Here is a 57,671-nt window from a genome sequence, read left to right as displayed (position 1 = left end):
GCTGATTTCGGGTTCTGCCGTGACCTCGATCGTCTCGACCCGCTCGAGGACGAGATCCGAGGCGATCGCCAGCGTCCTGCGCTCAGGTCCGACACCGTCACCGAGGCGGCTTCCGGCCGGGCACCACGTGGCGGTGATGTGCTGGTCGGAGTCGACCGGATCGACGAATTCGTAGAGAGGCTCGGTCGTATCGATCGGCAGAATCCGGACCTCGTCGACGTCGGTGAAGCGGAATGCGTTCACCGCGTCCTGCACGAGGTGAGGACCGAAATCGGAATGCCCGGTCAGGTCGATGACGACGTCGCCGTCAGCGCCGGCGACGCGGCCGGAATCATGTGGAAGTGCTGCCATCGGACCCGCGTAGGACTGTGTCAGGCGGAAGGCGTCGAAGTCCGATTCGGTCAGTCCGGTGACGTAGACCGTGTGATTGGGAGAGCCGGAGTCCAGCCCCATCTCCGCGGAGATCGTGTCGATGCGGTCGAAGGCGGTGTTGGCGGTGAAGGCGGCGCGGATTCCCGCCACCTGGGCCTCCCGGATGCTGCGCTGTGTCAGCGCCCGGTACGTCTGCTCCATGTCGAGAGCGGAGTCGGGCATGCACACCTGCGGATAGAGGGAGTTCACGCCCGCGTTGTAGTTCGAGACGATGAACGTTCCCATGGCCTGCAGCTCGATGATGCGGTTGGCATACATCGACTGGGAGTTCACAACCGAATTGAGGTTGATGCCCACAGGCAGAAGCCGCTGCAGATCGAGCAGTGTCTCGTGATCGATCGGCCGGTGCAGATGCGGCAGATACCGCTCAGGGAACAGATAGCGTTCGGCCTTGGCGAACTTCTCAGTGTCGAGTTCGAGGTTGCGGTCGACGATCGTGAGATCGGCTCCGGCCGACAACAGTCCGTCGAAGATCCGTTGGGCGGATGACTTCCGCTCCGGGTACTTGTGCTCGAACCAGGAACCGGCGAAGACGAATTCGCGGCCGGAGTGGCGCATGCTTCCGAGCGGATGGTGATGGACGAAGTTCACCGCGAAGGGCAGAACAGTCACCGGCACCTGGTTTTGGAGATACTCGCGGTATCGGGGCACGCATTCGACGGCGCTGGTGAACACGTGGTCGGCGAATTTCGCCAGGGGCGCGAACTGCTCGTAGTTCGGCGGATCCTCCTTCGAGTAGAAGGCGATCGGAATCTCATTCTCACGGGCGAAGGGGACAACCTGCGACTCGAGAACCTGGCGTGCCGGCGATCCCGACAGAGCGACGTTGAACCATTCGTCGTCGAGGCCGCGCCACGCAGACGTGATGAGCAGCAGGTCGATGTCCGCCATGTCCTGCTCATAGGTTTCGGGACTGATCGGCACCACATGAGCCGCGTCCTTGAGTGAGTCGAAGAGGAACCTGTCGGCGATGATTCCGATGCGCAGCTTCCGTCGAGGATCCCAATGCTGCCCCGTAGTCGTGGGCAGCTGCTCGGCCTTTTCGATGAGGGCTGAGACCTTGGCTTCGACGGGGGCGGCGAACGACCGGTGGCGCTCGAGGTATTCCTCACGTGACTCGGCCAGATTGATGTAGGGGTGCCGTCCGAGCAGCCCGTCGATGAAGTAGTCCGACTGCGTGTGCACACCGAGTGACTTCTGGCGCGTGCGGGTTGCCTTCAGTTCCTTGATGCGGGCGTCGAGGTCGGCCTGCCGCTTCTTGATATCGGCTTCCTTCATCGCTGACCACCCTTCTGCTGGGAGGTGCTGCTTTGAGGACGGCGCAGGCGCCAGTATGCACGCTGGACCTGCATGGCCTTGGAACCCAGCAGTCGTTCGAGGCGTTCGTTGACCGACGCGAGTTTCGCATCGCGTTTCGCGACTTCGTTCTTCAGCCGCACGATTTCCTTCTCGCGCTTGTCGATTCCGCCGAGCAGCTTCGACTCGCGGTCGTAGGCGCTGATGAGTTCCTTGGCGAGTTCGGCATTGAGGGACGAGGTCTCATCAATGAAGTGAGAGACGTTCTCGCGGACGGAGCCGAGGTCTTCGGTTCCGGTCGTGGTGGTCTTCAAATGGGCTCCAGTTGTCCAACGTCCGCAATGGAACTTCTGGCCACTGGAAAACGTGGCGTTCCACTGCGAAATCTTCACAGCATGACTGCCACGCTACTGACCGGATCAGACCGATACCGCCCATTTCACCAACAGTTCACCCGGCGCATACGAAGAATTCCGCAGGCTGCCTGCTTCGGTCTGGCGAACGTTCGAGGGGGAGCTGAAGCGCGGATTCTCAGAAGCAGTAATGGTCCGGAGCGTATCCGAATGCGTGGACGTCGCCGTTGGCCAGCAGGTGTTTGTCCTCGACGCTCCACGTATGGGCATGGTCGCCGCGGACCTGGACGAAGTTGAACCTGTCCGCCGAGTAGATTCGGGCTCCGGAAGCGATGAGCCTCTGCTGGAGCTCCGTGTCCTCACCGAGAGTGCGTTCGGCGAACGGGTTGTCCAGCAGCGTTGACCGATGCGTCATCAGAGTCGGGCCCATGACGAGATCGGTGAACCGATGCTCGCGTTCGGGGAAGCGGCAGATGACGACGTCACGGCCCCGGATATGCAGATAGTGCGCCTGTTTGCCGACGAGGTCGGCATTCGAATAGCGCAGTGCTGCCAGCTGATCGCCCAGGTAGTGCGCTCCGTAGACATCGTCGTCGTCCATCTTCGCGATGACTTCGCCGGAGGCCGCTTGAACTCCGCGGTTGAGGCAGTTTCCCAAGGGCTGAGCAGATTCGACCTCGACGATCTGCAGATGCTCAACACCGGCTTCTGCGGCACGTGCTCGCAGATCGGCAGGTGCCGCGAACCCATGGGTCACCAGCACGAGCTCCTTATCCGTGTGCAGCTGCGCGGCGTGGGTCCGCAGAACCTCGCCGAGGTGGTCCGGCCGATTCGTCGATACCACCGCTGAGACGGACGTGGGGAACGGCTGCGCATAGTCGAGTCCGAGCGAATCCATCACCGTCATCGCTCGGTGCGTGTAGGTGTGCTCGGCCCAGATGCGTCGTTGGGCAAGATGGACGGTGCGGTCTCTCAGCTCAGGACTGCGCACATAGGCACGCAGAGTCCATTCCGCTTCCTCCTGAGTTTCGGGCTGGGGAACCTCGGTCGTCGGGAAGAACTCACGGGTCGCCGCACTCGGAGCGGTGACGACGGGAGTGCCTGCGGCACTGATCTCGAAGATCCTGCGTGCGCACATGCTCGGGGAATCGGTGACGGAGTTGACGTTCAGGAAGACCTTGAAATGTTTGTAGGCGGTGAGCAGATTGCGGTACGGGAGTGACCCGACTACGCGCCCGGCCAAGGTGCCCGGGAACTGATAGCGCTCATCGTTGCCGAGGAAACGGGAGAAGATCTCGAGTCCGTACTGCATCCTCGGCGATACGGAGTCAGCGGCTCCGAGCAGCAGGTCCATCTGCTCTCTGCGCTCGGGGTATTTGTGGGCGAAGTACATGCCCGCAAAGGCGATGTCTCTGGCTGCGGCGTTCCGTGCAGGTCGAGAGGGATTGTGGATCGCCGGCTGTGCGGCGAAGGGCAGGGGGGCGACTCTCTCATGGCCCAGTCGGGAGCGATATTCGGGGATCAGCCTGACATCACTGGTGAAGACGACGTCACACATCCGCGCCAATGGCAGGAAGTCTTCGAAGTGCGGAGGATCTTCTTTGTTCCAGAAGACGGTCGGAATGCCTCGACGACGGCACTCGCCGAGCAGTTCGGTGATCTCTGTACTCGGACCCGACGGACTTGTCAGCTTGAACTTCCATTGACCGTCGTTGCCGCTCCAGGCGGATTCGACGAAGACGAAGTCGAGTCCGTCGAGCTCGGTCGACCACTGTGTCGGGTACAGCGGTCGGATCGACCATTCATAGCCGAAGCTCTCGGTCGAGAACTCGTCGAGGATCACTCCGACCGACAGCTGATCGAAGACCGGAGTGCGATGAACCATCGGCAGGGGAGGGAATAGGTCCGCGAGGACCTCCGCCGACAGGCTTCCCGTTGCGACCTCGGCGGAGGCTTCTGCAGTTCCTTGGACCAGCGAGCGACGGCGACGCCACTTCGCGACTTGGCTGATCCCGCCGTTGCGCAGATGCCACACAGCGGTCCTCAGTGTGCGAAGTGGTGTTTGCGGCACGGGGTCGAGTCCTCTCAGAAGGGGGCAGGCAGTGGGCAGCGAAGCGCGGCGGCTGAATTGCAATTATCCTTGTGGCAACCCTGGTTCGAAGGCGAAACGATGGGTCTACTTCATCTGTATATTGGAACCAATTCTTAATGCTCGCGGTGTTCATTCTGACTGGCACCTGTTAAGTCCAATAGTACAATCGGGAAGTCGAACGAGGCTCGTCACGTCTGAACGAGACGGGGGTCACAGGAGTGTGATCGTCTGAGCCCGGCCAATGCACATCGGGAGAAATGAGGACAGTGGGAAGCAGCTCAGGGCCCATTCCCTCACGGACCCCTATGAGGCGACACGGCAGAGCCATGGCGCTGTCACTCATCGATGCTCTCGTCTTCGCGTTCCTCGTCGTAGCGATGACACTTGTGAGATACGACTTCCAGACGTCACTCGTCAACGTTCCGGGAATGCTCGTTTGTTCGGCGATCGGTCTGATCGTCTTCCTCATCGGCGGGCCACTGGCGATCTACCGCGGTCGCTATCGACGCGGCTCGACCGACCAGTTCGCGGCAATCGTGGGAACGGTTGCCGTGGGTGTCGGCGTCATGTGGGTGGTCGAATTCGCCTTCGCCAGTCAACTGCTCATCCCGACCAGCGTCCCGATCACAGCGGGAGCACTCATGGTCGTGATCAAGAGCCTCGAGAACTGGATTCGCCGCAACTTGAGGCAGCGCAGTCTCACCACGTCCGGTGCGTCCCGGCCCACAATCGTAGTCGGCGCAGGGAACCAGGGCATGCTCGCCCTCGACATGATCGCTCAGGACACGCACAACGAATTCGTCGCTGTCGGCATGCTCGATGATGACCCTGCCAAGCGGCATCTGCGCTACAACGGAATCCGGGTGCTCGGACCGATCGCCGACATCGCCGATCATGTCGATCGCACCGGTGCCGGGGCTGTGATCATTGCGATCTCCGACCTGCCTCCAGAAGAGCTCTCCCGCATCGCGTCGAATCTTGAATCCCGACCGGTCGAGATCAAGATCATGCCGAAGCTCTCGGACTCCGCTTTGGCACGTCCTGAGCCGGACGCCCATGACGTCGCCGACCTGCGTCACCGAAGCTTCCGCGATGTCAGCCTCGAAGACCTGATCGGACGCAAACCGATCTCGACGAATATCGACGACATCGCCTCGGCGATCACCGGTAAGGTCGTTCTCGTCACCGGGGCGGGCGGTTCCATCGGCTCACAGCTGTGCCGTCAGGTCGCCCGGTTCGACCCGGCCCGACTCATCATGACCGACCGCGACGAATCCGGCCTGCACGCCACTGAGCTCGGTCTCGAGGGATCGGCCCTTCTGACCAGTGATGACCTCGTCCTCGGAGACCTGCGAGATCCGGCATTCATCGATGCCCTCGTCGCCGAGGCGAAGCCGGACATCATCTTCCACGCTGCGGCTCTCAAACACCTGACTTTCCTTGAGCGCTTCCCGGAACAGGCGGTGCGCACGAACGTCGGAGCCAGCCTCGACCTGCTCAACGCTGCAGTGGCTCACGACGTCGATTCATTCGTCCACATCTCCACTGACAAAGCCGCCGGCGCAACCTCGGTGCTGGGGCGGACGAAGTTCTCCATCGAGCGGGCGATCGCCTCCGTGCCGCGGCAACCGGACGGCGTTATATGTCGGTGCGTTTCGGCAATGTGCTCGGTTCCCGGGGCTCCGTTCTCGAGACCTTTGTCGCTCAGGTGGCGGCCGGCGACCCCGTCACGGTCACCGATCCCGAGGTCACTCGGTACTTCATGACTGCCGATGAGGCCTGTGAGCTCGTTCTGCAGGCAGCGGCGATCGGCGGCCCCGGAGAGACCTTGGTCCTCGATATGGGCGAACCGATCCGCATCGCTGACCTCGCCAAGCGCGTGATCGCACTGTCGGGCCGCAGCGATGCGCAGATCGTGTACACCGGTTTGCGCCCGGGGGAGAAGCTGACCGAAGCCCTTCTCTCACCTGGGGAGGTCGACAGCCGACCCAATCATCCGCTGATCACTCAGGTGCCGATCGCTCGGATCGATCTGGAGAAGCTCGGTTCCCTGGTGGCCGAATCGCGTGACCCGGGAGTCTTCACCCACCGATCGAGCCTCGAGGAGCATCTGACGAGCCTCCTCGACTCCGAGGCAGTCCCGGTCACCGATGACGCGACGGCGGCCATCGAGCCGGCAGTGACGTCATCAGAAGCCTCCGAGCCGGGAGCAGATCCTCATGACACCGGAGTCGGCCTCTGATGGCTCTGCAGTCGCTGGTGATCCTGGTTGTGGCCGCGGTGGTCACGGTTCTCAGCGCCCTCATCGCCTTTCCGCTGCTGCGCCGAGCGGGAGTCGTCGACGTCCCCTCTCACCGTTCCTCGCATACTCTGTCGACCGTACGCGGCGGAGGAATCGCTATCGGCTGCGGCATCACCGTCGCCACAATTCTCGCCATGGTCTGGACCGTCAGCGAGGACGGAGTATTCGGCCTCGGCAGTACCCTCCTGCCGATCGGTTTCCTGGTCCTGACCTGGTGCTATTCGGCCATCGGGATGAGCGATGACCTCGATTCCCTGCGCCCCGCTGGGCGGCTGATCGGACAGGTCATCCTGGCTCTGCTGTTCAGCGCGATCATCGCAATGTTCTCGACACAGGGAATCGCTCACGTCATCGCCTTCGCGGTCATCGGCGTGACCACCGTCAACGCCGTGAACTTCGTCGACGGCCTCAACGGGTATGTCACCGAGTGGACCATCGTCACCGCCGGATGGTTCGCCTTCGTCAGCTCCTGGGTGGGCGAGAACGACATCGCTCTGCTGGCTCTGGCGCTGGCCGGCGCCGCTGTCGGGTTCCTCCCGTTCAACCTTGGTCGGGCCAAAGCGTTCCTTGGAGACACGGGAAGCTACGGCATCGGTGCGGCTGTGTTCGCTCTCGCGGTCTGGCTGTTCGTCCAAGGCGTCCCGATCGTCGTCATCATCGCGCCGATGATCTTCGTCTTCTTCGACGTCGGTCTCACTTTGGTCCTGCGCCTGTTTCGGGGAGAGAATATCCTCTTGCCTCATCGTGAACACATCTACCAGCAGATCCAGCAGGCGGGCTGGCCGCACAGCTCCGTTTCGCTCTTCCACGCAGCATTGAGTGTCCTCGCCTGCATCATGGCCGTGCCGACCCTCATCAGCGGAAATACGGCGACGACATACCCCGCCCATGTGTTCTGGGTCGGATTGCTCGCCCTCTATGCGCTGTTGCCGCTGTGGCTGCGGAGACGCGCGCAGAAGGAGGCTGTCACCGCATGAGAATCGTTCTGCTCAGCCACTACTACTATCCCGAGGTCGGTGCTCCGCAGCGACGATGGCGGATCCTCGTCGACCACCTGCGCGCTGCCGGGCACGACGTCATCACGGTGGCACCGCACCCTCACTATCCGTATTCCGACCGGAACGGATTCTTCGGATCGAATGTCGGACGAGGGCGTCGCCGGGTCGACGTGCGCCTCGGCGGCACCTGGGACACCGGCGTCGACGGTGAACGGATCCTGCGCGTGCCGTACCTGCACAGCGGATCATCGATGGCACGACAGATGCTTGATCAGACTGTGTCGGCGACGGGCGCGATGTCGGCAGTCGTTGACCGACTGCGCGGCAGAATGCGACCCGACGTCATCATCTCGACGACCCCGGCACTGCCGTTTCTGCTGGCAGGCGACACCTTGTCGCGCCTGTTGCGGGTGCCGCATATCGCCGAAGTCCGCGATGCGTGGCCGGACCTCATCTCCGAGATGAACCTGGTGACGGGGGCCCTGGGGAAGTATCTGCCCGGGAAGCTGACGCATCGCCTCGAACATCGGCTTCTGCCGGACCTGCTCACTCGTGCTCAACGGCGTGCGGCGGTCGTCGTCGTCACCACGGAGGGTTTCAAACGTCGCTTGGAACAGCGCGGGGTGACCGCAGAGGTCGTCCGCAGCGGAGTCTCACCAGCGGAGCTGGAAGGCGCATCCGGGCTGACTGCGACGGGCGCGATTCCCCTCATCCCTCCCGCGGAGGACACGGTTGCACCCGGAGAAGAAGTCCTCGGCAGGACTGTCGCCGACCACACTGGACTCAACCTGCTCTATGTGGGCACTGTCGGACGTTCACAGGACCTCAGCACCTCGATTCGTGCTATGGCCGGCACCGAGGATGTGCGACTGCGCATTGTCGGCGGCGGCGTCGATACTGCCGCGCTCAAGGCCGTCGCAGCCGTATATGGGGTGCCGGTGGAATTCCACCCCCAGATCGCAGGCGCCGAACTAGCGGCCCATTGGGAGTGGGCAGATGCCGGGCTCGTCAGCCTCAGCTCCCTCGACTCCTATGCCTACACAGTGCCGTCGAAGCTCTACTCCCTGATGGCCCGTCGAATTCCGGTCCTCGGCGTCGTCTCCGGTGAGGCCGCTGACATCATCACGCAGACCGCGGCAGGAGAAGTTGCCGTTCCCGGCGACGCTGATTCGGCAGCCGCGGCAATGACGCGGATGCGATCACGAGTCGAAGCCGGTGAGGAATTCGGCATGAATCCGCCTGCAGGCCAGAACCCGCGCGACTGGGTGATTCGACATGCGTCGGCAGCTGCAATGGGGCGCACCTACGAACGAATCCTTGAGCAGGTGGTGTCGTGAACCTGCGCTTTCTCGCCCGACAGCTGACGAACGTTGCCCTGACCACGGCCGGGCATATCAACGACGACCGTGTGTTCTTCGGTATGCAGCTGGCACGTCGCCTGCCGGGCCCTGCTTCGCGTTTCGTCGGACAGGCACTCGGTCGTCTGCCGGGCGACGCCAGTCGGGCGGCCTCTGCGTGGCTGCTCGGAGAAGAGACGGCGGCGAAGTCATTGGTCGCGGGGTCTGCTTCGCCGTCACGTCTTCTCGGCGAGATCGCTCTCAATCTGGGACTCCTCGATGAAGCCGAGTCGATCGCCGCTGCTGTTCCCGGTGCACGTGCACTGAGTTCACGTATCGAGTGGACTAAGGGACACATCGACGAGGCCATCGCAGTTCTGCCTGACGGCGCACGCCGGACACGACTGATCGATGAGCGGCAGTGCCTGCAGCCTCACTGGTGGCCGGAGGTCTCGAGCCACATCACGGCTCGTCCGGCACGAGGCAAGACGGACAATGACCGAGGGCAGCATCCGACGGCGCTGCATGTGCTGACGAACTCCTTGCCGCATACCCGCTCCGGCTATGCGTACCGCTCACATGCCATCCTCACTACTCTGCGGGAGGCTGGCCATCAAGCGGCTGCGGTCACGCGCCCGTCGTATCCCGTGACCGTCGGACGGCTGAGCCAGGCGCCGGTCGAGGTCGTCGACGGCGTCGAGTACATCCGTGACGTGCCGCTGAGACCGCGTCCCACGCCATCCGAACGGCTGAGTGAGCAGGCGAATCACATTGCCGCTGAAGCGCATCGACGTGGAGCTCAGATCCTTCACACGACGACGCACTACGTCAACGGCCTGGCTGCCGGTGCGGCCGCAGCAGCGGCGGACCTGCCGTGGGTCTACGAGGTCCGCGGCGTCTTGGAAGAGACATGGGCGGCCGCAGGAAGCAGTCCGGAAGAGCGCTCCGCACGGAGGGACAGTCAGCGCTTCGCACTCATGCGCGCCAAGGAAACCGAAGTAGCGTCGTCGGCCGATGCTGTCATCACCTTGGGTGAGACGATGCGTGAGCACCTGATCGCCGGGGGCGTTCCGGCGGACACGATCACACTCATCCCGAATTCGGTCTCCGAGGCCGTCGTCGACACCGATGTCACCCGCACCCCGGCCGATGTGAGAACAAGCCTCGGCCTGCCCGGCGACGGAATCTGGGTCGGAACGGCGGCGTCCATCGTCGGCTATGAGGGCCTCGACGACCTGGTAGACGCCGTCATTCTGGCCCGGAGCCAGGGCACGGACCTGCGTCTCCTCATCGCCGGCGACGGTGTCGCACTGCCGGAGCTGCGGGAACGCGCCGCTGTCCTGGGAGCGAATGCAGTCTTCACCGGTCGGGTCTCCCAAGCTCAGGCGATCGAATACCAGCTCGCGCTTGATGCCATCGTCGTGCCGCGTAAGGACGAACCGGTCTGTCGCTTGGTCACTCCGATCAAGCCGATCGAAGCGATGGGCCTTGCCCGGCCCGTGGTCATCTCTGACCTGCCGGCACTGCGCGAATTGGTACCGGACAGTGCAGGTTTGTGGACACCGCCGGAGAACCCGCGGAAACTCGCGGAGCTGTTGTCCGAGCTCGCCTCCGATGACACGGCGAGGGGCAGATTCGGAGACAATGGACGAGCACATGTTCTTGCGACTCGTAGGTGGAAGGAAATCGGACGACGATATGGGCAGGTCTATTCTCAACTCGTGGGGAGTGATGCGCGATGAGTGAGACGAAGAACCCCCTCGGGCTGAGTTCGATTCCGTCCGTTTCGAGCGAAGGCCTCGTGCCCGTCGGTCGACGGACGAGTCTGAGCAGCTACCTCGCCGCGCTGTGGAACCGTCGGCACTTCATCATCGCCGAGTCCCGAGCGAAAATGTCGAGCTCGACGAGGAAGAACATACTCGGATACGGCTGGCTGTTCCTCAATCCGCTGCTTTCGGTGCTCGCATTCTGGTTCATCTTCGGATTCATCCTGCAGACCTCTCGAGGCGTTCCGAACTTCCTCGGCTTCCTTGTCGTCGGAGTGTTCTTCTTCGGTTACACAGGAAAGTGCATGACCGGAGGAACCGGAGCGATCCGCTCCGGTGCGTCGATGATCAAGGGATTCCAATTCCCACGCGCCGCGCTTCCGATCTCCACCGTGGTCCGCAATTTCCTTGACTTCATGCCGACTCTGCTCGTCATGGTCATCGTGCTGGCAGTCGTGCCTCCGCTTGAAGTCATCACCTGGCGAGTCATCCTCGTCATCCCGGTCATCATTCTGCAGACGATCTTCAACGTCGGTCTCGCCTGCTTCCTTGCGCGTCTTGGTCACAAGATTCCGGACCTGACGAACTTCATGTCGATTGTCAGCCGATTCTGGCTCTACGGATCGGGAGTGTTCTTCTCCATCGAAGACCGTCTGGGAAATCACCCGGCGCTCTTGGAAGCGATGCAGTACAACCCGATGCATGCCTATCTGACGTTGGTGCGCAACTCACTGCTCTACGGAGTCGATTCGGATCCGAAAATGTGGATCGTCGGCACGGTCTGGGCCTTCGGCCTTCTCATCGTCGGATTCCTGTTCTTCTGGAGAGGGGAGGAGAACTATGGCCGACTCTGAGGTTCAGGACCCCACTATCATCGCGGAGAATGTTCAGGTCCGCTATACGGTCAATACCAATGATCCGGGCAGTCAGGCGACGGGGTTTCGACGCCTGACGAACAAAATCGCCGGGCGGCAGGGCCAGACCACCGTGCGTGCGCTGCGTGGAGTCAACTTCGTCGCCCGCGAAGGAGAGATGGTGGGAATCGTCGGAGCCAACGGCTCCGGCAAGTCGACGTTCCTTCGCAACGTCGCCGGCGTCGAACAACCCGATCGTGGTCGCATTCTCGTTCGTTATCAGCCGCTTCTGCTCGGTGTCAGTGCCGCTCTGCAACCAGCGCTGTCCGGCAGTGAGAACGTGCGCCTCGGATGTTTGGCGATGGGGTTGTCTCCCGAAGAAGCGTCCGAAGCGTTCGACTATGTCGTTGAGCTGTCGGCATTGGGTTCGGCGATCCACCGGCCGATGGGAACTTATTCCTCGGGCATGGGCGCCAGACTCCGATTTGCCATCGCCTTGGCTGCCCGTCCGAAGATTCTGCTCATCGACGAAGCCCTGTCGACAGGTGACGCGACCTTCGCTGAGCGCAGCGAACGTGCAATGGATGAACTTCTCGCTGAAGCCGGAACGGTTCTGCTGGTCAACCACGCTGCCAAGGTGATTCAGGAGTTGTGCACCCGTGCAGTGTGGATGCACCGAGGCGAGATCCTCATGAACGGCCCCGCCGAGGCTGTTGCCGAGAAATACCGGTGGTGGGCGTGGAATGTGGCAAAGGGCAAGGAGGATATTGCCGATAAGCTCCTCGCAGATGTCGTGGGCAATGCGGTCAAAGAGGAGATCAACATCCTCGAACCCGAACTCATCAAGAACCCCATCCCGCGCCATGCGGCGCGTCCGTCCAAGAAGAAGGCCGCTCCGGCACGCCATGTGAAGCGACAGGAAACGGTCGATGAAGTCGAAGAGACTCCGACTCCGATGCTGGCTGCTGCCGAAGAACAGGTCTGGCCGAAGTCCTTCGACGCTGAGATGCCGAAGGCCAAGTTCCCTGCTCTGCCCAAGCCGGCCTCACAAGCGGTGAGCGCACCACGAATCACCGATGCCCCGCCGCTGCGACTGAATCCCAGTAAGAAGCGGGTCGTTCTGCGAGCAGCGAACCCGAGCGACCGTGCGTCATCAGTTGCCGCCGCGGACGACTTCACCGGCCGCAGGCTTGCTTCTCGCGCACGCCAGATCGCCGATGAACGCTACGAGGAGCGGCAGCGCTTGCGACAGGAAGACGAAGCTCCAGCCGTTCACCAGGATTCGAACCGATGAAGATCGCAATCTTCGGCTCCTGCGTGAGCCGTGATACAGCAGAATTCATGCCCGAAGCAGAGGTCGTCGCTTACGTGGCCAGGCACTCGGTGACGAGCCTGGAATCTCCACATGGAACTGCTGGAATCGATCTCAGCGACCTGAGCTCGGCGTTCCAGAAGCGCATGGTCACCAGCGACCTCAAAGGCACCGGCCTCGAACGGATTGCCAAGAACTCTGAGGATCTCGACGTCGTACTTCTCGACTTGGTCGATGAACGACGGGGATTCTGGCGTTTTCCCGATGGCACGACCATGGCGAACTCACTTGAAATCGAGTCCTGTGGAGCTGCGCGCACAGCGCGCCGCAGCGGCGCGCAGCTCGTCGAGTTCGGCACTGACGAACACTTCGGCCAGTGGAAGTCAGGCTTAGTCTCGCTCATTGAAGGTCTCAAAGCTGCCGACCTGTGGGAACGCACCATCTTCCTCGACATCGAATGGGCGGGGGCCCTCGACGGAGCACAGCATCCACAGAACGACGGTTTTGCGAAAGCTGGGCGGCAATGGCGTCGGCTTCAGCGAGGATCTCGCGAGGCGGGCAGAGAACTGTCACGAGGTCGTGGATTGGGCGAGGCGTGGCAGAGTTTGCGAAATATCAAACCGACCGAGGCCGAAGAATATGCCGATCGGGCGCTGGCGGCTAACTCGGACTACATCCGATATCGTAGAGAAGCACGATCGCTGACGGCGTCGTCAGTGGTGAGAGAGAGCCGCGAGCTTCGGATCGACAGAGATCACAAGTGGGGCCCGCAGCCATTCCACTTCCGACACGCTGACTATGAGTCGATCGTCGAAAGCATCCGTCAGCAGGTGAAGAAGAACGGTGGTGAGGCCATGTGAGCGGACAGCAGTGGCGTAAAGCACTGTGGCATCTGCGGCATGGCGGAGTCGAAGGATTCAGAGAATTCCGGCGAAAGCGGGAATCGGAACTTACCTCGACCAGAACATCGACCGCTGGATCTCCCCATCAGGAAGGCACGGACGCTCCGACCCTGAGCGTGATCGTGCCTGCATTCAATGCGAGTGGTTTCATTGACCGATGCTTGAAGAGCATCCTCAACCAGAGCGGTGTGTCATTAGAAGTCATCGTCGTCGACGACGGTTCGACCGATGACACGGTTGAAAAAGCCAACAAGCATTCTCACGGTGATAAGCCGGTAACGGTCCTCACCGGAACGAACGAAGGCCCGGCGCGTGCACGCAATCGAGGAGTCGGCGTTGCCCGGGGCAAGTACATCACCTTTGCCGACGCAGACGATGAGGTGCTGCCGGGCGCGTATGCGACGCTCGTTGACTCGCTTGAACGGACCGGTTCTGACATTGCCACTGGGGCGTATGTTCGTATAGGCTCAGCCGGCCGGTCCAGGCCGAAGCTGACCGCGCGAGTACATGCTCGCCAGCGGTTGGCAGTGCGGTTGGACGATATGCCGGAGCTGCTGGAGGAACCTGTCCTGTGGAACAAGGTGTATCGGCACGATTTCTGGAACCGTCATGTAGGCGAGATGTGGGGGTTCTCCAACTACGAAGACCAAGAACCCGTCTATAGAGCACTGGTCGGTGCTGCGGCGATCGACGTGCTCACGAACGACGTGTATGCGTGGAGATTGGCCGATGGTCGAGACACTCGTTCCAAACGCAAGGCCGAGCTGAGTGACCTGCAGTCGAAGCTCGAAGTCATTGAGGCGCTCAGAGCGACCCTTCACCATTCATCCGGTCACGTTATCGAGCAAGCATATGCGATCTGGATGGGCACAGACCTTGCTATGCACGCCGAGTACCTTGACACGGCAAACAAACGGTTCCGCAAGACTCTCTGCGAAGCAGCCAAATCCCTTCGAAAGACGATGCCGAAAGGCGCTTGGAAGCTTATGCCGGCGCAGGAGCGTCTCTACATGTGGGTTGTGGCGTCCGGAGACTTGGACGATATTGAAGAAGTCCTCGGAACGAGGATGGAAGAGACTCGAGCAGTGCCGCTCGAACTGGTCGACGATACTTGGGTGGTCGCGCCGACGTATCTGTCTCGGCTGAAGACCGACGTGCCGCAGCGTTTGCTGAAAGCACAACCTGTCGACTTCAAGCCCGTCGTCATCGTGCGAAATGCGCGTTGGATCGGTGAGCAGCAGATCGAGCTCCAGGGGTGCGCCTACATTCCCGGGGTCGATCCGGAACGGACCACATTCCGTATGCAGGGCATCATGGATGGGGCGACTGTTCTGGACTGTGCTGTAGAGACTCGAAATGACAATCGAGTGGACTTGGACGTCGGTGATCCTTGGCGGACGTACGAAGCCGGGGGATTCACGGTCGGCATTGATGTTTCCGATCTTGGAGACATATCGCCAAGAGGTATCGACCTGATCGGCTCCTTTGAAATGGGAGAGATGCATCTACGCACGCCCGCTGTGTCGACAGCGGTTGCGGGAATGATTGCCCCCAGCCCGATTCGCGATAAGGGACGTCTGACAGTTGTCGCTGACGACAGAAGCGAACTGTCGATTCGTCCCGTAGCCATGCCGACTGACCCAGTCGTCGTGAAGAATGTCGACTTCCGCGGGCGGGATGTGACGGTGACTCTCGACCGTTCTGCGAATGTACATGGTTTGTCGCTGCACGCTGCCGGAATCAAGGTTGAGCTGGAAGCAGACGGCCCTTCCATCTTTTCGACCACACTGCCCGAACTTCCCGAGCGATTCCGAACCCATGGGGAACGGCAATGGAAGCTGTTGGCCAAGACTAACGAAGGCAATGACGTCGAGGTCTACCACGCCTCCGTCGACTATCTCCTGCCCGGCACCTCAAGTGTGCGCCTTGCTGTGAATTCTGCTGGCAAGGTGAGACTGGGGCAGCGGTCCCGGCGAGTGACTGTTACGGGTGCGACAAACGACCGGGATCGACTACTGATCATCGGCCGGATCGACCCGCCTGAGAAGCTCAAGATCGTACTCAAATCATCTGAGCAGACGATTGAGCCGGATGAGTCTGCGCTGCATGCCGATGGCAGCTTTACCGCTGTGTACGACCTGACGACTGCAGGGGCCGAAGGAGGTAAAGTCGCAGCACTTGCAGGCGGCTATCACCTGAAGTACGGCGAAACCCCGAATCGAACCGACAGTTGGGCTAGGGTTGCCGGCAAACTAGCGATCCGGCCTGTGGACTGTTTCACCGAGTGGAACACGCTCCGGATCGAAGGACGCGACTCGGGCGCTGTTTCCGTATTGGCTTCTCCACCGTGGGCATCATCTGAGCGGTCTAAGTACGCACGTTTCCAACTCCGCGAAAAGGACTGGGGGCCTTTGACCGGTGGGATCGTGTTCGAGTCTTATAACGGCAAGAGTGCCAATGACAATCCACGCGCACTTTTCGACGAAATTCGGAGTATCTGTCAGAATGTGCCACTTTACTGGTCTGTGCGAGATCGGCGAGTAGACGTGCCCGATGGTGGAATCCCAATCGTTGAAGGCACCGCGCAATGGCACAGAGCTCTTGCCACCAGCCGTGTGTGGATTAATAATAACAATTTCCCATTTTATGTTCAGAAATCAGACAAACAGTTCTATTTGCAGACCTGGCACGGAACCCCGATAAAGAAACTGCTTTGGGATATGCCCCGGCGTCAAACCCCGCTGACGTACCGGCGGCTCATGTGTAAACAAGCTGCGCAGTGGGATCTACTGCTCGTTCAATCTGAGTTCGCTGTCGACAACCTACGCTCAGGACTCGGATACGCGGGAAAAGTGTGTGTTGTAGAAGCACCGCGCAACAAACGAATACAGGCGTTTGCGCAATGCACTGCTGACATACGTACGCGGCTAGGAATCAAATCCGACGAGAAAATCGTGCTCTACGCGCCGACTTGGAGGGAAAGACACCGTTTCGGCGAGACGTTGAAGTGGAATGAACACTTCGACCTCAACGAATTTGCGAACAAAATTGGTGCGAAGGTATTGGTAAGGTCACACCATGTGAGTACAGCGCACCCGCTATCCAATGCTCAGGGGGTATTGGATGTGTCACAAGAACCACATGTTGAAGAATTAATTGCAATTTCAGATGTGCTCATCACTGACTATTCTTCAATTGCTTACGACTTCTCGCTCACAGGCAGATCTGTCGTGCATTTCATCCCTGATCACGACGCATATGTTAATGAGCGTGGACTTTACGATGGATGGTCTATGGACGCACTCTTGACAGATAGCTACTCCGGGTTAGTAGATCTTGTGCAGTCGGCGATACATTCGACGGATTCGCGCAACTTGGCAAGTGCCAATTTCGATCAAGAACTGAATGAACTGATTCAATGCATCCTAAATCTCGCGACCTCCTCGTGAGCTGGCCGTGGTATGTTCTGAAAACTATAGAGCCTGACAAAGCGTCTATGTGAAATCTGATATCTGGTCAGTCATGTCGCATTTTAAGAAGAGATATAAGTTGAGAAATTAGCTAAAAAGGTTACTGACCTCTTGAATGACCCGGTGCGCGGCCCCGCCATCATCTAGGCTCGCGAATTTCTTCACAAAACTGTTATAGCGTTCCGTCGATTCCACGGAAAACAGGTTCTCGGACTTAAGGATTTCGATGGCTTCTGAAGCCGAATGGACTATTGGCCCGGGTGATGATATTTCAAAGTCGAAGTAGAATCCGCGTACGGAATCACGATAACTATCAAGATCCGGGCAAAGGAATATTATTGGCTTACCCGTGACGACGTAGTCGAACATAATTGACGAATAGTCGGTAATAAGAACATCCGAAGCGGCAATAAGTTCATTGATATCTGGATGACGGCTCACATCGATGACAGAGTCTGCGAATAGCTTCGGAGCAGCATTCAGTGCGTTCGAGTGTCCGCGATAAAGGATAGAAGTTGATTGACCAAGTTCCTTCGCGGCGGAGTTCACATTGAGAAAGTCAACAGAACTATAGTGACCGGAAGATTCCTTGAGGTTGTCTCGCCAGGTTGGCGCATACAAAACTACTCGTTGACTCGGATGGATTCCTAGACGTCGTCTAGTCTCGTCTCTTAAAGTCTCCACTACACCGCTCTGTGCCAAGACATCATTCCGAGGGTAGCCTGTAGCGAGAACAGCTCCGTTATACCCGAATGCGTCCTTGAGAGTATCTCCTGCCCATTCGGACTGCGCTAGCAACAAGTTCCAGTAGGATTCGGCCTCGCGGTTCATCAGCTGCCGGTAGTTTAGGGACAGACTCTTTGCGGGTACGTGCCTACCGATCTTTTTGAGCGGTGTGCCATGCCAAGTTTGAATGTAAAATTGCTCAGGCAGTTTACGGAAGAAATACGGGAAATTATTGTTATTGATCAGGACGTTAGCAGTGCTTGCGGCCTCAAACCATTCCCTGCTTCCAAAAGTCACTGGGATCGCACCTTGGGGAACTTTAGTTAGTGGGTTCCTTACAGTCCAAAATCGCGTGACTTCAGGGTATTCTTCGCTTATTTCTGTGTCGAGGGCTAGAGGGGAGTCAGCAATCGCGTTTCCTGAAAAACTCTCAAAAAGGACTGACGAAGGGTTCAACAGTCGAGCTGGCGCGACGAAAACTTGCGAATTCTGAGCTTGGTTCCATGCGCCAGCTTCAGTGTTCGGACTAAGAGGTTGGTCGACGTCAATCCTGACTGACCGACTAGTGCCGATGGTGTTGACTGTAACCAGACTAGTTGGTGTCAATATTTGGCGGGGCGACGAATCCTCCACACCATACGATGCGCTGACCCATGCCGAAGGTGGGTGAGGCTTCCCCGTCGCCAGAAGCAATTGGAGCACGTAGCGGTCTCCAACTAGCGAAGCCTCTCCGTTGGAGTCGATCAGAGAGAACTCAACATCGAAAGTGCCGGACAGCTGGTCGGCAGTAGTCGTCGAAGGGTATACGACGGTCTTAGCACCGACCAGGGCGAATGTGGGAGTTACGGCCCTTGCAACACTGGGTTCTATGGTAAATGTACCGACGAAACGAACCGAATGGCCGTCTGTTGCAAGGTCGACCTCATCCACAGTTGCGGCTTGATGTGCTCTGTTGAGTACAGCGTAGCCGAACCCGGTTAGGCTGATAGAGAAGCCTTTATCTCTCCGTCGCGAAGCTTGATTGCGGTCAATGGCAAGAGCCCACCTCATGCCGGAATTTGAAGCGACGTGCAACTGGAACTGTTCAATGTTCTTCGATTTCGAGATCGGAGTACGAGGTAGCATCACGTTGAAATCTAAGAAGTCACCAACGCGTGTTGCTGCGCTTCGAGCTATCTCCGTCGAGCCTGCCGACACGGCCAGGACGAGATCACTATCAGCATTCGATACATGATGTGGCTGGAAGCCAACAGTGCTTTGCAGGCCAATCTGAACATGCAGTGATTCCTGTGTGACCTGGATCTTGCTGGCAATAACCTTGGGTTTAAGGACAATAACTCTGGTCGTCTCGCGAGGGTCTCCCTGTATTGCGAGACGCGCTCCGCGGTCCGTCATGTTCGATGCGACCGGGTACCCGGCTGATGAGAACGGCTCTCTTCGTACTGCAGATTCCGTCCACGTGAACTCGGAAAGATGGAGGTGCAGTCTCAGCTGCAAATCCAAACTTTGTGGGGACTCCGAGTGATCTGCGATCTCATCGATTACGTATTTGGGTATTGTTAGTTCAAATCGGCGATCGTGGAAGTTATTGTAATCATTCGAGAGGCGGGTGGGTACCGGCCCCTTTGTGCGTTTTACCTCCAGTGTGGATACGATTGCCTGTGAACCAGGATCGAAAAGATCAGCTGAGTAACCATACTCAACATCAAAGTTCGGGAGATACCCGTATCCGGCAAAGTTGACATTACCATTAGAATCTGTCGAATACGACGTAAGTTCAACCCGGGGCTTGAGCGTACTTGCGGTCACGCTTTGCAAATCCTCGGGTACTTCGAACTCTCGAGCATCAGCATCCTCGACCGAAAACTTTAGCTCTTTCCCCTCAACTCGACCACGGTATGCGTTTTTGGTCTGTTCAAGCCGTACGAGAAGTTGGTGGAGGTCAGTACGGCTACGATGCCCAACATAATAAGCAAGTAGGCGCCGAATCGGATCGATCGAGTCAAATGTAGACGCTGGAGCTTCGTTCCATAGGGTTAGTGCACCGTCCGAAAGTAAATCAAAGAACTCAGGATCGGCGCGGGGAACTTCGCGGATGTAGTAATAGAGATCCTCCCCGAGAGTCTTCGCGTACCAGTAGCTTAAGTACTCTTCATTCGAACTTCCGATAATATTTCTAACTTCGAACGCTACAGCAAGACGTTGCTTAAGATCTGCAATATTGGTCTTTTGCTGTGTAATCGAGGAGTTATCTTCACGCAGTCGCCAGCTATAACCAACTTCCTTGAGAATGTCTAGCTTGGCTCCTCCGACGAACAGCTTAGCCGTGCATTCTTGATCCTCATATAGGGTACCTTCGGGAAAGGATCCGACTAGGCGATCCCAAGCACTTCGACGGTACACTTTATTCCAAGCGAATACATCCCACATGATCGCTGGAAAGTCTTTTCCCGCAATTCCGAGCCGTTGTTGATCATGGGCTAAATGGACCCAGAACGGGAGCCATCTGTTCTTGCTGTCAAACCTAGCAACAGAACTAATGCACACATCGGAACCCGTATGCCGTAGCGAACTCATGGCGCGCTCATAGGTTCCGGGAGGGATTGTGTCATCGGAGTCTACAAATGTAATGAACTCATTTGTAGAGTGCCGCAGGCCGGTATTGCGCGCTGCACCTAACCCTTCATTCTGTTTGTGGATGACACGAACACGTTTGTGCTTTCGAGCATATTCGTCGGCAATCGCTGCAGTTCCATCGGTTGATCCGTCGTTAACTACGACGACGTCAAGATTCGGATATGACTGCCCGAGAATGGATTCCAAGCACTCTTGAAGATAATTAGAAACATTATAGGCCGGAACAACAACTGTCAGCTGAGGGCCGGCGAAGGCATCGGCTGCGGAATAGGGTTGTTCAGCAGTCTTATGTCGTGTGTAAATTGGCGCACCAACGGCTTCACGGACTCGTTTGGAGTCAACTACAGCATCGAGGCCAAGCCTCCGAAGAACTCTAGCAATGTTGGACTTGGCGGTCATTGGTGTGATGGCTCCAGTACTAGTACACGTGGGACATTCCACTAGTCATCGTAGCATCGGCAGGACGATTCTGATCCGGCTTTATCTTCATTCAAGGGCGCGTCGACCGAGTCTAGTAAGGTGCAATATTGAATGTGTGGTGGAAGTCATAAGCGTGCGATTCACTCGGCCGCGGACTGGTTTCTTAGACCAGCATTCTGCGAACTGGCCGGCGCAGAGGTTTCTATCAGTGGACAGTAGGCGGAGCGTCCACGAGAACCGCGTAGGCGTAATCGGTGTTTGACTAGCGACTCAGTGGAGTTTTCTCCGGGACCGTGAACCCTTCGAAAATATTGAGATACGCGCCGCTGAGGTGCCCAATATCAAGGGCTCTGCGGCCATTTTGTGAAAGCAGGCGGGAAAGGACGGTGCCAGCCGGCCCCAGTGAAATAAGGAATATATCCGAGTCTTTCGTGCTGGCGATCTCGATTATTCTTTCAATATCGGAAAATGCATTAGTGGCCGTTGAATCTATTCGCTCGATAGTAGAGGCGGAGTCGAACAGAGCCGGTACTATATCGAACCTCGATCCCTTACCTGTAATCACGCTGATAGATCTATTGCGCCAGACTTGTCGCCATAGCTCAACCGCTGTTTCGCCTAAGAATTTGAAGGCTAGTGGCCGAGATACATGACTGTTGCCATAAGTCTGTTCGTCATGAACCAGTGTACGGAGGCGTCCCCATATCTTAGGCCATAGTTTTAAATAGTTGGTGTTTCTCATGAACTGAGGCAGACCAACCAACAAGTTGGGATCTTTGGATGCTGCTGTTCGTTCAAGTGCTTCGATGAGTTCAAAGCTGTTAGTTTGAAAGGCCAGATTGCGCCAGGGGCTCAACATCAGCTTGAACTCTCCGTCTCCGAGCCTGGTGAAGGAGTCGTTGGAGTTGGCAAGGCGCTCGAGCGTTGATTCCAAGCTCAGCTGTGAACTGCTTAGGAAGTTCCAAACCGCGTCGAGCGTTGGAGCTAAAGCCGCGCTTGCGAAGTAGTCAAGAATATCTGCCCGGTCCTCGGGCAACTCAGACATCTTGCGCAGATCTTTCTGGAGGCGCGCCACCATGTCTAGCAGTTCTTTCTGATTCTTCTCGTGCCGTCGAAGTAAGCGCTCTTGAGTTTTGAGGACCTCGGTTTGTTGTGTAAGGATCTCCAAGAGAGCCGAGGTTGCGGGCTCATTTACTACTTGATGGTCTTCGGCTGGATCTGTCACGGGTCTGCAACTCTCTATTTGGCTTTGGACTATTTGGAAATAGACTGAATCCGTCTATCAAGATCCCGTACCTGGGCTGTCAGAGAGATTGCTTTGCGTCTCAGTTCTGCAAACCGTGCGTCATTTAGGTCCATAGCTGGAGCTTCGACCGGTGGGTCGTAGCTGACACTAGAAACTGTTTCAAAGTATGCTGCGCGGTCAGTATCCATCCCTTCGGAAAGCGTAGTCGTAAATCCATTGTCTTCCAGATGGCGAACGACTGTCTGAACTTGTTGTTGGCGATGAGCATTGAAGTCTGAATAGTCTAAGCGCTCCCAGATGTCTTCTGGGCTTTGGATTGTTGCTAGATCCGCCGGTCTAATGAATGGAATCCTGTGGTACTCGGCGAGTTCCTGGGTCCTTAGGTCGTGTGCGATCAATAGTGCTGGGGTTCCTGCAGAAATTGCAGACACTGCACCGTGGATTCTCGGACCAATGGCCATGTCGAAGCTCCGCATTCGCGCTATCCATGGTGCCGCGTCGAGGTAGAATTCGACTTGTCGATTCGTGAAATGCGGATGCTTCAGGAATATCGGTTGGAGGCTCTTTTTTGATTCCGAATAGGTGTCGCGGGACCAGAACATTGTTTCCAGCGTTTTGATGTCTTGTGGAAAATAATTGAGCTCCGATCCTGACTCGGAGAGCCTCTCAATTAGTTCGCCCATAATTTCTTTGGAAGTTTCTACGTTGTAGGCGATGTGTTTTCCGAAATTATTGGGGGCGGTATCAATTCTGAAATCTGGACCCATTCGTGTAAGCGATGGGCAGCCAATGACCTTGACTTGGCTGATTCCCAGGCTATTGAGATACCGTTTTGTGGCTTCGCCTCGAACTGTAACATGAGTCGAATGGTCTAGTACCGTCTTGCAGAATGATTTCACGGAATCAGAAATTGAAGCGAGAGAGGAAAAGTCGCTATCGCCGAACTCAACCTGAGCTCCACCGCTGAGCATCGCGAACGGTATTTTTAGTTCACTTATGAACTGGGTTAAATTATCTAATTCATTCTTAAATGCAGGTCTGAAGCAGTTGGCTAAGGGTATTACGACTCCGTCGTACTCGTCGTTAACTCTAGCTGCCAGGTCCTTGCCTTTGAAGCTTGCTCGTGTGTCAGTTTGCGTTGAGCGAGTGCCTAGGAGGGCATGAGTTGCTGCCGCAAAAAGTAGATTGCCACTGTTGTGACCTATGGTGTCATTGCGAAGTGTCTCTGCTGGCCCGACGGGTACTAGCGGATGCTTCGCAGCGCGCATGAGCAGTTTCATTGGAGTCCCTTGGTTATGCGTTCTGCGACGGGGTCGAGTTGAGGTTGCTGATCAACTGACCTCGGCTCAAGAACAGCTTACCTTAGAACCGCGAGTGTCGGTGTGCAAATGGAGCTTTGCCAATATTTACTGTCGGCTATGACCCCGGTGGGCAAATGATTCACTAAATTGAGAATTGATCTGATGGATTAGTTTTGTCCGCGGTTTTTCAGTGTTCTCGGCAGGTTTGGGATGTTTGTCACGATCAGTTTTATGGTATTGTCTCGACTAGACTTTTCCACTTATTTTTATGGCATCAAAATACTCCCTGGAGGACGAATTGATATGTGTGAGTATTTCGTGCCTCGACAGACGGTTCGACTGTGAAGGATTGAATGTGTTGCTTCATAAGTGTTCGACGACGCTCGGGTGACGGGCACGTGTTGTTCGCTTCTTGGTTTAGTGGCGCGCCTTATGGCTTGCGTGTATGTTCCGCTCGGCTATCTGAAATCACGGTCGTGTATTAGAAGCAACTCGCGTCTGCGGGGTTTCGGCAGCTGCGTCGGGAGTGGTTGTCTGGATCAGCCAACACAAGGTGAATGAAACATGAATTTTAGTATAACGGCTTGATTGTCTGTTGCGTTGTGAGTGTTTAGTTGTGGTTGTTATTAAAATGTTTGTATGACTTCACTTTTGTCCATATATCCGCGAGGTTTTCTCGCTTACCACCAGTCGCTGGAGACTTCTGAGTGGGAGGGCCCTCCGGAGCGTTTCGAACATCTGAGCTTTGGCGAACTTTCCATTTGGTTCGACAGTGAGCGCACGCCGGCCATCGCCCGGTCAGAATCAGCTTCGGTGTTGGTGGTTGGGACAGCAGCATTTGTCCCTCCTGACTCCGATCAGGCCGGGGCGACTGCTGACTTGGAGGTTATCGCCGAGACTCTGCATGCTGAACTGACTACAAGCCAGGAGCACTTCCTCGACGCTCTGGACTACCTTGGCGGGCGCTACGCAATCATCGTCGAGGTCGATGGCCTCTACCGTGTTTTTCACGATGCACACGGCACTCGGACTATTTACTACGACGAGAACCGCCAAGCTTTCTCTACGCACGCACATCTGCTCGCCTCATTGGTCCGTGCCGTGCCTCGCGGTTCTGACGATCTGAAAGCAGCTCGGTCATGGGCGTCGCTGCCTCTATCGTTCGCCTGGGATGAAACACCGTATCCGACGATTAGAGCCCTGCTCCCGAACCATGTGCTCGAGCTCGAATCAAAGCGCACTTTTCGCTACTTCCCTCGGGAACGGAATCGCTTCAACGGAATGAGCTTTGAGGAACGCGCAACGGAGATCAACCGTCTGTGGCTGGGGCAGATGAGTGCCTTCGCCCAGAGCACTGACCGGTTCTTTGTGTCCTTGTCCGGAGGTCTCGACTCCAGGGTGGTTGTCGCCGCACTGCGTGCGCACAGAGAGAAGGTCGATGCATTCACCTATTTCACCAACAATGGGACCGGCAATTGGGCGCAGGCCATGCAGATGGATCGAGACCTCTCCCAGCAAGTGCTTGCGCTTGCGCACGTCAACCACGTGCCGATCGTGCACGGTGAAGGCACAAGGTTCACCGAAGAAGACAAAGCAATTGCTGATAAGAACTCTCTTGTCGAACACGGTCGTTGGCTCGTTGCTCGCTATGTCGAGAATTTCGGAAACAGCACGGGGCTGCACTTCAGGGGCAACACTCAAGAGACGATCCGTTCGTACTACGGATCGACCAAGCAGAGGGATCCGATCGACCTGGTGAAGGGCCTGATGTCCTCGCGTCTGAAGAGCGCCGACCTCAACGAGGCGGAGATCCGTGATTACCAGGCGAAGCTCGATGAGACACTGAAACACTTTGGCTACCCGAATGCGCTGCACGACTTCGTGGCCTCAGATATGTTCTATTGGGAGATCCGGATGGGGCGGTGGCTGGCCGAGATCTACAACGAAACCGACCCGGCTTTCGACTCGATCTCGCCGATGAACATGCGAGCCATCGTCGAACTCGGGCTCGCCGGACCTGAGGACGAACGACGTTCCGGAATCATGTTCACTGAACTTATCGACCGGAACTGGCCCGAGCTGAATTTTCCTGGAATCAACAACCGGAACAACCTCTACAAGCAGAACACTGTCCTGCGGAAGTCTCTCACCGAGGCGAAGTCGATAGCAGCCGCGGTTCCACCTTGGATCGGACGAGCCGGCGACAGTCATGATCACCCGTTGTCGGCGGGGCCACTGTCAATGGACTCCGACAACCACACGGTCGATTGCCCGCAGGGTGAAATCAAGATTCCAGCGGAAGAGCTTGGAGTCGGAGCATTCGCCAGACGAGTAGTGACATGGTCGGACGAGAACTCCGGCGTCCTCACCTTCGGCCTGCGCAGCAACTACGTCAACTCCAGAGGCACTGACTATATGCGCTTCGAAGTCCAGGTAAATGGGGAGACCCTTGTCGCTCATAAGATCGGGTTCGACTCGGACACCAGCTACTGGGCCGTGTACGGGCTTCGGCCAGGCGATCGAGTCAGTTTGGGAGTCCGCTCTCTGCGCACGGTAACTACCGAGTCATGGTCCAGAGCCTCTCGCTGCTTCATCACGATCCTGGATTCCGCAACTGACTACTGGGAACGACGCGGATCCCTCGACTTGGGTTACGCGACAACCAGTGCAGCAGCTCTACCCGGGGGATCGGTGCGCGGATAGACCGGTGCGATCTTCTAATACCCCAGGGAGACGAGGTAGCGGAGGAAGTCGGCGAGCTCGTTGCTGGTCAATGCGTTCTTGAGCGCTGGCACCGCCTCGGGGTCGAAGTCGATGATGACTGTGCCGTCGTCCTCCCGACGCGAGTTCGAGGGCACGGTTACCACCGCTATGTCGTCCGTCTGCAGGGTCCTGAGATTGTTGGCGATCTTAACGAGTTCACTTGTGGTCAGTTCGGCGTTGTGCTGAATCCCGGAAGCGAAATGTCCGAGTACGGCCGCGCCCTTGTTCGGATCCTTGACCAACCCGCCTGACTTCAATCCTTGAACGAGGGCGCGCACGACCGCACGCTGATTACGGGTTCGCGTCTGGCCGGCATCATCGACGGGGTCAGACGCAGTGAAGATTGCCGACGTTGCTCCGTCGAGGTTGTTCGTCCCCTCGACGAAGTCGGTACCGTCCGCGCTGAACGCAACGCGGCTGTAGACCTGCAGACCATCGAGCTCGTCGATGACCCGCCCGAGCGCGTCCGATTCCAGCTGTGCGATGTGATCGATGCGAATGCCGAGGAACTCTTCGACCATGGCGACGACAACCGGCCACCCGCCCTCGTCGGCAATGGTGGCGAAAGTCTGACCGGCCTCAATCTGAGTGGAGGGATTGAGAACAAGAGCTGCGGCGAAGTCATTGCCGGCGGGAACGTGGATGACCGCGAACGTGTCACCTTGGCTCGATACCTGTGGGGCCGCCTCGGCGAGGTTTCCGGGATTCGTCACCCGAAGCATCAGAGTGCGGGAATCGTCCGCCGCTGGGCGGATATCTGCGGGCGGGAAAGCCGCCTCGGCGGGGATGGTCTTCGACGCGTCATCGAACTCGGCACGGGCGGCGTTGAGGTCCTTGAGAGAACCGATGGCAGAGACCATCTTCGTCAGCTTGGCCATGGCAGTCCCACTCCCTCTGTCAGGTCACACGGTAATGGTCCCAATAATAGCCGCGGGTGAGATCGGATCATGTACCGATCTCACCCGCGGTGAGGACTGCTGTGCTGGGCCGCTGAAGTCAGCGGACGTGCGCTGGGCTCGGCGGAGGCCGAAGAGCTTCCCGAACGTGCTTCCGGACGACTGGTCGCCCGGCTGCTTGGTCTCTGGTGCCTTCTCGGCCGGCTTGTCAGCGTGAGTTTCGGCCGGCTTGACCGGTGGCGGGGGGAGGGAACTCCGTGCGGCCGGTTCTGCATTCGGGGGCACCGACGCCGCGTTCTCCGGCGACTTCGGAGCGGGAGGGGCAGTCTCGTCTGCTACCGGCGTCGGGGTCACCGACTCCGGAGATTTGGGCGCCTCGGGCGCTGGCGGAGCGGTTTCCGGAGCAGGGGCTGATTCCGGAGCATCGGTCACAGGCGCGGCAGCCTGCGGGACTGCGGTGTCGGCCTCGCGAACCGGGGCCGCGTCGGTGACGGGTTCCGGTGCCTCGGTGGAGGCCTCATTCTCACCTGTGGTCTCGGACGAATCGGCGGGGGCCGCCTCGTCGAGATTCTTGATGAGGGAGAGCTCGAACTCGAGCGTGATCTTGTCGCTGACGAGCACGCCGCCGGAATCGAGCTTCGTATTCCAGGTCACCCCCCAGTCCTTGCGGTCGATGCGACGCGAGCCCTCGAGGCCGGCGCGCAGGTTGCCGAACGGGTCGGTGTCCACACCGATGAGCTCGAGCAGGACGGAGACGGTCTTCGTCATGTCACGGATCGTCAGACCACCGGTGACGATGTAGGAGCCCTCGTCGACCTCGTCGATGGCGGAGGAGGCGAAGCGGATCTCCGGGTAGGCGTCGGCGTCGAAGAAGTCTGCCGAGCGCAGGTGCTCGTCGCGGCCCTCGCTGCGGGTGTCGACGCTCGCGGTCTGAATGATGACCTCGGCATTCGAGTCGGCGAGGTCCTCGGCGATGTCGGCGGAACCGGACACATCGTTGAACGCTCCGCGCACACGCGAGACCATGGCGTGGCGTGTGGAGAATCCCAGTCGAGAATGTGAGGGGTCGATGTCCCAATGACCTGTGATCCCAGGAGTTTCTGTCATGGGGGCAGCTCCTTCGGTTCCTCCGCGCTCCTGTAGGGGAGGCTGTCATGGTGTGGCTGGCTGCGGTGATCGCACCGGTTCGGGTTCGGGGCGATCGCTCCGATCAGTGTGACCGCTACAACAGCAATGGCCTAGGTAGTGTTACTTGCGCGGGCGCCTATATGCCACCTCGGCGCGGTCAGTCATCGATCACAACCGTAGAATCGCGTCATGGCACAACGACTGGGCGAACGGGACGACGGCTCCGGGGGCGGCAGACTCCCGACCTTGGACAGGCGGATCATCTCCGCCCTGCAGGTCCGCCCCCGCGCCACCTGGGCGATGATCGCCGACGCCATCGGCGAACCCGCTCGCTCGGTCACGCGACGCGGCACGGATCTCATCGCAGCCGGAACCATCAGGGTCGTCGGCGTCAACGGGCCCACCCGGACCGCGCTCGCCTTCGGACGTCCGGTCATCAACACCACGCGCACGGTCCTGCGGTCCCTCGCCGGTCGACCCGACTGCGTCTTCGCCTACGCCCTGACCGGTCAGTGGCCGGTGCTCGCGGAGCTGCGCGTCGACGACGAAAGCCTCGAGAGGCTCCTCCTCGACGAGCTGCCCGCCACCCCGGGCCTCGCGGACCTGCAAGTCCACCGGGCCAGTCGGGTTCTGCGCTCCGTGCGCGAATGGATTCCCGACATCCTCACCCCCGATGAGCAGGCGAGACTCGGCCACACGGCCGGGCGCACCGGGTTCCCCGTCGTCAGCGTCGACCCCGACATCTCAGCGCAGGACCGAGAGCTGCTGCGCCTGCTCGTGGCCGACGGCAGAACGCCGACGGCCGAGCTCGCCGCGCGCACCCGCCTATCAGAGAACACGGTGCGCAGGCGCCTGGCATGGCTCGAGGACAACCACTACTCCCGGCTGCGCGTCGTCGTCGAACCGGACGCCCTCGGCTTCTCCCAGGAGGCGATCGTGCGCCTCGACTGCGTGCCGGGCAGCTCCGCCCAGGCCATCGACAGCCTGCTGCGGGGCAGTGCGGTGAGGTACCTCGTGGCGCTCGGCAGCGACGACACGCTGCTCGCCCACGTCGTCGGCCGCAGCGTCGACGAGATCCATGCCCTCATCTCCTCCCCGGAATGGACCACCGGCGTGCGTGCTCTCGAGTCCGCCCACCTCGTGGCGGCGGCCAAACGCAGCGGGCACCTGCGCGATACGGACCGGAGGGGCCGCAGCCTCTACTGAGTCGTGCGCAGGTGCCCGGGTTGTCAGCGGATGCCGACTCCCGGTCCGATCGGCAGGCCGAGAAGGTACCAGACGATGAAGAGGGCGATCCACACGGCGAGCATCACCAAGGCCAGGGGGATCGTGAAGGACATGAACGTGCCGATGCCCGCATCCTTCCGATACCGCTGCATCATGCCCAGAGCGAGCACGAAGTACCCGCTCATCGGGGTGACCGCGTTCGTGCACGAATCGGCGATGCGGAAGACGAGCTGCGTGGTCTCCGGCGGGATGTCGATGTACATGAGCATGGGCACGAGCACAGGAGCGAGGATCGACCACATCGCCGACCCCGAGGTGACGATGAGGTTGAGGCCCGAGACGAGGACGATGATCGCGAGCAGGATGACCAGCGGAGGCATCCCCGATCCGCGCAGCACATCGGCGCCACCGACGGCGAGGACCGAACCGATGCCCGTCCACTTGAAGTAGGCGAGGAACTGGGAGATCGCGAAGAAGAGGACGAGCACCGGTGCCAGGGTTCCCATGCCGCCGGCCATGGCGTCCGGGACCGCCCGCAGGTTCGGGATGGTGCCGGTGATGCGGCCGTGGACGACGCCGATGAGCATAAACGCGAACCCGATGATCACGGCGATGTTCGCGAGTATCACCGAGTCGACGATGCCGCCGTCCTCACCGCGGAACGGTGAGTTCGCCGGTGCGAGGACGGCGACGATGACGAGGGCGAGGACGAGCAGCGTCGCCGAGGCGGCCAGCAGTCCCTTCTTCTCCACCGCGGTGAGGTCGAGGCGGGCGTCCTCCTCGACCGTGGCCGGATCGACGTCCGCATCGAGGCCCGGACGCTTGGCGAGCACGAGTTCGACGACGAGGGTCACGGTGATCGCGAGGATCACCGAGGACGCGATCGCCCAGAAGTAGTTCGCCAGCGGTGTCACGACATACTCGGCGTCGACGATCTGCGCAGCCGCGGTCGTCAGCGAGGAGATGATCGCATCGGACGGGGTGACCAGGGGAGAGGCGTTGTAGCCGGCGGAGATCGAGGCGTAGGCCACGACGATGCCGAGGACCGGGGACCGGCCGACCGCCTTGAACGCGAGAGCGGCCAAGGGGAGGAGGACGATGAACGAGGCATCGAACATGACGTGGGAGATCATCGCCGTGAACGCGACCGCGAAGGTCACCCAGCGGGCGGGCAGGCGCACGATCGTCAGCCGCAGCAGAGCATCGAGGACACCGCTGCGTTCGGCCACGGCCACACCGATGATGACGCTGACGACGACGGGCAGGGGAGCGAACCCGGCGAAGTTCTCCATCGCCGTATCCACCGCCATGACGGCGCCCTCGACGGAGAGCAGGCTCTTGACGGCGACGGTCTCGTCGGATCCCGGCAGGGCCACCTCGACGCCGGCCGCGGCGAGGATCGCACTGATCACGCCGAGGACGGCCGCGAGGATCCAGAACAGCCAGAACGGGTGGGGCAGCAGGTTGCCCACCCGCTCGACCGCCTCGAGGCTGCGGAAGACCAGCCCCATCCGCGGCTGGTCGGTTCTGTAGGGAGCGACGGATTCCGGCGCCGAGGCGGTGATCGCCTCGCCCGAAGCGTGCGGATCCGACGGTGAGGGTGCGGGCATCGTGTCTCCTCGTGTGTGCGGTCACGGCGCTCACGGTCCGGTTCGCAGGCCGTGAGACTTGGGTCACATTATGTGTGTTTCCCCGGCCGCAGTGGGCCTGCACGGCGCGGATGCGTGATTCGGCCACATCCGTGACCGATTTCGCCGAAGTTCCGTCCGGTGTACTGCGAATGGGGCGGAGGGACGCAGACTTATCACAAGCGACGCGAACCCGCACAGGAAGGGCCTGCCATGACCGCATACGCCGATCTCGACCTCACCGAACTCACGACCGCGATCCGCACGGGGCAGCTGTCGCCGTCCGAAGCCCTCGAGGAGCACCTCGGGCGCATCGACGCCGTCAACCCGGCGATCAATGCGGTCGTGACACGGGTCGACGAGGCCGCGAGAGAACGCGCCGCGGCCGCCGACGCACAGGTCGTCGCCGCCCAGGCCGAGGGGCGTGAGCTGCCCCCGCTCTTCGGGGTGCCGCTCACCCACAAGGACAGCATTCCCACCGCGGGCATCCGCACGACCTTCGGCTCTCCGCTGTTCAAGGACAATGTGCCCACCGCCAGCGCCGTCCTCATCGACCGGCTGCAGGCGGCGGGCGTGAACTCGACCGGCAAGACCAACGTCCCGGAGTTCGCCGCCGGTTCCCACACCTTCAACCCGCTCTTCGGGACCACGCGCAACCCCTATGATCCGGCCACCTCGGCGGGCGGCAGCAGCGGCGGTGCGGCCGCGGCGATCGCGGCGGGCATCCAGCCGGTCGGCGACGGCTCCGACACCGGCGGATCCCTGCGCACTCCCGGGTCCTTCTGCAACCTCATCGGGTACCGGCCCTCACACGGGCGGATCCCCGTGGTCTCCGCGCTCAATCCGTGGACGTGGATGTCACGTCAGGGGTTCCTCGCCCGCACCGTCGCCGATATCCGCCTGCTCATGCGCGCGGTCGCCGGCCCGCATCCCGCCGTGCCGGGATCCCTGCCGGTCGATGACAGCTATGACGAGCCGGCCGCCTCGGCGTTGGAGAACCTCGCCGGGGTGCGGGTGGGGTGGAGCACCGACCTGGGGCTCGGCCTGCCCGTCGAGTCTCGGGTGCTCGACGTCATCGCCGGGCATCCGCAGACGTTCGCCGACCTCGGGGCCGTCGTCGAGGACGCGGTGCCGGACCTCAGCGACGCCGAGGAGGTCTTCCAGACCGCTAGGGCCTTCGACTTCGCCACCGCCTATGCGGACCTCATCGACGCCCACCGGGGTGAGATCAAGGACGCGATGGTGTGGAACGTCGACAAGGGCACCGCGCTGACCTTCACCGACTTCAGGTCCGCGAACGCCGCGCGGGCGCGGCTCCAGGCGTCGCTGCGGGACTTCTTCGCCACCCACGACGTGCTCATCACCCCGGCGGTGCAGGTTGCACCGTTCGACGCGGATCTCGAGTTCCCCACCGAGGTGGCCGGAGTGCCCACCCCGAACTACCTCGATTGGATGCGGGCGGCGACGACGATCTCCGCCACGGGGTTGCCGTGCCTGTCCGTGCCGGCCGGATTCACGCCGGAGGGACTGCCGGTGGGTCTGCAGCTGGTCACCGAGGCCGGCCGCGATGCGCTCCTGCTGCATGTTGCCGAAGTCTTCGCTCAGGCGACCGGGTACGCGCGAGAACGCGCGGTGATCTGAGGGAGGTGCTGGGGCAGCCCTCTCTATTGACGGCGAGCAGACCCAGAGACTCAGTATCCCAGCGACACGAGGTATCGGAAGAAGTCTGCGAGTCGTTGCTGGCCAAAGTCTTCTTGAGCGCTGGCACTGCCTCAGGGCCGAAGTCGATGATGACAGTGCCGTCGTCCTCGCGACGTGAGTTCGTGGGTACGGTGACCACCGCGATGTCGTCCGTCTGCAGGGTGCGGAGATTGTTGGCGATCTTGACGAGTTCACCCGTGGTCAGCTCCGCGTTGTGTTGAATGCCGGACGCGAAATGTCCGAGCACGGCTGCGCCCTTGTTCGGGTCCTTGACCAACCCACCCGACTTGAGAGTTTGGACGAGCGCACGCACGACCGCACGCTGGTTGCGGGTCCGCGTCTAGCCGGCATCATCGACCGGGCCCGCCGCAGTGAAGATGGCCGATGTTGTTCCGTCGAGGTTGTTCGTCCCCTCGGCGAAATCAGTACCACCGGCGCTGAACGCTGCGCGGCTGTAGACCTGCAGGCCGCCGAGTGCGTCGATCACGCGACCGAGCGCGTCTGCTTCCAGCTGCGCGATGTGATCGATGCGGATGCCGAGGAACTCCTCGGCCATCGCCACGACGACCGGCCAGCCGCCCTCGTCGGCGATGGTGCCGAACGTCTGACCTGCCTCGACCTGAGTGGAGGGATTGAAAACAAGAGCTGCGGCGAAGTCGCCGGCGGCGGGAGCGTGGATGACAGCGAAAGTGCCACCTTGGCTCGTCGATTGCGGAGCCGCCTCGACGGGGATTCCGGGATTCGTCACCCGAAGCATCAGGGTACGGGAATCATCGGCCGGCGGGCGGATGTCTGCGGGTGGGAAGGCAGCCTCGGCGGGGATGGTCTTCGACGCGTCATGAACTCAGCGCGGGCGGAGTTGAGGTCTTTGAGAGAACCGATGGCGGAAACCATCTTCGTCAGCTTGGCCATGGCAGTCCTACTCCCTCTGTCAGGTCATTTGGTGCTGGTCTCAATAGTGGCCGCAGGTGGGATCGGTACGCGTATCGATCCCACCCGCGGGATACGCAGAGCGGGAGGAGCTTTCAGCGCTCTCCACCGTGCCAACTGCAGGTTCCTTGGCCGGACGAATTGGAAACGGTGCCATCGTTGCACTGAGTTGGTCCGCCTGAGTTTCCTTCATACTCGTTATACGGACCCGGGTATGGGTAGTTGGGGTCGGAACTGCCGTACTCGGGTGCTTCGTCCTCGAACGCGTCTGAACTGTCATACGGGTCGGGAGCGTCTGGCGCCGTTGGATCTGACTCGTCGGACTCCGGCGGTGTATCGAAATCGTACCGAGTGATGAACAGCTGATTGTCGTAGTAGTCCGAGAAGTCCGCAGCCGACAAATTGGTGGGTCCGATGGCATTGACCGTTTCCAGAAAGGCCAAAGAGATCAGTTGAGCTTCGGATCCGTACCTTTCGAAGTTCGTGCCGTAATCATCGGCACGCACCAGTACGAACCGATCACCAAAAAGACGAAGGACTCGAGCAGAAGGTTCGATCGCGGATCGTCGGCGAGGATCTCGGCGGATTCCGGACCATAGACGCGGGTGCTGCCCGCTTCAGAATAGGAGTCACATTCCTTCTCTGCGAGCGACAGCCACTCATCAGGTTCCACGTCGATTCCATAGCGAAAGGCGAGCACTTCGCCGTAGTAGATGAGCTGCTCGTCCTCCGTCGAGTATGGGTCCAGATCCTCAGACACCGCCTCGGGCGCTGGTTCGTCAACGGCTGCCGGATTGACCTCCTCGATGGGGTCAGCGGAGGATCCGGTCGAGTCGCCGGTCTGCGGTGGCTTCTCGACTGTAGAGCAACCCGAAAGAGCGACGAGGGCAAAAACTAACACCAGCGCGACAAAGGAGCGTCTTATATTCACTTGCCACAGCAAGGACCTCAACAGAGGTGAGCGATGCTTCACGGGACCCCGATTCGACTCTGACCGAAGCAGACGACTTATCGTAACTGGTTACTCGTGAGCGAGAATGCCTCTGGCCGGGGTGGAGGGCAACGGTTATCAATTCGTTGGAATGTGAGTGACTGCGTTGCCGGTAGTGCGCTCATTCAACACATAAAACAACTCGACCGAGCAGCTAACAGCTACTCGGTCGAGTTCATTTGGTTTCAGCGGAGGCCGAAGATCTTTCCGAACGCGCTTCCGGATGACTGGCCGTCCGACTTCTTGGTCTCGGGAGCCTTGTCCGGTGGCTTGTCAGCGGAAGGTTCGGCGGGCTTGACCGGCGGCGGGGGAGGGAACTCCGAGCCGGCGGACTCTGCCTTCGGGGCCACTGATGCTGCGCTCTCCGGGGCCTTCGGCGCGGGAGGAGCCGTCTCGGTCTCGTCGGCTGCCGGGGTCGGGGTCACCGACTCGGGAGCTTCGGGGACCGGCTGAGGGGCTTCCGGTGCGGGAGCCGACTCGGCGGCTTCTGGCTTCGGAGCGTCCGGAGCCTCAGGTGCTTCCGGTGTCTCCTGGACCGGGGCGTCAGCGGAGTTCTCCGGGGCATTGGTCACGGGCGCTGTGGTCTGCGGGGCTGCGGAGCCAGCTTCGGGGGCGGAGGTCGCCTCGGTGACGGGTATCGGCGTCTCGGTGGAGGCCTCGTTCTCAACCGCAGTTTCGGACGAATCGGCGGGGGCCTCCTCGGCGACTTTCTTGATCAGGGAGAGCTCGAACTCGAGCGTGATCTTGTCGCTGACGAGCACGCCGCCGGAATCGAGCTTCGTATTCCAGGTGACGCCCCAGTCCTTGCGGTCGATGCGGCGCGAGCCCTCGAGGCCGGCGCGCAGCTCGCCGTAGGGATCGGTCTCGAGGCCGATGAGCTCGAGCAGGACGGAGACGGTCTTCGTCATGTCACGAATCGTCAGACCACCGGTGACGATGTAGGAGCCCTCGTCGACCTCATCGATAGCGGAGGAGACGAAACGGATCTCCGGGTAGGCGTCGGCGTCGAAGAAGTCTGCCGAGCGCAGGTGCTCGTCGCGGCCCTCGCTGCGGGTGTCGACGCTCGCGGTCTGAATGATGACCTCGGCATTCGAGTCGGCGAGATCCTCGGCGATGTCGGCGGAACCGGACACATCGTTGAACGCTCCGCGCACACGCGACACCATGGCGTGGCGTGTGGAGAATCCCAATCGAGAATGTGAGGGATCGATGTCCCAATGACCTGTGATCCCAGGAGTTTCTGTCATGGGGGCAGCTCCTTCGGTTCCTCCGCGCTCCTGTAGGGGAGGCTGTCGTAGTCGGTGTGCTTGTTCGCAGATCAGGTGATCGTTGAATCAACAATCGCCTACGTAGTCTTACACGGGCGGTCGGGTGTGTGCCACCTCGGTGCGGGCTGGTGAGGCGATGGCGGCGTCCTGCGGTGGGTCGCATCACCGGTCGACGTTGCCGGCGAGGACTCCGACCAAGGTCAGCGCCATGGCGATGGCCAACGCGATCGCCGAGGCGATGAAGGCGGCGGCGATGTGCTCGCTCAGAGCCGCTGCGACGATGGCAGGGCCGACGATCTGCCCGATGCTGTACCAGGACGTCAGCTTCGCCGAGGCGTTCGCGACGCCCATCTGCGTGCCGACGCCGATCGTCATCATGACCACTCCGATGAAGGTGAAGCCGAAGAGGGCGGCGGCGATGATCAGCACGATCGGCGTGGAGCCGAAAACCGCGAGCAGCCCGCCGAAGACCTGCAGGCAGTAGCAGAGAGTCAGAGCCTTGACTGTGCCGATGCGCGCGGCGACCGCTGACCACGTCAGGGGAGACACCGCTGTCGCGATCCCGGCGATGAGCCACGTCGAGGCGGCAGCGGTCGCTCCGAAGACGGGACCGGCGAGCACGACGAGGTAGGTGCCGATGATGATGTAACCGCCCCCTTGGAAGAAGTAGCCTGTGGAGAGGATGGCCATGGCTCGGCGGCGATTGGCCTCGAACGGGGTCGAAGCGTCGGCGGGGGAGTGGTCGGTGGTGGTCTCGGTCGGTTCGGCCGCCTCGGCGGGGGTGGTGTGCGGTCGGATTCGGGCCGGGATCGGCCATGTCCAGGCGATGATGGAGAAGACCGCGGACACGGCCGCGCAGATGAGCCACAGCTGGCGCCAATCGGCGAAGCTGCCGGCGACCAACACGATGGCTCCGGAGACGAGGATGCCGAAGCCGACTCCGCCGTAGGAGATGCCGCCGTCGCGGGGCTTCAGGGAGTTCGCGGGAATGCGCTGGGTCACGCACACGAAGATGAGCCCCGAGGCGATTCCGGCGATGGTGCGGATGCCGCCCTGCCAGATGAGGTTCGGGGTCAGCGCGACCGCGGCGAGGCCCACGGTGGAGACGATGAGGCTGAGACGGTAGACGAAGCGGTTGGGCTCGACCCAGCCTTGGGCGATGACGAGTGTGCCGATGAAGTAGCCGACGTAGTTCAGCGTCGCGATCCATGCGCCGGGAGCGGAACTCCAGTGGAGGGCCGCGACCATGAGCGGCAGGGCCGGGGTATAGAAGAACCGTCCGATGCCCATCGCCACCGAGAGGCCGAGCGCCCCGCGAATGGGGGTGAGGGAGGGTCTGGCGCTGCTTTCGGGCATGGCGATTCCTCTTCTCGGGTGGGCTCAGGTGGCGTGATCTCCAGCACTACGATGCCATGGCCGCGGGTCGGGTGCCTCGGCGGGTGGGGATTCGGACTGCGGGGTTTGTCGTGGTGGTGTGTGGTGAGGGTCTTGGTTTTGGTCTCGGCGGGAGGCGTCTCGAATGGGACTGTGGAAGTTGTTGATTCTGTGGGGACAGGGCAGAGTTATTGGAGTGAACCTCAGAAGGAGTATCCAGGGCAGTGTCATGGCGCTCGCCCTCGTTCTGTCGGGGTGCTCGTTGTTCGATCCGGACGGCTCATCGCCGACGCCGGACCCGAGCCCCACTCCGACGGAATTCGAGCAGGCGAATGTCGATAGCGCCTCTGGTGACCCTGCATCTGTCACGGTGACCGCCGACCAGACCGGGCCCGCCTTCAGGTCCGACAATATCGGGGTCTCGTTCGAGGCTACCGACCTGGCCGATCCCCGGCTCGACCCGGCGAAGTCCAACCTCGACGAGCAGCTGAAAGCGCTCGGGTCTCCGGCACTGCGGTTCGCCGGAAATGCCCTCGACCGGAGGACGTTCTGGACGTCGGAGGGTGAAGCGCCGAAGCACGGCGAGAAGACCATCATCACTCCCGATGACCTCAAGCGGCTGAAGAAGCTCGTCGATGCCACTGGCTCGACCGTCACCCTCGGCGTTCCCCTTGGTACGTACGATCCGGCTCGCGGAGCCGACATGGCCGCGCATGCGGTCGACATCCTCGGCGATTCTCTGATCGGTTTGGGGATCGGCAATGAACCGAACGGCTATACAGTCGACGATGTTCCCGGTGGGGCAGTCCGGGAAGACGGCTGGAACGAAGACAAGTACGTCAAGCAGCTTGAGGCGTACGCGAAGGCGATCCATGCGAAGCGCCCCGATGCGCCGATCATCGGCCCGGACGTCTACGACGGGGCGTGGATGACGGCCTTCCTGGATTCTGGCGCCAAGCGCAAGACCGCGCTCTCACAGCACTGGTATCAGCTCTACGAATGCGATTCGACTCAGGTTCCGGGACGCGGGCCGCAGGCGGCGAACCTCATCGACCCCTTGGCGAAGGAGGCGGCGAAGAAGAACCTCGGCATCGGGAAGTCCAAGGCTGACGATGCCGGTCTGCCGCTGTGGTTGGAGGAGACTGGTCCGACGAGCTGCCCGGGGACGAATGACACTTCGCTGACGAACGCCTCGGCGCTGTGGGCGGCTGATTACACGCTGTATGCGGCCACGCTCGGCGTCGAGCGGATGGCCATGCACTCGATGCTCGGAGCTTGCAACGGGGGAGCGCCGATGTCGCTCATCTGCGATCCGGCCGATCACGGGGACCGGTCGAACGAGTTTCAGGTGAGGCCGAACATGCTCGGGCTGCGGCTGCTCGTGCCCAGTGTCGGTGGGCAGTTCACCAAGACTTCGGTCTCTGGGGGTGGGAACATGAGCGCCTACACGGTGGTCAAGAACGACGGGCGCACCCTCGTGACGACGGTGATCAACGCGAACGATGCAGCCTCGGTGGGTGGGAATTCGGTGACGATGGCGATGCCTTCTGGGTTCAGCGTTTCGTCTGCGTCTCAGGTCTATGGGGAGTCGAACGATGTGAAGAACTCGACGCAGGTGGTGCCGGCGAATCCGTTGCCGGCTGATGTGCCGTTTAGTGGGGATGGGGCTACCGCTTCGGCGTCGGGCGGGGCTAGTCCGTCGGGTGGGGCTTCGGCGTCGAGCTCGCCACAGGTCACGGGCGGCGTGGGTGACGACGGAAGACTGCGGATCGACCTTGTCGGGAGCTCGGTGACGGTTTTTGTGATGCGCAGGGAGTGAGTGGTGTAGTACCGCTCAGGCATCAGCATGGAGGTTGTTCCCAATAGGTAAGAGGCGCGCCAACTGCCTAGGAACAGGAAGTTGGAACGATAAAAGAAGAAGACCTGCTGATTCCCCGTCTATCCATTGAAAGGCATTGATGACTGGCTCACATCATCGGCTGCTTTTGTGTATCCCCGCTGCTTTAAAAGCCCTTGAATCGTGCGGGTTATGGTAGAAGGGTTTGTGGGTGAACACCGCACCCCTGTGATGGGCAGGAGTGCGTCTGACTGCTCATCTCCCACGGCCTTCACGTGAAGCACTGGCACAAACCCGCGTTGGGTGATCTCGTAGCGAACAAGATCTATCGGTAACCAGTTAGTCGTAATCCAGCGGACTTCACGTTCATCGGAAAATGCAGAGTGCTTCATTGTTGACGCGATTACGATAAGGTGCTTCCGAAGTTCTTCTACTACAAGGTCCTCGTCGTCGCGAGTTGCGGAATCTATATCTTCAAGAGCGCTTGTAATGAACTTATCAGCTAATGAATTCTTTCTGCGATCGCTATACTCTACTTTATACCAGTCGGCTATAGCTGGTAAGTCGGAGTCTGCATTCTCCGTCTCTTGGTCAATAATTATCCCACCGGGGCTCAATCCACGTCCAGGCTGCAGTCCGATAGCAAATCCGTCGTTCTTTGAATAGTTTCTCCAGAGTGTCAGGCTGTCGGGTTGGGCAGAAGCTGAAATATAGTAAATTTCATGAATTGCCTCGTCGATATAAGTTCTATCGAGAACTCGATTTAGAATTTTCTCGTGTCTTTTTTGGTGAAGAACCTGGCGGTCAATTGCGCGCTTTGCGGCATATTCAATTAGTTCGATTCCATGCGTGAGTTCGCTGGAATCGTTTAAGTGCTTAGGGTTTGAGGCCCATAGGTGGTGCTGGATAAGTATTTTATTTAAAGCGTAAGCGTTGGTGTAATGCCAAACTCGTTTATTACTTCGATACTTTGGCCCTTTTTCTCCGGTGATCAATTGTTGTGTCGCGGAGGTTGCTGCGGGGGTGTTCAGCTTGTCGGCAATCCGTTGAATTAGTCTAAGGTTCGGCAGGATTGATGCCTGTGGGGCTGCGGCAGGTGCAGATAGCCCTAATCCACTGAATTTGACTGGATCTAATCCTGCAGTTATTCCCTGGAGTTGTTTTCCGAGAATGGACTGAACGTAGTCACTGAAGAAGTTTGTGTTGATTCCGAGATCTATATCTCTTGGTCGGATTGCTGAGATGCCGGTTTGTGCGATTGCTCGTCTGGAAATGTCTTGAATCTGAGCATTCAGTAATCCAGATGAGATATTCGCAGTCTGCGAGAGGAGCTTCCCGAGATTCTTATTCGCGCTAGCCGCGCGAGCCCAGTTTGTATGTTTGCTGGCGGCCTTGCGGAATGCCTCAGTGTTTGTCTTTACGATATCTTCAAGGCGGTTATTTTCTGCGTCGTCGTCAGGAGGACCTGAGGCCTCATCATGTGGATCAGAGTCTGTCATGAATATAGTATCTCAGATTGTGTGGGTACCGTCGGATTGCCTAGAGATCACGGGCGCCAAGGCCGACGAAGAATGGCTGGTTTGCCAACGGTTCTCGGATATAGCTGCATTCAGGTTGATCTCAGGGTTGATGCCGTCGTTGGCTGGGTAAAAGGAATCCTGAAATCAACAGGGGTCGAGGAATGAGAAGATGGAACGTAGTGTTGCTTCGGCACCTGTTAGTCAGATTACTTCGTGGGACTGTTGCTGACTTTTCAAAGCAGTGACTTTGCGCTGCTATCATTGCCTCTCGCCGCTCGACGACCTACGGGGAAGTCTGCTTCCCAAGTAACGCCTTAGTTCCTGCCGTAGCGTTCTCGCCTGCGAAGAACTTCGCCGAGAGTCCGATCAGAGCAGCCTTCCGATCATCCAAGTTTGCGAGCACTCGCTGGTTAATGACCTCCTTCGATGCCGCGGGAGTGGCGTTGCGCAGTTCTGCCAGGATGTTTTCGGCGGCGTCATCGCCACTTCCCTCCGCCGCGGAGAGGCGAAGCGATCCAGTAATCGGCGCTGTTCAAGCGTCAGCGCGCAGATTGTTCCCGGCGGTCTCGCCGCCGTCGATGGCGATTGCCGCTCCGTTGACGAACCGGGACTCATCGCTGGCCAGATAGAGGACGAGGCTGCTGATCTCCTCGACCTCGGCGGCGCGTCCGGCAGGCACCTGCCCCAGTCCTCGCTTGAGCCCCGCGGTCAGAGGAGTGCTCACCGACCCCGGGTGGATCGAATTCACTCGGATTCCAAATTCGCCCAAGTCCAGGGCGGACGTCTTCGTAAGACCTTGGACGCCCCACTTCGCTGCGGCATAGGCGGCTCGGTGCTTGAACCCGACGAGGCCGGCGATGGACGAGATGTTGATGATCGACGCCGTGGACTGCTTCTTCAGTTCGGCAGCGGCGACTTTCATCCCGTAGAACGTGCCGGTGAGATCGATATCGATCGTCCGGTGCCAGTCGTCGACCTCGGCATCGAGCACCGAGCCCGGTGTATAGATGCCCGCGTTGTTGACGAGCACATCGAGGCGGCCGAACGTTTTCACGCAGGTCTCGATCGCGTGCTGCCACGACTCGAGATCAGTGACATCAAGTCGGACGCTGGCAGCGGTCGTGCGACTTTCGACCTCGTTGATCTCGTTGGCGAGCGACTCGGCGGCTGCCTCCTGCAGGTCACCTATGACGACTTGGGCGCCTTCGGACGCGAGTGCCCGGGCATGAGAAGCGCCCATGCCCTGGGCGGCTCCGGAGATGAAGACGACTTTGCCGGAAACGCGTCCGGCCGGAGAAGTTGTGTTCTGTGATTCAGCCATGGCCACAGGCTAGATACGGTGCGACTCGGATTCATGAGAGTGTTCCGTTCAACGGATCACGAAACGGATCGTAAGCGCCTGTCGGGTTCAATTAATCTTGGCTCAACCAATGGAGGTGCCAGTGGCGAACTCGTCGTCGGGAGAATCGGTCATCCATCGCGCCGTGCGGATACTCTCCGTGTTCGGCCCGAGAGCGCAGAGCCGGGGCCTGCGTGAGATAGCGCGCGAAGCCGATCTGCCGGTGAGCACGGTCCACAGAATCCTCAATGAACTCGAAGTCGAGGGTCTTGTCAGCCGCGACCAATCCGGTCGCTGGGCGCACGGCAACCGACTCTGGGAAATCGCTTCTCGAGGCGCCGAGGCCTCTGACCTCCGCAAGGCGGCGTTGCCGCCGATGGAAGACGTCGTCCAAGCGCTCCAGGTGCACATCTCACTGTCGGTGCTCGACGGAACCGACGCGCTCTATGTCGAACGACTCGCCCCAGACGAATTCGTCGTCAATATCACCGAGGTGGCCGGCCGTCTTCCCGCCCACGCCTGTTCCGCCGGGCTGATGCTCACCGCATTCGGACCCGCAGAACAGCAGGAGCTCATGCTCCGTCGTCGGCTCGACAAACTCACCGAAAATACCATCACCGATCCCCACGAGCTGCGCTCACTCTTCGCCCGCATCCGCCAACAGGGCTATGCGGCCATGGAAGGCATCATCGTTCCCGAATCCAGCGGCATCTCCGTGCCGGTCTATGGCCGCGGGGGAGAGGTCATTGCCGCACTGACAGTTATTCGCCACCGCGGGCAGGAAGACCTCAACGTGATCGTCCCACAGCTGCAATTCGCGTCCCGGGCGACCAGCCGACGCCTCGGGGTCGTCCTGGACTCACACCGGGTCCGCCGACTGATGGGCTGAACTCTCCGGCCGCCTCGGCGCCTGGATCGGGGCACGGCCTCCACCGTGTTCGAACGGAGTTGTCACGGCCGACGCCGTACCGATGAATCGAACACCCCGCTCCGTTCAACGGAACAACCTCTGCTGTGGCTCGCCGATGTCGACAAATCTGTCCCCAGACCCACATCAGAGAGGAGTGGAGACACAATGCGACTACTCAACGCAGATACCGCGCATCATCCACACACCCACGACTACGACGTCGTCGTCGTAGGTTCCGGAGCCAGCTCACTGACCGCAGCGGCAACGGCCGCCGACGAAGGACTCGAGGTCCTCGTCCTCGAGAAATCGAACCTCCTCGGCGGAACATCGGCCGTCTCCGGCGGAATGCTGTGGATCGTCGCCAACGACTATGCACGGGAAGCCGGAATCACCGATTCCATCAGCGCAGGCCGCACCTACACCGAGGCGGTCGCCCGTGGACGCGGACGCTCAGAGCTGCTCGACGCCGCACTCAACCACGGCGTCGATATGCTCCGCTTCGCCGAAACCGAACTAGGCCTGGAATTCCTGTTCCTCGAGGATTTCCCCGACTACCGGCAGGACCTCCCCGGCGCGGCCACCGGCGGGCGCACCATCGAACCGGGACTCTTCAACGCCCGCGACAACCTCGGCGAACTGTTCGACCACATCCGCACCGACGGCCGTCTGCCGTTCAGCATGCAGGAATACGAACGGTGGGGAGCCTTCACCCGCTTCCCCTGGGACGAACTCGAACAGCGCCGCGAACAGGGATTCGCAGCCAAGGGCCACGCGCTCGTCTCCATGCTCGTGACCGCCTGCGCTCGCCGCGGAGTCACCTTTGCCGTCGACGCCAGAGTCGATCGACTGACCACCGAAGGTGATCGCGTGACCGGTGTCATCCTCGATGACGGAACCGGATTTACCGCGGGATCGGGTGTGATGCTGGGAACCGGCGGATTCGAATGGGACAAAGGCCTTGCCGATTCGCTGCTGGCATCCCGCCTTTACACCCAGTGCTCACCGCCGACCAACACCGGTGACGGGTTGAAGATGGCCCAGCGCATCGGCGCCACCGTCCGCGGAACCCGCGAAGCCTGGTGGGCGCCGATGTCAGTGACCGGTGCCCTGCGCGACGGCGAACCCGTGGGCACGCTGCTGCGGTTCGAGCGGCAGGGACCGGGATCGATCATGATCAACCGGCACGGCAAGCGCTTTGCCAACGAATCCCAGAACTACAACGACCTGGCCCGCGTCCTCCAGTCGTGGGATTCCGCCGGCAACCAGACTCTCAACACCCCCGCCTCCGTCGTCTTCGACCAGTCCTACCTCGACCGGTACGGAGTGCTCGACCACCGATCCGGCGACCCGCTGCCCGACTATCTCACCGTTGCCGACACCCTGTCCGGCCTCGCCGAGGCGATCGACGTGCCGGCAGAGAACCTCGAGTCCACAGTCACCCGATTCAACGGACTGGCCGAACGAGGCGTCGACGAGGACTTCGGGCGCGGCGAATCCGCCTACGACCGCTACTGGGGTGACGACGACAACGCATGGCCGAACCCGTCGCTGGCACCGCTCGAACGCGGCCCGTACTACGCGATGCCCGTCGTCAACGGAGCCTTCGGCACCTGCGGAGGCCTCGCCACCGACGGGAACGGTCGGGTGCTCGACCCCGATCACGCACCGATCCCGGGTCTCTTCGCCGCCGGCAACGTCACCGAATCACCGTATGCCGCCGGATACCCGGGCGCCGGAGCCACACTGGGACCGCTCATGACCATGGCCTACCTGGCAGGGCGGACGATGGCCGGTCAGGATGCCGCCTACCGCGCTCCAGCCGACCAAACCCCGAACCTCGCCGAGGCGGTCGCCGGATGATCCGCCATATCGTCATGTTCCGCTGGAAGCCGAGCTTCACCGACGAGATCCGGGAGCAATGGGTCGCTGGTCTCGAACGACTGCCCGACGAGGTCCCGGGCCTCATCTCCCTGACCCACGGTCTCGATGTACTGCACACCGCGAAGTCATGGGATCACGTGATCATTGCCGATTTCGCTACCAAGGAAGACATCGACGTCTACAACTCCCATCCAGCTCATGAAGCCATCAAGCCGCTCTCGCTGCCCAACGTCGAGCAGCTGGCCTACGTGGACTTCGAGCTCTGATGCCGAAAGGCGATACCTCATGACCAAGTCCCTCTCACACGATGCCCACGCCGAAGTGGAAGTGCGCAAGACCCCAGGCAAGGCGGCGTTGGCTGCCTTCATGGGATCGACCATGGAATACTACGATTTCTTCATCTACGGGACCGCAGCCGCGCTGGTCTTTCCCAAGCTGTTCTTCCCCACGGAGGATCCGGCTCTGGGTACTGTGGCTGCGTTCGCCACGTTCGGTGTCGCGTATGTGGCCCGCCCGCTCGGCGGTCTCGTCCTCGGGCACTTCGGCGACCGCCTCGGACGCCGCAATGTTCTCCTCATCGTCCTGCTCATCATGGGGCTGGCCTCACTGGGAGTGGGACTGCTGCCGACCTACGGGACAGTGGGCATCATCGCTCCCATCCTCCTCGTCGTCTGCCGATTGGCGCAGGGCTTCTCCGCCGGAGCGGAGTCCTCCGGCGCCTCATCCCTGACCATCGAACACTCGCCCGAAGGCCGCCGCGGCTTCTTCACCTCCTTCGTCATGAACGGCTACGCCGCCGGCATGGTGCTCTCCACCGTCGTGTTCATCCCGGTCACGGCACTGCCCGAAGAAGCGATGATGACGTGGGGCTGGAGGGTTCCGTTCTGGCTCTCGGCTGTCGTCCTCGTCATCGCGTTCTGGATCCGCCGTCGCCTCGACGAGACTCCCGAATTCGAAGCGAAGCAGGAAGAGGGTGCGGTCAAGAAGCTCCCGGCCAAGGACGTGCTGCGCTACCAGGGACTCGACGTTCTGCGGGTTGTGGGAATGTCGATCTTCATGGTGATGCAGACGCTCTTCACCGTCTTCGGTCTCTCATACGCGACGACCACAGGACACTTCGAGCAGGCACAGATCCTCACGATCAACGCCGTCTCCATCGGACTCTCGATGCTCGTCATGCCTCTCGCCGGAGCGCTGAGTGACCGATGGGGACGCCGCCCTCTGCTGATCGCATCCATCATCGGCACTGCGGTGACCTTCTTCCTCTACTTCATGGCGCTGAGTTCGGGCAGCGTCTGGCTCGTCGCCCTCGCCTCGTTCGCGTTCATGACGATCATGTACTCGACCTTCAACGGCATCTGGACCTCGTACTTCGGGGAGCTCTTCGCCACCCCCGTCCGCTACTCCGGCATGGCCATGGGCAACCAACTCGGGCTCGTCGTCGCCGGATTCGGCCCCTCGATCGCCGGAATGATGATGGGTGACGGCGTGCACGGGTGGGTTCCTGTGGCCGTCTTCGGTGCGATCTGCTCGGCGATCGCCCTCGTCGCGTGCATCAGCGCCAGGGAAACGGCGCACGTTCCGATCGACCGCCTCGGCGAACCCTACCTGCGCGCAACCGGCGAATGGGACGACCGTCCCGTGCCTGCTCCGGCCGCAACCCTCTGATCCGTCACAAGCAACACAGAAGGAGAACTCACTCCATGACTTCCACCTCCCACCCCGACCTCACCGACGGTGCCGATGCGATCTGCGACGTCCTCGTCGTCGGCTCCGGAGCCTCGGGCCTGGCCACCGCGATCACCGCGGCCCACCAGGGTCTCAATGTCATCGTCGCCGAACAGGCACCGCACTTCGGCGGGACCACCGCGATCTCGGCGGGATGGGCCTGGGTGCCCGGCAACCCCAAGGGAGCGGAACGCACCGAGGACACCCGCGAAGAAGCCGAAATCTACTTGCGCGCATTGGCGCCGGACACCTTCGACTCGTCACGGGTTTCCGACTTCCTCGACACCGTGCCTGAGGCGATCACGTTCTTCGAGGACAACACCGAGGTCAACTTCGTCTACCCGGAAAAGGCTCCTGACTATCAGATGGATCTTCCCGGCGCTCGCATCGGAGGTCGCGCCATCCTCCCCGACGATGCGGACGTGCGGATGCTGGGGGACAGGCGCAAGGAGCTGCAGCCGTATCTGTCGTCCTATACGGTGTTCGGCTACATGCCCCAGGTGGGGCCGGATCTCAACGAGTTCTTCCACGCGAATCAGTCGGTGAAGTCGTTCACCTATGTCGCCCGCAAGCTGCTGAAGACGTGGGCTGACAAGGCCGTGTCCCAGCAGCCGCTGAAGCGGACGAACGGTTCGGCGCTGATCACCCGGATGGTCGCTTCGGCGCTCAAGCTCGGGGTGCGGATCTGGACCTTGACCCCGGTCGATCGTCTCATCCAGGACGAGAACGGCGAGGTGATCGGTGCGGAGCTGTCGGGCAAGAATGCGGGCACTGTACGCGCTCGCCTCGGTGTAGTGCTCGCCGGAGGCGGATTCACCGGCAACGAGGCGCTGCGGACGAAGTACTTCCCCCATGACCCGAATGGTGACAACCACTTCACCCCGACGCAGGGACACAATGGGACGTCGGCGGAAATGGCCATCAGTGCCGGGGGCTACATCAACAACGATGTCTTCACTCCGGGTTCGTGGGCTCCGGTGACGGTGTTCAAGCACCTCGACGGGCGGCAGAGGCTGTTCCCGCACCTGCGGCAGATCGGCCTTCCGGGCATGATCACTGTCGACTCCGAGGGCAAACGGTTCGGCAATGAAGCGCTGAGCTACCACGACTTCGGCCGAGCCATGCTCGACCACGAGAAGGGCGCTCGCCGCACCGAAGCCTGGGTCATCGCCGACGAGAAATGCATGCACAAGTACGGGATCGGCTATGCCAAACCCTGGCCGATCCCGCGCAAGTACTTCTACGACACTGGATACCTCATCCGCGGTGGAAGCCTCGAGGAGCTGGCAGGGAAACTCGGAGTGCCTGCCGAGAACCTGCGGAGCACGGTGGAGAGTTTCAACGAAGGGGCTCGGGTCGGCGAGGATCCGGAATTCGGGCGCGGGTCGACGGCCTACAACCATTTCCGGGGCGACCCCGAGCACAAGCCGAATCCCAATCTGGCGCCGCTGGATAAGGCTCCCTACTATGCAGCGAAGGTGCAGATGGGTGACCTGGGATCCTTTGCAGGGTTGCAGACGGACGGGCATTCGGGCGTCGTCCGCGAAGACGGAACGACGATTCCAGGACTGTACTCCGTGGGCGCCTCGGCGGTGTCGGCTTTCGGCGGGGGCTACCCCGGCTACGGATCCCATATCGGGCCTGCGCTGGTCTTCGGCTACAGGATGGGCCGCGACATTGCCGATCTCGCAGCCGAGAACGGCGGTCGGAGTGCCACCGAACGTGCTGAACAGGTCCGGTCGTGACCGAAGCGGTGCTGGCGACGGAGGTCGTCCCGGAGAGCACGCGGCCGTTTGAAGGGCGCACCGCCGTCGTCACCGGGGCCGCCTCGGGGATCGGCGCGGCGATCGCGGAGATGCTCGCTCGCCGAGACGCGAAGGTGATGATCGGTGACATCTCCGAGCAGGCTCATCAACGTGCGGATGACCTGGCAGCGGACGGCCTGCAGGTTGCCGCGATTCCGACTGATGCCTCGAGTGAGGAGGATGTTGAGGCGCTCATGGACCACGCGTCGACAACCTTCGGCGGGCTCGACATCCTCGTGGCGAATGCGGGGATCGCGGAGCCGAAGGCACCGATCGATGACCTCGACGTGGCGCGGTGGCGGAAGATCATCGACATCAATCTCACGGGGACGGCGTTGTGCTTCAAGCATGCTCTTCGGCATATGCGGTCGGCCGGTTCCGGATCGATCGTGGCCGTGTCCTCGATCCTGGGGCTGGTCGGACAGACTCAGTCGACATCGTATTCTGCGTCGAAGGCGGCGATCGTCAACTTGGTCCGTTCGACCGGGTTGACCTATGCGCGCGATGGAATCCGGGTCAATGCTGTGGCTCCGGGGTACGTCGACACTCCTCTGGTCGCGGGACTCGATGAGTCGGTGCGGGGCCAGATGGTTAAGCGCATGCCCAACGGTCGTCTCGGCACACCCGGTGAGATCGCTGAGGTGGTGTGCTTCCTCGCCTCGGACGCAGCCTCATTCGTCAACGCCGCCACGTGGTCTGTCGACGGGGGATACGTCGCTCAGTGAATGGGCGGGGTCTCGCCTGGGGCAGGCCGCCTCGGTGAGGGGAGACGGAAAGTCAACGCGCAGCCGAACGGCCTATCCATTCCACTGCCGAACCCAAGCGCGACCGTAGTCGTTGCCGTTGGGGACACGCATGAGCGTGTGAACATGGAAGCGCTGCGGGGTGTCATAGTCGAGGAATACCCCGCAGTGGTGGTCGAGTTCGACGATGAGGACCGGTGACTGGAACCGGTAGTAGAACACATCACCTGGTTCATGTCCTCCGATCCAGCAGAAATACGATTCATCCAAGTGCTCTTCGACTTCGCGCAGCTTCGCGCGGCGCGGTCCCGTGGGCAGGATGTTGAGGAAAGTGCTGACGAGGTCGAAGATGGCTTGCCGAGCCTGTGCATCCAGCGATGCGACCTGAACGCCCTCATAGGGGATGACTCGATTGTCCTGAAATGCCCCGGCCAGATGTCGCTCGTCGCCGGGATGAACGCGACCTTCGGGCATTGCCGGGTCGATGATTTCCTCGTACACGACAGCCTCGGCGCGTTGGTCCTGACTCATCAGCGCCATAACCGTGGTGCCTGCGTCGACACGATCATCGAAGGAGCGGAGGCCCGCGTGCGGGCCGGCGTCGATCTCGTTCGGCTCTGCCCCATGGAATACCGGCGAGACCGTCATTCGCCCCTCGACGACGAGGCAATTGACGGCACAGTGATGGCCGTAGAGCTGCCAGCCCCAAGGGGTTCGGGCGTCAGGGGTGCCGTAGACGGCGAAATTGTATGAGAACCGGCCGAGGATGTTTTCCAAGCCCACGACCTCACCGAGGAATTCATTGATGAGCATCATCCCCTGGGTGAGTTCGAATCCCTCTTCGCTCAGGCTCGCACGGACAAGATCCAACGCGGCCTGTCGAACCGGTTCCGAAGTGAACTCGAGGCGCAGACCGGTGTCGAACTGCATGAACTCTGGATTGGCCCAGGTCTGCCATTCGACCGCATCAACCGAGTAGCGCAGCTTCTTCACCTCATCTGCAGAGCAGGCAGCGAACAGCTCCTGGGCTGCTGCGAGCATGTCCGCGACCGGAGCTTCCTCACCCGGCTCGGCGGGAGTCAGCGGATAGAGGTCCTCGATGATCTGCCCGTCTGCTGTGATGCCGGTGAAATCGTTGAGGTAGAGGGGTTCCCAACCGGCGATGAGACCGCCGGTGAAGGTGCCCGGAGCCTTGGCGACCTCTCGGTACTCATAGGCATCGAGACCTTTGAGGTCATCGATGCGTGGGTGGCCCTGCGGGTACAGGAACTCTCGGAACGGCGTGGACTTCTTGTCAGTCATCTTGGCGTCTCTTTCACTACTCAGCCGCGCGGTGAAGCGTGGGCGGCGACGGCTTGGCGGACTGCGTCGAGATCACCCGAAGAAATGGCAGCGACGAGTTCTTCGTGGACTCTGACGCGGGTATCCCAATAACTCGAATCGACTTCACCGTCCTGCTCGGCATGTGAGCCGGACAGGAAGCCTAAGGTGCTTTCGTAGACGGGGCGGGCCATCGAGTTCGGGCAGATCGCCGCGATAGCCGCGTGCAGCTTCCAGTTGCTCTGCATGAACCCATCCCAGGATTCGGCGGCCCGCATCTCGTCGAGGATCGAATCGAGTTCACGGCAGTCGGCTGCTGAGCGGTGGATGGCGGCCTTGACGGCAATGAGCTCTTCGAGAGATTCGCGCAATTCGATGGCGTCTGCGGCCGACGCCGGATCGCCATCGACACGCATAAGGGTATGGCGCAGCCTCACGATGGGAGTCGTCTTCGCCACGAAGAGTCCACCGCCTCGGCCCGGCTTGACGACGAGAACTCCGCGATCGCGCAGGAGCTTGACAGCTTCGCTGACAGTCGTCCGCGCCAGCCCGGTCTCCTCGCGAATGGTCTCGAGGGTGCCGAAGAAATCGCCCGCGTTCAGATTGCGTTCGCGGATCGACTCGCGGATCGTTTCGGCGAGGTGTTCCCCGCGCGACAGCGGGCGGGAATGACCGCTCGATCGGGGGAGGAGCGCCTCGGCGGTGTTCTGGACATCGTCAGTGATCTGTGCCATATTTCTATTTAACCATACAAAACATACATATGTTTAAGTTCTTTAACCTGCGAGGAGACGCAATGAAGCTCATCGGACTGGAAGCTCCCGACCACACCACCTTCGTGGCCGACCGAGTGTCTGACACGAAGGCGCGTGTGATCGCGGAACTCCGCGAATTCTGGTCCGATGCCGATGTGCACATCGCGGCAGCAGCTGACTCCGACAGCGGGGGAGGTGACGAGGTCGTCACCATCGCCGACTACCGAGTCGTTCCGCCGGTGCTGCCCGAGGCGCGGGTCATCTGCATCGGGCTGAACTATCGTGCCCACCATGCAGAAGGCAGCTTCAAGGAAGAAGCCTTCCCGGAGCACCCGACGCTCTTCGCGCGTTGGACCCGCAGCCTCAGCGTCGACGGTGCCGAGATCCCGGTTCCCGCCAATGAGCGCGGACTCGACTGGGAAGGTGAGATCGTTGCGTATGTCGGCGCCACTCTCGCTGACGCCAGTGAAGACGAGGCTCAGGCCGCGATCGTGGGCTATTCGACCTTCAACGATGTCACCTCTCGGATCGCGCAGAAGCTCACTTCTCAATGGATTCTCGGGAAGAACGGTGACAATTCGGGTCCGCTCGGACCAATCGTCCCCGCATCCGAAGTCGGCAGCCTCGCAGACGGGCTGCGTGTCCAAACACGAGTCAACGGTGAGACCGTCCAAGACGGCAACACCTCGGACATCGTCTACTCACCTGCGTCGACCCTGGCGCTCATCTCCCGCACCTTCACTCTGCGGCCCGGCGACCTCCTGGCCACAGGCACCCCCGAAGGCGTCGGCTACACCCGTGAACCCGAATGGCTGCTGCAGCCCGGCGACACCGTCGAGGTCGAGGTCGACAGACTCGGCACCCTGACGAACAGCATCACCGCACGTACGAACTGAATCCACGACAACCTCCACCCACCGCTGTCAGACAGCCACCACTTCAAAGGCGAAGACCAATGACACAGCTGCGAACACCCACCTGGGCCATCCTCCTCATCTGCTGGATTGCTCTCCTCTGCGACGGATACGACCTCTACGTCTACGGCGCCACGCTTCCCGGCTTTCTCGGCAATCCCGAATGGGGTGTGACCAAGAGCCTCGCCGGCACCGTCGGCAGCATCGCCCTGGTCGGCATGCTGCTTGGATCACTGGCCGCAGGCACCCTCACCGACAAACTCGGTCGACGACGACTGCTGATGACCTCGCTCGGCATCTTCAGTGTCGGGATGATTCTGTGTGCTCTCGCGCCGACCTTCACGGTCTTCGCAATCTTCCGTTTCATCACCTGCATCGGGGTCGGCGGAGTCCTGCCCACCGCGGTGGCCTTCGCGAACGAGTCCGCACCCAAGGGCAAGGTCTCCCTCGCCGTCGGTGCCGTGCTCACCGGACCTCCGGTCGGCTCACTCGTGGGAGCTCTGACGGCCACCGCGCTCGTCGTCGACCACGGAGTGCGGCCCGTCTACGCCCTCGGCGGGCTTTCCCTCATCCTGCTGTTCGCGGTGTGGCGGTGGCTGCCCGAGTCCGAAGTGTTCCTCGCTGCGAAGACCGCACCCGTGAGCGCCGGCCGCAACCGTGCCTCCGGGGTCGCGCGACTGTTCACCGCCCGGCAACTCGTGCCGACGCTGCTGTTCTGGATCGTCTGCGCAATCAGCATGCTCACGATGTTCGGGATCACCACCTGGCTGCCCGTCATCATGCAGGGTGCCGGATTCGCTGCGCAGTCCTCGATCGCGTTCCTCTCGATCTACTCACTGGGATGCATCATCGGTACTGTGGTCATCGCGTGGATCGCTCAGCAGTCGGCACCGAAGTACATGGTCATCCTCGGCTTCTCGGTTGCAGCACTGTCGCTGCTGGCAGTGTCGATGACTCAGAACCACTTCCTGCTCTTCGCCGCGATCTTCTTCGCCGGAGTCGGAGGAATGGGAACCCAGAACATGATCAACGATCACATCGCCCAGTACTATCCGCCCGAGGTCCGCGCCACCGGGCTCGGCTGGGCACTCGCTGCCGGCCGCCTCGGTGCCATCGCCGGACCCACCTATGGTGCGATCGCCGCCACCGTCGGCGGTTCCCCGGGAGCCGCAGCCATGTGGTTCGCCATCCCCGCTGTACTCGGCGTGATCGCGGCCATCACCATGCCGCTGCGCGATAAAGCCGCAGACGCACCCAAGTCCATGCCCACAGAAGGAGTCTCTGCGTGACCATCGTCCACGGACTCGACTCGGTTCCCGACCGCACGACCGTCGCCATCGCAGGCGGCGGCCCGAGCGGAACCTACCTGGCCCTGCGCCTGGCCGCCTCCGGCATCGACTCGGTCGTCATCGAACCGCGAGCCGAGATCGACCAGTTGCGGCCGCGCGCCAAGACCACGAACGCACGAACCATGTCGCTGCTGGCCGGCATCGGATTGGCCGAGACAATCCGTGAGACGGCCGCACTGCCTGTCTCCTATTCCCAGGACGTCATCTTCTCCACGGGCCTGAGAGGCCACGAGCTGAGACGCTTCCACCAGGCGTTCCAACTCGTCGACGTGACTACGAGCTCTCACCGGAATGCGGTCAGCAGATCCCCCAGCCTCAGGTCGAGCAGGTGTTGCGTGATGCGGCGGCGAACAGCGATCGCATCACCTACATCACCGGAGTTCGAGCAATGGGTGCGAACCTGTCGGCATCGACAGTCACCGTCGCCTCTGCCGACGACGAGGATGACTCCAGCGTGGATCTGCAGGCGAGGTGGATCATCGGAGCCGATGGGGGAACCTCGCAAGTGCGCAAATCGCTGGGTATCGCATTCCATGGCACGAGCGCTCCGCGCCCGAACTTCAACGTCGTCTTCACCTCGGCGAGGCTGCGCGAACAGGTGAGCATCGACCCAGCCGTGCAATGGTGGATCGTCAACGAGACAGCCTCGGGGATGATCGGCGAACTCGATCGCGATGGCACATGGTGGGCCATCCTCCAGGGCTGCGAGCCCATCGACGATCCCGCCGAGGTAGCTGCGACGATTCGGACAATGACCGGAGTCGGATCCGAGGTCGACATCGAGGTGCTCGCCACCGATTCATGGACGGCGCGGATGCTGCTCGCCGATTCGTACGGCGGCAGAGAGAGCGGCCGCTCCGTCTTCCTCGTCGGAGACGCAGCCCATCTCAATCCGCCGTGGGGCGGGCACGGTTTCAACACCTGCATCTCCGATGCGGAAAACCTTGCGTGGAAGCTCATCGCCGTCCACGAAGGGTGGGCCGACCCGAGCCTCCTCGACAGCTACGAAGAGGAGCGCCGTCCAGTTGCCGCGCGGATGATCGCCGATGCCGCGGCGAACGGCAAGGCCCTCGCCTATGACTTCATCGACCCGCTGCTCGACGAGGAAAGCGAGCAGGGCGATGCGGTCCGTTTTCGGATCCACGAGGCGTTGGCAGTCAAGGCCAGCGAGTTCCATTCGGAAGGCCTCGTCTTCGGATACGAGTACGCCGGGACTTCGCGCGTCGCTACAGGTCCCCGCCCCTTCGTCGACGCCGTCGAGTATCGTCCCCAGGCGCTGCCCGGATGTCTGCTCCCACATTTTCGCCTCGCGGATGGCGCAAGTGTGTACCCAGATGCGAACGGATTCACCATTTTCATCACCGGCGACTCTGCGGGCCACTTGGCCACCGAAACGCTTGAACGGACAGCGCGAGAGCACGCGATCCCCCTGCGCGTCATCCGCCTGTCGGGCGCTGGCGCCGATGGGGCCCGTGAACACTGGGGTGAGGATGCGGTGCTCGTCAGGCCGGACCTCCATATCGTGGCCACGGCGTCTGCGGGTGCCGGCGGAGCCGACCCGGACGCGAATCTGTCATCGGCTCTCCTCAACGCTGTCGGGAAACCGACAGCCGGGTCGGCGGCAAGCCAGCATTCGGGCACTCAGGTTTCGCGCGGCACGACTCATCACCGGGAGGCATCATGACCCACACCGTCTCGTTCGACCCGGCTCATCCTCAGCTGCTCTTCGACCTCGAGGTTCCCTCGGGACGGCCGCCGGAGACCGGGTGGCCCGTCATCGTCTGGATCCACGGAGGCGGCTGGAGACTGCAGGACCGCACTGCTCGGCCCGACTTCACTCGGCATTTCTGCGCGTCCGGATTCGCTATGGTCTCCATCGACTACCGACTCGCGCCCGAGCACCCGCATCCAGCCCAAGTTCTCGACCTCCGTCAGGCGCTCCGCTGGTTGCGCAGACATGCCGACGATTTCGGTCTCGACCGTGACTCGATCGGCCTGTGGGGTTCCTCTGCAGGCTCTCATATCGCGGCGTTCACGGCGCTGAGCGCGCACGTTATGAACTTGTCCGGAGAGACGATTCCCGTCGGCTACGAAAGACTGACCACCGAGGTGGCCTGCGTCGTTGACGGCTATGGACCTGCCGATATCGCGGCTCTGCTCCCAGGACTGCCGGACCACGCGTCAGCGCAGGAGTCGGGAACGGGGCCGGAGCATCGTCGCGCCGCCACTCCCGAGGAGGACCTCCTCGGCGGATGTCCTTCCACCGCGGCTGCCTACGAGGCGCTTCGGGAAAGTGCCCGCGAGGCGAGCCCGACATTTCTCGACATCAGCGACCCGCCGCCCTTCTTCATCCTCCATGGAACCGCGGACAACGCAGTTCCTGCTGAGCAGTCTCGGAAGCTCCACGAGCATCTGAGTGCGCACGGTGGCGAGTCCCTGTTCTACCTCATCGAAGGCTTCGGGCATGGGTTCTTCAATCCCGGCGAGGTCCTCGAACTGGGACCCGGAGTCCGACTCGACAATGGCCGCCTGGAGGCCGAACCCGAGACCTCATTCACCGCCGACAATCGCGGCGGCTTCGCCCCGGAGGGGAAACATCCATCGCTCGAGCTCGTTCGCGATTTCTTCACACACCACCTCGGCACACCCACATTCTGATCCGGCAGAGCGCCGATCACACCGCCACCGACCGACGAAAGGCTTGCAATGACTACTGTTTTCGATTGGGAGAGCGTTCAGAAGACCGCTCTGCTGCATGATGCACTCCCTGGGGAGCTCGCCCCGTACGCACTGTCGTCGGGCGAAGGGCAGCGCCACATCCTCGGCGACTGGCATGTGACGACGATGGCCCGGCACAAAGACACCGGTGGGGAGTTCTCGCTGTACCGAATCGCACTCCCCGGCGGTTCGGGCTCTCCGGTCCTGACGGTTCCGGGGCATTCTTTCGTCCACGTCGTAGAGGGTGAGGTGAGTGTGACGTTCGGAGCACGTGCCCGTCGCCTCATCGGCGGGGATTCGGCATCGATCCCGGCCGGGGTGGGGTTCTCGCTCGCAGGCGGGGCCACGATCAACTCGCTCTTCCTCTATTCCACTGAGGAGTGGCTGCACCGTCTGGCCGATGAAGTCGGAGAAACGACTGGATCGCACATCTTCTCCCGACGTCCCAGCTCGTCGGTCTCCGGACTGCTGCGCAGCGAACTCGTCGATGGTTATGGGATCACGGTTCACGACGGCAGCGAATCCATGATTGGTGGGCTTGACGCGGACCGACCCGGCAATCATCTGCCCTCCGGCGAGGTGCCATTTGTGAACGCGGCCGGGCATGGCGATCGGTTTGAGACCTTCGAGCAGATGAATGCCTATCCGGTGCGGTCTCGGAACACCGGAGGCAAGTTCTTCGCCATGGACACGAGGGGTGCCAAAGCGCCCTACATCCCGCTGCACTTCCACAAGGAGCATTCGGAGAACTTCCTCTGCCTCGGCGGCCGGGTGAAACTCCACGCCAACGGCGAGGAGGTGGTCCTCAACCCCGGAGATTTCCTGCACGCGCCGGCAGGAACCATCCACAGCTTCTCTCTCGCAGCAAACAACACGCACATGCTCGGACTGCTGACTCCACCGGTGTTCGAACCGTTCTTCGAATACATGAATGACCCCACTGAGGAGTACGTCCATGTCGAGGGTGGAATGCCGCATTTCCCGGCAGAAGGGTTCGCGAAGGCTCAGGCTGAACTCGACCTCGTTGTCGTTGGGCCTCCGCCGCAGTCGTGACGTGACGGCGGCGCCGCCTCGGCGAGGGGAGACGAAACACCACGGGTGCCGATGTCCTCACCGATGAGGACATCGGCACCCGCGGCGGTTGTGGTGCGGTGTTACTCGCGAATCAGTGCTGAGGGGTCATGACTCCGGCGAAGAACTCACTCAACTGGGCGTGGTCATTAAGCGGAAGTACGTGGGCGACGTATTGATCGGGACGGACAGCGACGAGTGCACCACTGTCACGGTCGATGCCGCGGCGAGCGAAGATGTCGGATTCCGTGGAGTGATCCGCGCAGTAGACCTTTTCGTAGTCGACGAGGCCCAGCTGTCCCTTCCGAGGGAGCAGGAAAGACGGAAGCGACTCGAGCGGAAGCTCACGATGCCCTTGCTGGAACACGGCACGCACATCGAAGACCGCATCGGGATCTGCCCCTGCCGGCGTGTACTTCACAACAGGTGAT

At 60.9% G+C, this 57,671-nt stretch carries 41 protein-coding genes and 2 pseudogenes (2 of these 43 only partly in view); 25 read left to right on the top strand and 18 right to left on the bottom strand.

Annotated elements, in window-relative coordinates; all coding sequences use genetic code 11:
* From AC2W7L_RS01780 to AC2W7L_RS01770, 3 genes are all read right to left on the bottom strand, one after another.
* Positions 1–1,710, bottom strand: partial view of a glycosyltransferase gene (locus AC2W7L_RS01780; RefSeq protein ID WP_486003002.1) — the 5' portion only. 924 nt of this gene lie to the left of the window's left edge; the window shows 1,710 of its 2,634 coding nt (coding positions 1–1,710); it begins with the start codon at positions 1,708–1,710; the stop codon falls past the left edge of the window.
* Positions 1,707–2,042 carry a hypothetical protein gene (locus tag AC2W7L_RS01775; RefSeq protein ID WP_486003001.1) on the bottom strand — a complete coding sequence of 112 codons (336 nt, stop codon included), beginning with the start codon at positions 2,040–2,042 and terminating at the stop codon, positions 1,707–1,709. The genes AC2W7L_RS01780 and AC2W7L_RS01775 overlap by 4 nt, the downstream gene beginning before the upstream one ends.
* A 217-nt stretch (positions 2,043–2,259) precedes the next feature.
* A complete protein-coding gene (locus tag AC2W7L_RS01770; RefSeq protein WP_486003000.1) occupies positions 2,260–4,152 on the bottom strand; it encodes a glycosyltransferase family protein in 1,893 nt (630 codons plus the stop codon).
* Between the two features lie 347 nt (positions 4,153–4,499).
* On the opposite strand from AC2W7L_RS01770, the gene AC2W7L_RS01765 reads away from it, so the two are divergent.
* From AC2W7L_RS01765 to AC2W7L_RS01725, 9 genes are read left to right on the top strand one after another with little or no spacing between them, the layout of a single operon-like run.
* On the top strand, positions 4,500–5,939 hold the full coding sequence (locus AC2W7L_RS01765) for a polysaccharide biosynthesis protein (RefSeq protein ID WP_486002999.1): 1,440 nt from the start codon (positions 4,500–4,502) through the stop codon (positions 5,937–5,939).
* Complete coding sequence (locus tag AC2W7L_RS01760; RefSeq protein ID WP_486002998.1) at positions 5,822–6,415, top strand: polysaccharide biosynthesis protein; 594 nt, start codon at positions 5,822–5,824, stop codon at positions 6,413–6,415. Before AC2W7L_RS01765 ends, AC2W7L_RS01760 begins: the two co-directional genes overlap by 118 nt.
* The gene (locus tag AC2W7L_RS01755; RefSeq protein WP_486002997.1) at positions 6,415–7,452 is read left to right on the top strand and encodes an MraY family glycosyltransferase; all 1,038 of its coding nucleotides are present in this window, start codon (positions 6,415–6,417) and stop codon (positions 7,450–7,452) included. Before AC2W7L_RS01760 ends, AC2W7L_RS01755 begins: the two co-directional genes overlap by 1 nt.
* Positions 7,449–8,810, top strand: a complete 1,362-nt coding sequence (locus tag AC2W7L_RS01750) for a glycosyltransferase family 4 protein (RefSeq protein ID WP_486002996.1) — start codon at positions 7,449–7,451, stop codon at positions 8,808–8,810. The genes AC2W7L_RS01755 and AC2W7L_RS01750 overlap by 4 nt, the downstream gene beginning before the upstream one ends.
* Positions 8,807–10,552: a glycosyltransferase family 4 protein gene (locus tag AC2W7L_RS01745; protein ID WP_486002995.1), complete on the top strand. Its 1,746-nt coding sequence runs from the start codon at positions 8,807–8,809 to the stop codon at positions 10,550–10,552. The genes AC2W7L_RS01750 and AC2W7L_RS01745 overlap by 4 nt, the downstream gene beginning before the upstream one ends.
* The gene (locus AC2W7L_RS01740; RefSeq protein ID WP_486002994.1) at positions 10,549–11,430 is read left to right on the top strand and encodes an ABC transporter permease; all 882 of its coding nucleotides are present in this window, start codon (positions 10,549–10,551) and stop codon (positions 11,428–11,430) included. The genes AC2W7L_RS01745 and AC2W7L_RS01740 overlap by 4 nt, the downstream gene beginning before the upstream one ends.
* A complete protein-coding gene (locus AC2W7L_RS01735; RefSeq protein WP_486002993.1) occupies positions 11,417–12,724 on the top strand; it encodes an ABC transporter ATP-binding protein in 1,308 nt (435 codons plus the stop codon). The genes AC2W7L_RS01740 and AC2W7L_RS01735 overlap by 14 nt, the downstream gene beginning before the upstream one ends.
* On the top strand, positions 12,721–13,602 hold the full coding sequence (locus AC2W7L_RS01730) for a DUF6270 domain-containing protein (protein ID WP_486002992.1): 882 nt from the start codon (positions 12,721–12,723) through the stop codon (positions 13,600–13,602). The genes AC2W7L_RS01735 and AC2W7L_RS01730 overlap by 4 nt, the downstream gene beginning before the upstream one ends.
* A complete protein-coding gene (locus AC2W7L_RS01725) occupies positions 13,599–17,093 on the top strand; it encodes a bifunctional glycosyltransferase/CDP-glycerol:glycerophosphate glycerophosphotransferase (protein ID WP_486002991.1) in 3,495 nt (1,164 codons plus the stop codon). Before AC2W7L_RS01730 ends, AC2W7L_RS01725 begins: the two co-directional genes overlap by 4 nt.
* Positions 17,094–17,201: 108 nt before the next feature.
* Here the strand turns inward: AC2W7L_RS01725 and AC2W7L_RS01720 are convergent, their stop codons facing one another.
* The 3 genes from AC2W7L_RS01720 to AC2W7L_RS01710 all read right to left on the bottom strand — a co-directional run bounded on the left by AC2W7L_RS01720 (position 17,202) and on the right by AC2W7L_RS01710 (position 23,423).
* Positions 17,202–20,876: a bifunctional glycosyltransferase/CDP-glycerol:glycerophosphate glycerophosphotransferase gene (locus tag AC2W7L_RS01720; RefSeq protein WP_486002990.1), complete on the bottom strand. Its 3,675-nt coding sequence runs from the start codon at positions 20,874–20,876 to the stop codon at positions 17,202–17,204.
* 283 nt (positions 20,877–21,159) lie between these two features.
* Positions 21,160–22,122, bottom strand: a complete 963-nt coding sequence (locus AC2W7L_RS01715; RefSeq protein WP_486002989.1) for a GT-D fold domain-containing glycosyltransferase — start codon at positions 22,120–22,122, stop codon at positions 21,160–21,162.
* 29 nt (positions 22,123–22,151) lie between these two features.
* On the bottom strand, positions 22,152–23,423 hold the full coding sequence (locus AC2W7L_RS01710) for a polysaccharide pyruvyl transferase family protein (protein WP_486002988.1): 1,272 nt from the start codon (positions 23,421–23,423) through the stop codon (positions 22,152–22,154).
* 660 nt (positions 23,424–24,083) lie between these two features.
* On the opposite strand from AC2W7L_RS01710, the gene AC2W7L_RS01705 reads away from it, so the two are divergent.
* Positions 24,084–26,147: a hypothetical protein gene (locus tag AC2W7L_RS01705; protein WP_486002987.1), complete on the top strand. Its 2,064-nt coding sequence runs from the start codon at positions 24,084–24,086 to the stop codon at positions 26,145–26,147.
* 14 nt (positions 26,148–26,161) lie between these two features.
* Here the strand turns inward: AC2W7L_RS01705 and AC2W7L_RS01700 are convergent, their stop codons facing one another.
* The gene (locus AC2W7L_RS01700) at positions 26,162–27,085 is read right to left on the bottom strand and encodes an LCP family protein (protein WP_486002986.1); all 924 of its coding nucleotides are present in this window, start codon (positions 27,083–27,085) and stop codon (positions 26,162–26,164) included.
* Between the two features lie 24 nt (positions 27,086–27,109).
* A complete protein-coding gene (locus AC2W7L_RS01695; protein ID WP_486002985.1) occupies positions 27,110–28,210 on the bottom strand; it encodes a YceI family protein in 1,101 nt (366 codons plus the stop codon).
* A 210-nt stretch (positions 28,211–28,420) separates the two neighbouring features.
* Here AC2W7L_RS01695 and AC2W7L_RS01690 point away from each other — a divergent pair, with 210 nt between their 5' ends.
* Positions 28,421–29,437, top strand: a complete 1,017-nt coding sequence (locus AC2W7L_RS01690; protein WP_486002984.1) for an Lrp/AsnC family transcriptional regulator — start codon at positions 28,421–28,423, stop codon at positions 29,435–29,437.
* 23 nt (positions 29,438–29,460) lie between these two features.
* On the opposite strand, the gene AC2W7L_RS01685 is transcribed toward AC2W7L_RS01690, so the two are convergent.
* A complete protein-coding gene (locus tag AC2W7L_RS01685) occupies positions 29,461–31,068 on the bottom strand; it encodes an AbgT family transporter (RefSeq protein WP_486002983.1) in 1,608 nt (535 codons plus the stop codon).
* A 231-nt stretch (positions 31,069–31,299) separates the two neighbouring features.
* Between AC2W7L_RS01685 and AC2W7L_RS01680 the strand changes: the two genes are divergently transcribed.
* Positions 31,300–32,727 carry an amidase gene (locus tag AC2W7L_RS01680; RefSeq protein ID WP_486002982.1) on the top strand — a complete coding sequence of 476 codons (1,428 nt, stop codon included), beginning with the start codon at positions 31,300–31,302 and terminating at the stop codon, positions 32,725–32,727.
* 400 nt (positions 32,728–33,127) lie between these two features.
* Here the strand turns inward: AC2W7L_RS01680 and AC2W7L_RS01675 are convergent, their stop codons facing one another.
* From AC2W7L_RS01675 to AC2W7L_RS01660, 4 genes are all read right to left on the bottom strand, one after another.
* Positions 33,128–33,535, bottom strand: a complete 408-nt coding sequence (locus tag AC2W7L_RS01675) for an LCP family glycopolymer transferase (protein WP_486002981.1) — start codon at positions 33,533–33,535, stop codon at positions 33,128–33,130.
* A 630-nt stretch (positions 33,536–34,165) separates the two neighbouring features.
* Positions 34,166–34,660, bottom strand: coding sequence for a hypothetical protein (locus tag AC2W7L_RS01670; protein ID WP_486002980.1), 495 nt, complete (start codon positions 34,658–34,660; stop codon positions 34,166–34,168).
* 233 nt (positions 34,661–34,893) lie between these two features.
* Positions 34,894–35,955: a YceI family protein gene (locus tag AC2W7L_RS01665; RefSeq protein WP_486002979.1), complete on the bottom strand. Its 1,062-nt coding sequence runs from the start codon at positions 35,953–35,955 to the stop codon at positions 34,894–34,896.
* Positions 35,956–36,138: 183 nt separating this feature from the next.
* Complete coding sequence (locus tag AC2W7L_RS01660; protein WP_486002978.1) at positions 36,139–37,332, bottom strand: YbfB/YjiJ family MFS transporter; 1,194 nt, start codon at positions 37,330–37,332, stop codon at positions 36,139–36,141.
* 388 nt (positions 37,333–37,720) lie between these two features.
* Between AC2W7L_RS01660 and AC2W7L_RS01655 the strand changes: the two genes are divergently transcribed.
* Positions 37,721–39,169: a hypothetical protein gene (locus AC2W7L_RS01655; protein WP_486002977.1), complete on the top strand. Its 1,449-nt coding sequence runs from the start codon at positions 37,721–37,723 to the stop codon at positions 39,167–39,169.
* 119 nt (positions 39,170–39,288) lie between these two features.
* Here the strand turns inward: AC2W7L_RS01655 and AC2W7L_RS01650 are convergent, their stop codons facing one another.
* Positions 39,289–40,686 (bottom strand): DUF2971 domain-containing protein, encoded by a 1,398-nt coding sequence (locus tag AC2W7L_RS01650; protein WP_486002976.1) that lies wholly within the window; start codon positions 40,684–40,686, stop codon positions 39,289–39,291.
* Between the two features lie 553 nt (positions 40,687–41,239).
* Positions 41,240–42,028: a trans-4-hydroxycyclohexanecarboxylate dehydrogenase gene (gene chcB1 / locus AC2W7L_RS01645; protein ID WP_486002975.1), complete on the bottom strand. Its 789-nt coding sequence runs from the start codon at positions 42,026–42,028 to the stop codon at positions 41,240–41,242.
* A 121-nt stretch (positions 42,029–42,149) separates the two neighbouring features.
* On the opposite strand from chcB1, the gene AC2W7L_RS01640 reads away from it, so the two are divergent.
* The 6 genes from AC2W7L_RS01640 (at position 42,150) to chcB2 (ending at position 49,095) form a co-directional block, all read left to right on the top strand.
* A complete protein-coding gene (locus AC2W7L_RS01640; protein ID WP_486002974.1) occupies positions 42,150–42,935 on the top strand; it encodes an IclR family transcriptional regulator in 786 nt (261 codons plus the stop codon).
* A gap of 186 nt (positions 42,936–43,121) precedes the next feature.
* Positions 43,122–44,816 (top strand): 4-oxocyclohexanecarboxylate 2-dehydrogenase, encoded by a 1,695-nt coding sequence (chcC1, locus tag AC2W7L_RS01635; protein WP_486002973.1) that lies wholly within the window; start codon positions 43,122–43,124, stop codon positions 44,814–44,816.
* Complete coding sequence (locus AC2W7L_RS01630; RefSeq protein WP_486002972.1) at positions 44,813–45,103, top strand: Dabb family protein; 291 nt, start codon at positions 44,813–44,815, stop codon at positions 45,101–45,103. Before chcC1 ends, AC2W7L_RS01630 begins: the two co-directional genes overlap by 4 nt.
* Positions 45,104–45,122: 19 nt before the next feature.
* Positions 45,123–46,505 (top strand): MFS transporter, encoded by a 1,383-nt coding sequence (locus AC2W7L_RS01625; RefSeq protein WP_486002971.1) that lies wholly within the window; start codon positions 45,123–45,125, stop codon positions 46,503–46,505.
* Positions 46,506–46,540: 35 nt separating this feature from the next.
* Positions 46,541–48,310, top strand: coding sequence for a 4-oxocyclohex-2-ene-1-carboxylate 5-dehydrogenase (gene chcC2 / locus AC2W7L_RS01620; protein WP_486002970.1), 1,770 nt, complete (start codon positions 46,541–46,543; stop codon positions 48,308–48,310).
* On the top strand, positions 48,307–49,095 hold the full coding sequence (gene chcB2 / locus AC2W7L_RS01615) for a cis-4-hydroxycyclohexanecarboxylate dehydrogenase (RefSeq protein ID WP_486002969.1): 789 nt from the start codon (positions 48,307–48,309) through the stop codon (positions 49,093–49,095). Before chcC2 ends, chcB2 begins: the two co-directional genes overlap by 4 nt.
* 72 nt (positions 49,096–49,167) lie before the next feature.
* Here the strand turns inward: chcB2 and AC2W7L_RS01610 are convergent, their stop codons facing one another.
* On the bottom strand, positions 49,168–50,415 hold the full coding sequence (locus tag AC2W7L_RS01610; RefSeq protein WP_486002968.1) for a DUF3500 domain-containing protein: 1,248 nt from the start codon (positions 50,413–50,415) through the stop codon (positions 49,168–49,170).
* Between the two features lie 20 nt (positions 50,416–50,435).
* Positions 50,436–51,167: a FadR/GntR family transcriptional regulator gene (locus tag AC2W7L_RS01605; protein ID WP_486002967.1), complete on the bottom strand. Its 732-nt coding sequence runs from the start codon at positions 51,165–51,167 to the stop codon at positions 50,436–50,438.
* Positions 51,168–51,229: 62 nt separating this feature from the next.
* Between AC2W7L_RS01605 and AC2W7L_RS01600 the strand changes: the two genes are divergently transcribed.
* From AC2W7L_RS01600 to AC2W7L_RS01575, 6 genes and pseudogenes are all read left to right on the top strand, one after another.
* Positions 51,230–52,084 carry a fumarylacetoacetate hydrolase family protein gene (locus AC2W7L_RS01600; RefSeq protein WP_486002966.1) on the top strand — a complete coding sequence of 285 codons (855 nt, stop codon included), beginning with the start codon at positions 51,230–51,232 and terminating at the stop codon, positions 52,082–52,084.
* Between the two features lie 59 nt (positions 52,085–52,143).
* Complete coding sequence (locus AC2W7L_RS01595) at positions 52,144–53,391, top strand: MFS transporter (protein WP_486002965.1); 1,248 nt, start codon at positions 52,144–52,146, stop codon at positions 53,389–53,391.
* Positions 53,388–53,570 (top strand): annotated as a pseudogene (locus tag AC2W7L_RS01590) (FAD-dependent monooxygenase); the annotation flags it as partial. The gene AC2W7L_RS01595 and the pseudogene AC2W7L_RS01590, both read left to right, overlap by 4 nt.
* A gap of 185 nt (positions 53,571–53,755) precedes the next feature.
* Positions 53,756–55,135, top strand: a complete 1,380-nt coding sequence (locus AC2W7L_RS01585; RefSeq protein WP_486003038.1) for an FAD-dependent monooxygenase — start codon at positions 53,756–53,758, stop codon at positions 55,133–55,135.
* The gene (locus AC2W7L_RS01580; RefSeq protein WP_486002964.1) at positions 55,132–56,109 is read left to right on the top strand and encodes an alpha/beta hydrolase fold domain-containing protein; all 978 of its coding nucleotides are present in this window, start codon (positions 55,132–55,134) and stop codon (positions 56,107–56,109) included. Before AC2W7L_RS01585 ends, AC2W7L_RS01580 begins: the two co-directional genes overlap by 4 nt.
* A 48-nt stretch (positions 56,110–56,157) precedes the next feature.
* Positions 56,158–57,222: a cupin domain-containing protein gene (locus tag AC2W7L_RS01575; protein ID WP_486002963.1), complete on the top strand. Its 1,065-nt coding sequence runs from the start codon at positions 56,158–56,160 to the stop codon at positions 57,220–57,222.
* 112 nt (positions 57,223–57,334) lie between these two features.
* On the opposite strand, the pseudogene AC2W7L_RS01570 reads toward AC2W7L_RS01575, so the two are convergent.
* Positions 57,335–57,671, bottom strand: a pseudogene (locus AC2W7L_RS01570) (FAD-binding monooxygenase); it runs 1,585 nt beyond the window's last position.

The sequence above is a fragment of the Brevibacterium sp. LAARM3_SD1 genome, from assembly GCF_057364765.1.
The sequence above is the reverse complement of the archived record's forward strand: the minus strand, read 5'-3'. Positions and strand labels throughout refer to the sequence as shown.

Excerpts from the sequence above, each read along its gene's own strand:
- AC2W7L_RS01765 (WP_486002999.1), top strand. The coding sequence starts at position 4,500 with ATGGCGCTGTCACTCATCGATGCTCTCGTCTTCGCGTTCCTCGTCGTA.
- AC2W7L_RS01755 (WP_486002997.1), top strand. The coding sequence starts at position 6,415 with ATGGCTCTGCAGTCGCTGGTGATCCTGGTTGTGGCCGCGGTGGTCACG.
- AC2W7L_RS01750 (WP_486002996.1), top strand. The coding sequence starts at position 7,449 with ATGAGAATCGTTCTGCTCAGCCACTACTACTATCCCGAGGTCGGTGCT.
- AC2W7L_RS01740 (WP_486002994.1), top strand. The coding sequence starts at position 10,549 with ATGAGTGAGACGAAGAACCCCCTCGGGCTGAGTTCGATTCCGTCCGTT.
- AC2W7L_RS01735 (WP_486002993.1), top strand. The coding sequence starts at position 11,417 with ATGGCCGACTCTGAGGTTCAGGACCCCACTATCATCGCGGAGAATGTT.
- AC2W7L_RS01730 (WP_486002992.1), top strand. The coding sequence starts at position 12,721 with ATGAAGATCGCAATCTTCGGCTCCTGCGTGAGCCGTGATACAGCAGAA.
- AC2W7L_RS01720 (WP_486002990.1), bottom strand. The coding sequence starts at position 20,876 with ATGACCGCCAAGTCCAACATTGCTAGAGTTCTTCGGAGGCTTGGCCTC.
- AC2W7L_RS01710 (WP_486002988.1), bottom strand. The coding sequence starts at position 23,423 with ATGAAACTGCTCATGCGCGCTGCGAAGCATCCGCTAGTACCCGTCGGG.
- AC2W7L_RS01705 (WP_486002987.1), top strand. The coding sequence starts at position 24,084 with ATGACTTCACTTTTGTCCATATATCCGCGAGGTTTTCTCGCTTACCAC.
- AC2W7L_RS01700 (WP_486002986.1), bottom strand. The coding sequence starts at position 27,085 with ATGGCCAAGCTGACGAAGATGGTCTCTGCCATCGGTTCTCTCAAGGAC.
- AC2W7L_RS01695 (WP_486002985.1), bottom strand. The coding sequence starts at position 28,210 with ATGACAGAAACTCCTGGGATCACAGGTCATTGGGACATCGACCCCTCA.
- AC2W7L_RS01690 (WP_486002984.1), top strand. The coding sequence starts at position 28,421 with ATGGCACAACGACTGGGCGAACGGGACGACGGCTCCGGGGGCGGCAGA.
- AC2W7L_RS01685 (WP_486002983.1), bottom strand. The coding sequence starts at position 31,068 with ATGCCCGCACCCTCACCGTCGGATCCGCACGCTTCGGGCGAGGCGATC.
- AC2W7L_RS01680 (WP_486002982.1), top strand. The coding sequence starts at position 31,300 with ATGACCGCATACGCCGATCTCGACCTCACCGAACTCACGACCGCGATC.
- AC2W7L_RS01665 (WP_486002979.1), bottom strand. The coding sequence starts at position 35,955 with ATGACAGAAACTCCTGGGATCACAGGTCATTGGGACATCGATCCCTCA.
- AC2W7L_RS01660 (WP_486002978.1), bottom strand. The coding sequence starts at position 37,332 with ATGCCCGAAAGCAGCGCCAGACCCTCCCTCACCCCCATTCGCGGGGCG.
- AC2W7L_RS01650 (WP_486002976.1), bottom strand. The coding sequence starts at position 40,686 with ATGACAGACTCTGATCCACATGATGAGGCCTCAGGTCCTCCTGACGAC.
- chcB1 (WP_486002975.1), bottom strand. The coding sequence starts at position 42,028 with ATGGCTGAATCACAGAACACAACTTCTCCGGCCGGACGCGTTTCCGGC.
- chcC1 (WP_486002973.1), top strand. The coding sequence starts at position 43,122 with ATGCGACTACTCAACGCAGATACCGCGCATCATCCACACACCCACGAC.
- AC2W7L_RS01630 (WP_486002972.1), top strand. The coding sequence starts at position 44,813 with ATGATCCGCCATATCGTCATGTTCCGCTGGAAGCCGAGCTTCACCGAC.
- AC2W7L_RS01625 (WP_486002971.1), top strand. The coding sequence starts at position 45,123 with ATGACCAAGTCCCTCTCACACGATGCCCACGCCGAAGTGGAAGTGCGC.
- chcC2 (WP_486002970.1), top strand. The coding sequence starts at position 46,541 with ATGACTTCCACCTCCCACCCCGACCTCACCGACGGTGCCGATGCGATC.
- AC2W7L_RS01610 (WP_486002968.1), bottom strand. The coding sequence starts at position 50,415 with ATGACTGACAAGAAGTCCACGCCGTTCCGAGAGTTCCTGTACCCGCAG.
- AC2W7L_RS01605 (WP_486002967.1), bottom strand. The coding sequence starts at position 51,167 with ATGGCACAGATCACTGACGATGTCCAGAACACCGCCGAGGCGCTCCTC.
- AC2W7L_RS01600 (WP_486002966.1), top strand. The coding sequence starts at position 51,230 with ATGAAGCTCATCGGACTGGAAGCTCCCGACCACACCACCTTCGTGGCC.
- AC2W7L_RS01595 (WP_486002965.1), top strand. The coding sequence starts at position 52,144 with ATGACACAGCTGCGAACACCCACCTGGGCCATCCTCCTCATCTGCTGG.
- AC2W7L_RS01580 (WP_486002964.1), top strand. The coding sequence starts at position 55,132 with ATGACCCACACCGTCTCGTTCGACCCGGCTCATCCTCAGCTGCTCTTC.
- AC2W7L_RS01575 (WP_486002963.1), top strand. The coding sequence starts at position 56,158 with ATGACTACTGTTTTCGATTGGGAGAGCGTTCAGAAGACCGCTCTGCTG.